This is a genomic window from Neomoorella stamsii, from assembly GCF_002995805.1.
Lineage (GTDB): Bacteria > Bacillota > DSM-521 > Neomoorellales > Neomoorellaceae > Neomoorella > Neomoorella stamsii.
The window spans coordinates 1-47,251 of sequence record NZ_PVXL01000006.1 but is presented as its reverse complement, the minus strand read 5'-3'; the positions used below and the strand labels follow the sequence as shown (position 1 = coordinate 47,251).

The 47,251-nt window shown below is 55.3% G+C and carries 35 protein-coding genes and 1 CRISPR repeat array; of the genes, 15 read left to right on the top strand and 20 right to left on the bottom strand.

Annotated elements, in window-relative coordinates; translation table 11 throughout:
- The first annotated feature begins 144 nt into the window (after window positions 1-144).
- The 6 genes from cas5c (at window position 145) to cas2 (ending at window position 5,653) form a co-directional block, all read left to right on the top strand.
- Window positions 145-840, top strand: a complete 696-nt coding sequence (cas5c, locus tag MOST_RS00680; RefSeq protein WP_054937333.1) for a type I-C CRISPR-associated protein Cas5c — start codon at window positions 145-147, stop codon at window positions 838-840.
- A 9-nt stretch (window positions 841-849) separates the two neighbouring features.
- On the top strand, window positions 850-2,532 hold the full coding sequence (gene cas8c / locus MOST_RS00675) for a type I-C CRISPR-associated protein Cas8c/Csd1 (protein WP_054937332.1): 1,683 nt from the start codon (window positions 850-852) through the stop codon (window positions 2,530-2,532).
- 44 nt (window positions 2,533-2,576) lie between these two features.
- The gene (cas7c, locus tag MOST_RS00670) at window positions 2,577-3,470 is read left to right on the top strand and encodes a type I-C CRISPR-associated protein Cas7/Csd2 (RefSeq protein WP_054937331.1); all 894 of its coding nucleotides are present in this window, start codon (window positions 2,577-2,579) and stop codon (window positions 3,468-3,470) included.
- A gap of 67 nt (window positions 3,471-3,537) precedes the next feature.
- On the top strand, window positions 3,538-4,182 hold the full coding sequence (gene cas4 / locus MOST_RS00665; protein ID WP_054937330.1) for a CRISPR-associated protein Cas4: 645 nt from the start codon (window positions 3,538-3,540) through the stop codon (window positions 4,180-4,182).
- Window positions 4,183-4,251: 69 nt separating this feature from the next.
- Entirely contained in the window at window positions 4,252-5,283 is a 1,032-nt protein-coding gene (gene cas1c, locus MOST_RS00660) for a type I-C CRISPR-associated endonuclease Cas1c (protein ID WP_054937329.1), read from the top strand.
- A 79-nt stretch (window positions 5,284-5,362) separates the two neighbouring features.
- Window positions 5,363-5,653, top strand: coding sequence for a CRISPR-associated endonuclease Cas2 (gene cas2, locus MOST_RS00655; protein ID WP_054937328.1), 291 nt, complete (start codon window positions 5,363-5,365; stop codon window positions 5,651-5,653).
- Window positions 5,654-5,823: 170 nt separating this feature from the next.
- Window positions 5,824-6,722: a CRISPR direct-repeat array (repeat unit 37 nt; unit sequence GTTGCGCCCGGCTCCCATGCCGGGCGAGGATTGAAAC).
- Window positions 6,723-6,903: 181 nt separating this feature from the next.
- On the opposite strand, the gene MOST_RS00650 is transcribed toward cas2, so the two are convergent.
- A complete protein-coding gene (locus MOST_RS00650) occupies window positions 6,904-7,569 on the bottom strand; it encodes an HIRAN domain-containing protein (protein WP_054937584.1) in 666 nt (221 codons plus the stop codon).
- 180 nt (window positions 7,570-7,749) lie between these two features.
- Between MOST_RS00650 and MOST_RS00645 the strand changes: the two genes are divergently transcribed.
- Both MOST_RS00645 and MOST_RS00640 read left to right on the top strand, forming a co-directional pair.
- Window positions 7,750-8,769: a helix-turn-helix transcriptional regulator gene (locus MOST_RS00645; protein WP_054937583.1), complete on the top strand. Its 1,020-nt coding sequence runs from the start codon at window positions 7,750-7,752 to the stop codon at window positions 8,767-8,769.
- Between the two features lie 182 nt (window positions 8,770-8,951).
- The gene (locus MOST_RS00640; RefSeq protein WP_054937582.1) at window positions 8,952-10,706 is read left to right on the top strand and encodes an NAD(P)H-dependent oxidoreductase; all 1,755 of its coding nucleotides are present in this window, start codon (window positions 8,952-8,954) and stop codon (window positions 10,704-10,706) included.
- Between the two features lie 21 nt (window positions 10,707-10,727).
- Here the strand turns inward: MOST_RS00640 and MOST_RS00635 are convergent, their stop codons facing one another.
- On the bottom strand, window positions 10,728-11,129 hold the full coding sequence (locus tag MOST_RS00635; RefSeq protein ID WP_054937581.1) for a hypothetical protein: 402 nt from the start codon (window positions 11,127-11,129) through the stop codon (window positions 10,728-10,730).
- A gap of 36 nt (window positions 11,130-11,165) precedes the next feature.
- On the opposite strand from MOST_RS00635, the gene MOST_RS17100 reads away from it, so the two are divergent.
- The 3 genes from MOST_RS17100 (at window position 11,166) to MOST_RS00625 (ending at window position 14,037) form a co-directional block, all read left to right on the top strand.
- Window positions 11,166-11,471: a hypothetical protein gene (locus tag MOST_RS17100; protein ID WP_161952782.1), complete on the top strand. Its 306-nt coding sequence runs from the start codon at window positions 11,166-11,168 to the stop codon at window positions 11,469-11,471.
- A gap of 186 nt (window positions 11,472-11,657) precedes the next feature.
- Entirely contained in the window at window positions 11,658-12,086 is a 429-nt protein-coding gene (locus MOST_RS18380) for a sodium:solute symporter family transporter (RefSeq protein WP_083476751.1), read from the top strand.
- A gap of 55 nt (window positions 12,087-12,141) precedes the next feature.
- Window positions 12,142-14,037 (top strand): DNA methyltransferase, encoded by a 1,896-nt coding sequence (locus tag MOST_RS00625; protein ID WP_054937580.1) that lies wholly within the window; start codon window positions 12,142-12,144, stop codon window positions 14,035-14,037.
- A gap of 1,388 nt (window positions 14,038-15,425) precedes the next feature.
- On the opposite strand, the gene MOST_RS00610 is transcribed toward MOST_RS00625, so the two are convergent.
- From MOST_RS00610 to MOST_RS00590, 6 genes are all read right to left on the bottom strand, one after another.
- Entirely contained in the window at window positions 15,426-16,118 is a 693-nt protein-coding gene (locus MOST_RS00610) for a hypothetical protein (RefSeq protein ID WP_244267159.1), read from the bottom strand.
- Window positions 16,042-16,518: a Wadjet anti-phage system protein JetA family protein gene (locus tag MOST_RS00605; RefSeq protein ID WP_161952781.1), complete on the bottom strand. Its 477-nt coding sequence runs from the start codon at window positions 16,516-16,518 to the stop codon at window positions 16,042-16,044. The genes MOST_RS00610 and MOST_RS00605 overlap by 77 nt, the downstream gene beginning before the upstream one ends.
- Window positions 16,519-16,970: 452 nt before the next feature.
- A complete protein-coding gene (locus MOST_RS00600) occupies window positions 16,971-18,383 on the bottom strand; it encodes an N-acyl-D-amino-acid deacylase family protein (RefSeq protein ID WP_054937577.1) in 1,413 nt (470 codons plus the stop codon).
- Between the two features lie 93 nt (window positions 18,384-18,476).
- Complete coding sequence (locus tag MOST_RS18105; RefSeq protein WP_277995716.1) at window positions 18,477-18,605, bottom strand: hypothetical protein; 129 nt, start codon at window positions 18,603-18,605, stop codon at window positions 18,477-18,479.
- Window positions 18,606-18,618: 13 nt separating this feature from the next.
- Window positions 18,619-19,740, bottom strand: a complete 1,122-nt coding sequence (locus MOST_RS00595) for a YeiH family protein (protein ID WP_208974856.1) — start codon at window positions 19,738-19,740, stop codon at window positions 18,619-18,621.
- A 118-nt stretch (window positions 19,741-19,858) separates the two neighbouring features.
- Entirely contained in the window at window positions 19,859-21,205 is a 1,347-nt protein-coding gene (locus MOST_RS00590) for a YeiH family protein (RefSeq protein ID WP_054937585.1), read from the bottom strand.
- Between the two features lie 451 nt (window positions 21,206-21,656).
- Between MOST_RS00590 and MOST_RS00585 the strand changes: the two genes are divergently transcribed.
- The 4 genes from MOST_RS00585 to MOST_RS00570 all read left to right on the top strand — a co-directional run bounded on the left by MOST_RS00585 (window position 21,657) and on the right by MOST_RS00570 (window position 25,754).
- The gene (locus MOST_RS00585; protein ID WP_054937576.1) at window positions 21,657-23,297 is read left to right on the top strand and encodes a sensor histidine kinase; all 1,641 of its coding nucleotides are present in this window, start codon (window positions 21,657-21,659) and stop codon (window positions 23,295-23,297) included.
- Window positions 23,260-23,874: a response regulator transcription factor gene (locus MOST_RS00580; RefSeq protein ID WP_054937575.1), complete on the top strand. Its 615-nt coding sequence runs from the start codon at window positions 23,260-23,262 to the stop codon at window positions 23,872-23,874. The genes MOST_RS00585 and MOST_RS00580 overlap by 38 nt, the downstream gene beginning before the upstream one ends.
- Before the next feature lie 20 nt (window positions 23,875-23,894).
- A complete protein-coding gene (locus tag MOST_RS00575; RefSeq protein WP_054937574.1) occupies window positions 23,895-25,364 on the top strand; it encodes a PAS domain-containing protein in 1,470 nt (489 codons plus the stop codon).
- Window positions 25,365-25,484: 120 nt separating this feature from the next.
- On the top strand, window positions 25,485-25,754 hold the full coding sequence (locus MOST_RS00570; protein WP_153060768.1) for a hypothetical protein: 270 nt from the start codon (window positions 25,485-25,487) through the stop codon (window positions 25,752-25,754).
- A gap of 56 nt (window positions 25,755-25,810) precedes the next feature.
- Here MOST_RS00570 and MOST_RS18100 read toward each other — a convergent pair whose 3' ends face one another.
- The 12 genes from MOST_RS18100 to MOST_RS00510 all read right to left on the bottom strand — a co-directional run bounded on the left by MOST_RS18100 (window position 25,811) and on the right by MOST_RS00510 (window position 46,896).
- On the bottom strand, window positions 25,811-29,974 hold the full coding sequence (locus MOST_RS18100) for a UvrD-helicase domain-containing protein (RefSeq protein ID WP_054937572.1): 4,164 nt from the start codon (window positions 29,972-29,974) through the stop codon (window positions 25,811-25,813).
- 15 nt (window positions 29,975-29,989) lie between these two features.
- Window positions 29,990-33,448, bottom strand: a complete 3,459-nt coding sequence (gene addB, locus MOST_RS00560) for a helicase-exonuclease AddAB subunit AddB (RefSeq protein WP_054937571.1) — start codon at window positions 33,446-33,448, stop codon at window positions 29,990-29,992.
- A gap of 3 nt (window positions 33,449-33,451) precedes the next feature.
- Window positions 33,452-37,042, bottom strand: coding sequence for an AAA family ATPase (locus MOST_RS18095; RefSeq protein ID WP_054937570.1), 3,591 nt, complete (start codon window positions 37,040-37,042; stop codon window positions 33,452-33,454).
- Window positions 37,030-38,157 carry a metallophosphoesterase family protein gene (locus MOST_RS00550; RefSeq protein ID WP_244267155.1) on the bottom strand — a complete coding sequence of 376 codons (1,128 nt, stop codon included), beginning with the start codon at window positions 38,155-38,157 and terminating at the stop codon, window positions 37,030-37,032. Before MOST_RS00550 ends, MOST_RS18095 begins: the two co-directional genes overlap by 13 nt.
- Before the next feature lie 213 nt (window positions 38,158-38,370).
- Complete coding sequence (locus tag MOST_RS00545) at window positions 38,371-39,360, bottom strand: ROK family protein (RefSeq protein WP_054937567.1); 990 nt, start codon at window positions 39,358-39,360, stop codon at window positions 38,371-38,373.
- Between the two features lie 2 nt (window positions 39,361-39,362).
- Complete coding sequence (locus MOST_RS00540) at window positions 39,363-40,334, bottom strand: sugar phosphate isomerase/epimerase family protein (RefSeq protein WP_054937566.1); 972 nt, start codon at window positions 40,332-40,334, stop codon at window positions 39,363-39,365.
- A 20-nt stretch (window positions 40,335-40,354) separates the two neighbouring features.
- The gene (locus MOST_RS00535) at window positions 40,355-41,521 is read right to left on the bottom strand and encodes a Gfo/Idh/MocA family protein (RefSeq protein WP_054937565.1); all 1,167 of its coding nucleotides are present in this window, start codon (window positions 41,519-41,521) and stop codon (window positions 40,355-40,357) included.
- A 16-nt stretch (window positions 41,522-41,537) separates the two neighbouring features.
- Complete coding sequence (locus tag MOST_RS00530) at window positions 41,538-42,383, bottom strand: hypothetical protein (protein WP_054937564.1); 846 nt, start codon at window positions 42,381-42,383, stop codon at window positions 41,538-41,540.
- A 9-nt stretch (window positions 42,384-42,392) separates the two neighbouring features.
- Window positions 42,393-42,662: a ferredoxin family protein gene (locus tag MOST_RS00525; protein WP_083476746.1), complete on the bottom strand. Its 270-nt coding sequence runs from the start codon at window positions 42,660-42,662 to the stop codon at window positions 42,393-42,395.
- 3 nt (window positions 42,663-42,665) lie between these two features.
- Complete coding sequence (locus MOST_RS00520) at window positions 42,666-43,964, bottom strand: FAD-dependent oxidoreductase (RefSeq protein WP_054937563.1); 1,299 nt, start codon at window positions 43,962-43,964, stop codon at window positions 42,666-42,668.
- The gene (locus MOST_RS00515; protein WP_054937562.1) at window positions 43,964-44,932 is read right to left on the bottom strand and encodes an electron transfer flavoprotein subunit alpha/FixB family protein; all 969 of its coding nucleotides are present in this window, start codon (window positions 44,930-44,932) and stop codon (window positions 43,964-43,966) included. Before MOST_RS00515 ends, MOST_RS00520 begins: the two co-directional genes overlap by 1 nt.
- Window positions 44,933-44,949: 17 nt before the next feature.
- The gene (locus tag MOST_RS00510; protein ID WP_054937561.1) at window positions 44,950-46,896 is read right to left on the bottom strand and encodes an oxidoreductase; all 1,947 of its coding nucleotides are present in this window, start codon (window positions 46,894-46,896) and stop codon (window positions 44,950-44,952) included.
- Window positions 46,897-47,251: the final 355 nt, after the last annotated feature.

Sequence of the window (47,251 nt, the reverse complement as noted above, 5' to 3'; positions counted from 1 at the left end):
AAGTCATCGTCTTGTTGTTGTGGACGATGATGGAGGTTTAGTCTGCCCTCTTGGACTTCATCATAAAAAATGAAAATCTAAGAGAGCAGGCTATTTAACGAGCTAGAAGCAAATTATTGAGATAGGGATGGTGTAAGGAAAAGTATGAACTCTTCAGCTGGCGCCGGATCGTCAGATCAGGCGTGGGTCGAAGGATGGCTGGCAGTTAAAGTCTGGGGTGACCTGGCCTGTTTTACCCGGCCGGAAATGAAGGTGGAACGGGTTTCTTATCCCGTTATGACGCCATCGGCAGCCCGGGGCATCCTGGAGGCCATCTTTTGGAAGCCGGAGTTTCGCTGGCGAGTGCGGCAGATTGAAGTATTGAAGCCCATCCGGTATTTCTCCATCTTACGCAATGAAGTGAACAACAAAATGGCCGTTTCCACCGCCCGCGGCTGGGCCAGGAACGGCGGCGGCTATTATGCCGACCAGGACCGCGCCCAGCGCCATACCCTGGCCCTGCGGGAAGTAGCCTACATAATCCGTGCCGAACAGGTCATGGCCGCCCACGCCCGGGATATCCACCCGGCAAAATACCGGGACCAATTCCGGCGGCGGGTGGAACGCGGCCAGTGCTACCACCGGCCTTACCTGGGCTGCCGGGAATTCTCCGCCTTTTTCGGGCCGGTCGGTCCTGCCGATCAACCCATCAGGCACAGTGAGTATCTCGGCCGGATGCTGCTGGACCTGCAGTATAACGCTGATGGCAGCGGCGAGGGCAGGCCCGTATTCTTCAGCGCCCGCCTGGAAAACGGCATCCTCCGGGTGCCGCAAGACCTTTATAAAGAAATCGGGAGGTGAAACCGTCACATGCTCTTAGAAAGCCTGCGGGAGTATTCCACCCGCCTGGACCTGCCCCCCGTCATGTACATTAAAACCCCCATCCGCTGGTTTATCGATCTGGACAGCCAGGGTAACTTGCTGGGTTTTGTTTCGGCCACGGGGCCTGAAACCAGGGGAAAGGACCGCGGCAAAATGATGTATGCCCCGAATATAGTCCGCTCCTCAGGAGTTAAACCAAAGCTGCTCGCCGATAGGGGCGACTACGTCCTGGGCCTGGCCGATGAAAAGTCAAAGCCGGAACGGGTAAAAGAATGTCACTGGGCCTTTATCGACCTGGTACGCCAGTGCACCATTTCTACAGGTAATAAATCCGTTCAGGCGGTCCTGCGCTTCCTGGAAAACTGGGACCCTGAAGGGGCTAGACTCCCCGAGGATTTTAACCCCGGCGATAATCTAACCTTCCGGGTCGATGGCCGCCTGCCGATAGAAGATCCGGATGTACAAAGCTTCTGGGCCGATTATACCAATCCCCAGGAGGGAGAAGCTACCACCTGCCTGCTCTGCGGCCAGCTTAAAACCCCCGCCGAGCGTCACCCAGTAAAAATCAAAGGCATCCCCGGCGGGCAGACAGCAGGTATGGCCCTGGTGTCGGCCAACGCTGCCGCCTTTGAATCCTATGGCTTGCAGGCTTCCCTGATTGCCCCCATCTGCTACGACTGCGCCGAGCGTTACGGTAAGGCGGCCAATGCTTTAATTGAAGATGATGCCACCCACCTGCGCCTGGGCTCCTGTATCTACCTCTTCTGGACCCGTGAGCCCAGCAGTTTTTCCATCACCAGCCTCATTTCCGATCCCCGGCCGGAGGATGTCAAAGCCCTCCTGGCCTCAGTGTATACCGGCCGCCAGGCGGACCTTGAAGTCGACAACCTATTTTATGCTACAGCTCTAGCCCCCAGTGGTGCTAGGATAGCAGTGCGCGACTGGCTGGAAACGACCGTGGGAGATGTCAAGCGCAACCTGGGCCGCTACTTTACCTTACAGCGGCTGGTCGATGCCGGCGGCCGGGAAGGACCGCCCCTGGGGTTATTCCCCCTGGCCCTGAGCACCGTCCGGGAACCCAAGGACCTGCCACCGGCAACACCCCAGGCCATCCTGCACTTCGCCCTGAAGGGCGGTGCCCTGCCCCACTGGCTTCTCTATGAAGCCATAAAGCGGGCCCAGGCGGAAAAGGATCGTGAAAAAATAACCCGTCCCCGGGCGGCTTTAATCAAAATGGTTCTCCTCTCTCAAAAACCAAATCTAGCGGAGGGATCTGCCTTGGAAAAGCTGGACACGTCCAACCGGAACCCTGCTTACCTGTGCGGCCGTCTCCTGGCCGTCCTGGAAGGCATCCAGAGGTCTGCCCTTCCAGGGGTCAATGCCACCATTGTCGACCGTTTTTATGGGACTGCTTCCACGGCGCCGGCAGCGGTCTTCAGCAGGCTGCTGCGCGGCAGCCAGAGCCACCTGGGCAAGCTGCGCAAGGAAAAGCCCGGCCTTTACTATCACTGGCAGCAGTCCCTGGAAGCTGTTCTAAGCAACCTTTCGTCCTTCCCTCCTGTTTTAACCCTGGAGGAACAGGGTTATTTCGCCCTGGGTTATTACCACCAGCGGGCAGCCAACTGGGAAGGCACAAATTCAAAGGAAAACGGGGAGGAAACCCGGCCATAGCTCATTAAAACCTAAATGACTATCAATACAGGAGGAGATTTAAAATGACCGTTTATACCAATCCTGAAGTACGCCATGATTTTGTCCTCTTATTCGATGTCCAGGACGGCAACCCCAACGGCGATCCCGATGCCGGCAACCTGCCGCGCCTTGACCCCGAGACTATGCAGGGGCTGGTAACCGACGTCTGCCTCAAACGAAAAATCCGTGACTGGGTGGACATGACCCGCGGCAGCGAAGCTAATATGAAGATTTACGTCCAGCATCACGGCATTTTAAACGCCCAGCACCAGCAAGCCTATGACGCCATCGGGGAAAAATCCACCGGCAGCAAACAAAACCGGGAGATCGTCGACAAGGCCAGGCAGTGGATGTGCCAGAACTTCTATGATATCCGCATGTTCGGCGCTGTGATGACTACCGGCGTCAACTGTGGCCAGGTTCGGGGGCCAATGCAGCTAACTTTTGCCCGGTCAATCGACCCCATCGTTCCCCTGGACATCTCGATTACCCGCGTCGCAATCACCAGGGTTGAGGATGCCGCCACTGGCGAACAGGGCGAGGGAGGCAAGGTCACCGAAATGGGCCGCAAAGCCCTGGTACCCTATGGCTTGTACTTGGGCTATGGATTTTTTAATCCTTATTTTGCCGCCGATACCGGCGTTAGCACCGCCGACCTGGAGGTCTTCTGGGAAGCCCTGCAGCGGATGTGGGATGTGGATCGTTCCGCCAGCCGCGGGATGATGGCCTGCCGGGGACTTTATATCTTCAGCCACGCATCCGCCCTGGGCAACGCTCCGGCGGACAACCTCTTTAAACTCATCACTGTTAAACGCCGGGATGGAGTAAAAGCAGCGCGCTCTTTTGCCGACTACCAGGTGACAATCAACGAAGAAGACTTGCCGCCTGGGGTAACCCTGACACGGTTAGTGGGATAAAATTATTTGGCCTATGTTACGCCCGGCTCCAATGCCGGTGAGGATTGGAACAAAAAAGGTGGCATATATGGAAAGCACCATTCTTCCCGGTTGGGACGACAGGGATATCGTCATGGTCTCGGCCCTGGAGCACTACGCCTACTGTCCGCGGCAGTGTGCCCTGATCCATGTCGAACAAACCTTTACTGAAAATATGTATACCCTGAAAGGGCGCTTCGTTCATAATCTAGTAGACGTTGAAGGTATGGAGATGGAGGGTGGGGTGCGCATTGAACGCGCCCTGCCCATCTGGTCCCTGCGCCTGGGCCTCATCGGCAAGGCCGACGTGGTTGAATTTCACGGCAATGTTCCCTATCCCGTTGAATATAAACATGGCCCCAGGCGCAAGCACCGGCATGATGATTTGCAGATCTGTGCCCAGGCCATGTGCCTGGAAGAAATGACCGGCAAGCAGGTCCCCAGGGGAGCTATTTACCATCATTTATCCCACCGGCGAAGGGAGGTTACTTTTGATAGCCATTTAAGGGAACAGGTGGAAGCGGCAATTATCCAGATCCGCATGATGCAGCATAGTAATATCCTCCCCCCACCTGCCGCCGATGAGCGTTGCCGGGGATGTTCTTTACAGGACTCCTGCCTACCGGAGATAAAGGAGAAAGGGCGGTTGCGCATGCTCCTACGTGAATTATTTAAACCTGAAGGTGATACTTGAAACGTACATCACATCGACCATTTGTTAATCCCCAACAACCCAAAATTGTGTAAGGATTGAAGACAAACAATGCATATCCTGTTAAACACCCTGTACCTTATGACACCGCGTACCCTGGTGCGCCTGGATCACGAGACGGTAAAAATCGAGGTAGAAGGGGAATTAAAAATGCAGGTTCCCCTGCACCACCTGGGCAGCATCGTCTGTTTTGGTGATGTTACTCTTACCACACCTTTAATAATGCGGTGTGCCGAGGACAAACGCTTGATTGTCTTTCACGATCAGCATGGCCGTTTTAAAGCCCGCGTGGAAGGCCCGGTGTCAGGGAATGTTTTTCTCCGCCGTGCCCAGCATGAAGCCCTATCTGATAGTAAAAAAACAAATGCCATTGCCAGGAATATCGTCGCCGGAAAAATCCGCAACACCCGGCAGGTTGTTCTACGCGGTGCCCGGGAAGCCGATAATGAAGACGACAGGAAGGCCCTCCAGGAAACAGCCCGCGAACTGGCTCACGGACTGGAGGCCCTGTCACGTTCCCCCGATCTGGAGCAAATTCGTGGTATCGAAGGAAATGCCGCCCGGCATTACTTCGCAACTCTTCATCGCATGGTCAGGGTTAACCGCGAAGCCTTTAAAATCACCCACCGTAACCGGCGGCCGCCCCTGGACAGGATGAACGCTTTATTATCCTTTATCTATTCCCTCCTGCTGAACGATTGTCTTAGCGCCGCCGAAGGTGTAGGGCTCGATCCTCAGGTTGGGTATCTCCACGTCCTTCGTTCGGGGCGACCGGCTTTGGCTTTGGACTTGATGGAGGAGTTTCGATCAATCCTGGCCGACCGTTTGGCCCTTACTTTAATCAACCGCCGCCAGGTAGTTGAAGGGGATTTTGTCGAACGCCCTGGAGGCGCCATGCATATTAATGACAACGCCCGGAAAGAAATTGCCATTGCCTACCAGAAACGTAAGCAGGAAGAAGTACTTCATCCCGTCCTGAATAGAAAGGTGCCCCTGGGTCTGGTGCCCCACATCCAGGCCCGTTTACTCGCCCGTGTCCTGAGGGGGGATGCTGAGGAATATTTGCCCTTTATGTACCGGTAAATATATAGCTTTAAGTGTGGTTGTAGCGCCTGGCTCCCATGCTGGGCGAAGGTTGAAACTTAAGTGTGGTGCAGGTAACATGTATATCCTAATAACTTATGATGTTTCTACAGAATCAGAAGCAGGTAAAAAACGCCTGCGTAAAGTTGCCCAGGTTTGTAAAGATTTTGGCCAGCGGGTGCAAAAGTCCGTTTTTGAGTGTTCGGTCAACGAAGCTCAGTTTGAACAGTTAAAGCACCGGCTCTTGCAGTGTATCGATGAAAAAAGCGATAGCCTGCGGATTTACCGGTTACGCGAACCCCCAAAAAAATACATCCAGGAGTATGGCGTCAACCTAACGATTGATTTTGACGCCCCCCTGGTTTTGTAAACCCGCGAACATATAGCAAGGGGTAAAAGACCGGAAGGTTCGCGATCTTTGGGAATCAAGGCCTGAAGCTAATTTTAGAGGTGAAGCATAATGGAGTATTCTAATTCAGTCATCAGGTTCGCGCAGAATAGTAATATAGGGGTTGTCTGCCAAGGGTTTTAGCGCGAACTGTTGCGCCCGGCTCCCATGCCGGGCGAGGATTGAAACGTTTTCGATTTAAACATGCCGCAGGACCGGGCGAGTTGCGCCCGGCTCCCATGCCGGGCGAGGATTGAAACTCCTGTACCAGGGCCTTTGTCTGCTCAGCCCGTTCGTTGCGCCCGGCTCCCATGCCGGGCGAGGATTGAAACATGATCTAAGCCGTTATCAGACCAGGCCCTCTTTGGGGTTGCGCCCGGCTCCCATGCCGGGCGAGGATTGAAACTTCGCCTGGTTTGGTGCTACCTCAAGCCAGGGCACCGTTGCGCCCGGCTCCCATGCCGGGCGAGGATTGAAACCGCCCGGCTTGCTCCACGGTACGGCGGTCTATCCGTTGCGCCCGGCTCCCATGCCGGGCGAGGATTGAAACCACAGAAGCTTTTGGTTGTAGCCGCCACTCTCGATGTTGCGCCCGGCTCCCATGCCGGGCGAGGATTGAAACACCCTTGAGCGGGCAGAAAGCCTGGGCGTTCCTGCGTTGCGCCCGGCTCCCATGCCGGGCGAGGATTGAAACGTTTTCGATTTAAACATGCCGCAGGACCGGGCGAGTTGCGCCCGGCTCCCATGCCGGGCGAGGATTGAAACCACAGAAGCTTTTGGTTGTAGCCGCCACTCTCGATGTTGCGCCCGGCTCCCATGCCGGGCGAGGATTGAAACACCCTTGAGCGGGCAGAAAGCCTGGGCGTTCCTGCGTTGCGCCCGGCTCCCATGCCGGGCGAGGATTGAAACGTTTTCGATTTAAACATGCCGCAGGACCGGGCGAGTTGCGCCCGGCTCCCATGCCGGGCGAGGATTGAAACTGCCGGGTTTCGGGCCGGGCTCCCGGCAAGACAAGTTGCGCCCGGCTCCCATGCCGGGCGAGGATTGAAACTGCCGCGTAGAATATATACCCGCAAAGGTCGATCCGTTGCGCCCGGCTCCCATGCCGGGCCGAGAAAAGAGCAACCCATTTCGCTGGATGCAAGAATTAACGATACCAAAAGAAGCCAGGGTTGGGTAAGTTGATGTGGGAGAAATGAACATGATAAAAGCATTTGAAACAATAATAAATCCTAAACCGGCGCAATGACAAATATAGCTTTCACTCGCGCCTCCTCCCGCCACACTTCTATATACAATCTCTCATTAGCGTCATGGCCGGCGTCCAGCACCGTAACCACCCGGGCAGAAAATACCTCGCCGGCGGCATAGCGAGCGGTAAGAATGGCAGCCAGCCCGGAACGGAGGTAACCAAGCTGAGCACCCCAGGGTGAAAGGACGGCGACAGCATGGGGGTCGTGCTTGTTTCCCGGTTCCAATGCCAGGAAGACCGGCATCCCGCCCTGGAGCTTATCAACTTCCTGCAGGCGCTCCCCATAGCGCAGACCTACGACGCGGGTGATGAATCGCCCTGCAGTAGCAAAATATTGTTGCACCTCCAGGCCCGCCGGGCCTAAAATGCTCCCCAGGGCAAACAGCAACTTCCCCTCTAGGCGAAAGGAGTTGTGGTAAAGTTCGGCGGCAGTATTCATCAACAGATCACGGCTTACGAGTTCAGTCAGGAGTTCCACGGCCGCGGGGTGCCAAAACGCTACATGTTCCAGATGGTGGATGCCGGCCCACAAAGCCCCCTGGCGCAGGTGATAAATTCCCTGCAGCAGGACCATCAGGTCGCTGCCGTCCCCCGGCCAGCGGTCCAGATAACCGAGCCCGGCAACGATCTTTAACAATTTAAGCACCCAAATCACTCCTGCATAAACGATATGACCTTTTCTTAAAAGACCTGCTCCTAATATAAACCCCATCACCGCCAAATCCTGTCGGCCACATATGTTCACCCCCTAACTTCCCGGTGAAGGAATCACCGGGAATATGGCGAATAATGGATAATAAGGAAATTTTGTAGGGGGCATATAGTTTTGAGCCTGGTCCTCAAGAAAAATAAAAGGGGCGTCAGCAATGTCGGCCGCCAGTCCCTGGCGCGCATCTACGCCATCCACCGCTGGATCGCCGCCGGCCGCTACCCCAACGTGGCCTTTATTGCAGAACGCCTGGAGGTTTCCGCGCGGACGGTAGAAAGGGATATCCAGATTCTCAGGGATTTTTTCGGAGCACCTATCGTCTATGACAGCTGGCACAGGGGTTACCGCTACGATAAAACCTTCAGCCTGCCCCCCATCCAGTTGACTGAAGGGGAACTCCTGACCCTATACCTGGGCCAGCGGCTGTTAAGCCAGTTCGGCGGCACCCCTTTTAGCCGGATAGTCCAGGGTGCCCTGGCCAAACTGAAAGCAATGCTGCCGGAGAAGTTAATGGTGGACCTGGACCTGCTGGATAAGGATATTTCCTTTGCCGTCGCGGCTTTACGCGGTGACGCCGAGAAACTGGCCGTCCTCTACGCTGATCTCTGCCGGGCCATCCAGGATAACTGCTCGGTACAAATAACATACTATACGGCCAGCCGGGACGCCGTCACCGAGCGCTTGATCGACCCCTACCACCTGCGCTTTTATCAGGGCGCCTGGTACGTCATCGCTTACTGCCATTACCGCCGAGAAGTACGTCTCTTTGCCCTGGACCGCATCCGGCAGTGGCAGGTGACAGAGCGCAAATTCGAAGTGGCGGCTGATTTTTCCCTGGAAGCCTACCTTCAGAATTCCCTGGGCATAGAGCGGGGGCCGCAGGTATACGAGGTCATCATTCGCTTCCACCGCGACCAGGCGCGCTGGATCAAGGAGCGCCAGTGGCACCCCGGCCAGGTAATGGAAGAACTGCCCGATGGGAGCCTGGTGTTAAAAATGCACCTCAGCGGCCTGCAGGAAGTGAAACGCTGGGTGCTGGGGTTCGGTGGCCGGGCGGAAGTCCTGGCCCCCCCGGAGCTACGCCGGGAAGTGGGCCGGGAAGCAAAAGAACTGGCTGGACTGTACGGCCATATTTAGGAGTAATTGTGATGGCATGCCGGCTCCCGGCCCTGGCCCTGCAGTAGCCCTGGCTCAGGGCGAGAAAAAAAACTGTATGCTAACACTATGTTAAATTATTGTTAAACTTTATAAAATTATTGCCTGCCGGTAATAATATGCTAAAATAAAAACGCAATCCAAACAGGGAGAAGGAAGGTTTAATGCCCCATATCCTGGCTATCAACGGTAGTCCTCGGGGGAGGGAAAGCAACAGTGATCGCTTGCTGCAGCCCTTTCTGGGCGGGGCGCGTGAGGCGGGAGCAACTACCGAAACTATTTACGTTACAGATTTAAAGATCAATGATTGCCGTGGCTGCTTTACCTGCTGGACCAGCACCCCCGGCCGCTGTGTCTTCCGCGATGATATGCCGGCGGTGCTGGAAAAGATCAAAACAGCCGATATCCTGGTCCTGGCCACACCCCTGTACCATTTTGGAATGACGGCGCGGCTGAAACGCCTCCTGGAGCGTACCCTGCCCCTGGCCGATCCCCATATAATCAAAGCGGGGGACCACTATACCCATCCCCGCCGGGGCGATTTCCACGCCGGCATGGTGCTCATAGCTAACTGTGGTTTCCCGGACCGGGTTCATTTTTCCGCCCTGGAGGAGCATATGCGCCAGTTAACCAAGGACCGCCCGCAAAGCCTGCTGGCCAGCATCCTCTGTGCCGGGGGAGAAATACTGGGCCATGGCGGCGCGGCTTTCGACTGGTATTTTAAGGCCCTGCGCCAGGCGGGAAGGGAAATAGTCGAGCAGGGGCATTTAGCGGCGGAAACAGCGGCTATCCTGGCCCGGGAACTGGTTCCCCGGGAGATGTACCTTAACATGGCCAACGCCTACTGGGATAGCCGGATTAAAGGAGAGGCAGGAGACCTCGCCATTAATGCGGACAAGGATATTACTGCTGGAAGCACCCGGCCCTCGCCGGCAATAAATAACTCCCGCCCAGGAGGCCCTGGCGGTAGCGGGGCTCCGCCGCGTAACTGCCGGGAAGCTGTCCTGGGGATGGCGGCCGCCTTTAACCCGGCAGCAGCCGGGAACCTTAAAGCGGTCCTCCAGATAAACTTGAGCGGCAATGGCGGCGGTGATTACTATTTGATCATTGCGGGCGGCCGCTGCACAGTTCATGAAGGCCGTTCCGCAGAAGCGACGACAATCATCAACGCCCCGGCCGATGTCTGGCTGCGTATCGCCAGGGGAGAACTGGATGGAGCAGCGGCCCTGATGCAGGGCCTTTACCAGGTTACCGGCGATTTCAGCCTGATGATGAAAATGAACGATCTGTTTTCCGGCCCTGAGCCCGGGAAGCCTGTCCTTACGCGCCCGGCAGGACCTCTCCCCATAACCGGGATGGCCTGGCTGTCGGTAGCCTTCCTGCCCTGGACCCTTAACTGGCTCGGAACAGGCCTGCATTTAAACCCTGCCTCCAGCTGGATCGCACCGGCTCTGCTGGCCCTGCTGATCTGGCTTTACCGCCGTTTCTATAACCGGCCTACCTGGATGGAGAGCGTCACTTGTGTCTATTTCCTGGTTACTGGCCTTCTAAACCTGGCCGGTAAAGCCCTGCCGGCTGTAGCTACCGACTTTTGCGGTCACATGGTCCTGGGGGCCGCCTGGTTGGCCACCCTGGCCACGGAGGAACCCCTCACAGCAGCCTATTCCCGCTGGAATTATCCCGCCGGCCTGGCCACCAACCCTCTTTTCCTGCGGACCAACGCCATTATTACGGCCGTTTGGGGCGAGTCCTTCCTGTTCATGGCTGTTACAGCCCTGGGGACAGCCTTTATGCCGGAGCAAAAACCTTTATGGCTGACTTTGCGCTATATCCCCCTCATCCTGGCTGGTCTTTTTACGGCCTGGTTTCCTAACTGGTACCCGGCCCATGTAGCTGCCGGCGGTAAAAAAGCGTTTTAACTTGAAACAAGGTCCCGCTGCTTAAAGCGGCAGGACAGGTGGAGTTGCGCCCGGCCCCATGCTCTCTTGCTCCACCCATTTGCGGTGCTCCAGCATGGCCTGCAGCAGGGGGGCCAGGGGGGCGTAAGCCGGGTCCTCAACCAGGTGCTGGAGCCTGGCAGCATACTTGTCGCCGGGAGCTAGGACCTGGCGCAGCCTATAGATCCGCTCCGCCCTGGGCACCAGGCCCGCCAGCTCATAGGCCCGGGGGATGGCGTCAAAGTTCAAATATACCTTTTCCACCTGGCGGCCTTCCTGGAAGCGGGGCCAGGTGACCTCCACCACCCCGGCAGCTGCCAGTTCGGCCAGCACGGCGTGGATGGCCTCCCTTTTGCGGTGGTCCATCTCGTCAAAATAATCGCCGGCCAGGGGGCTCTTCTTCATAGCGAACTGGGGCCGCTGTTTACCCGAGGTGCCGGTTTGAAAGGAGCGGCTCCCTTCTTATTTACTGATGAGCAAAGAGAGAATCCTGTACCGGTACTGCGCGTGCAGGTCCCTGCCCGTCCCGGCCATTCCCTACACCCCCTCGCCGCGGCCGGCCAGAAGGCGGGCCGGGGAGAAAAAATTCCAGAGGTACTTGAAGCCGCAGCCACTTCTCCGAGTTACTACTGGCATTACGCCAGTAAAGGCAAAAATGGCCGTCACGATAATCTACCACGAGCGGGACAACGCAAAAATTCCCTGTCGGCGAGGATTTTCCTGCCGACAATAGAAATTTCACTTTAAATTAAGAACATACTGCAGCACTGAAACACAAACTGCCACCAGAAACAATACGCATCCCTGGCATATGAGTAGTCTACATATTATGAAATCCGATAAGGAAATTCGAATTATAATAGATAACGCGATTTTTTACCGCCCAATAGATGTTCTATCAGTATTATAGGAATTCTCCTTGCCCTGATCGGGATGGCAGCTTATAAGCTTAACCCCGGTGGAATAAAGGACCCGGAAATGATTTTGCCCTATTATACGGTCCAATTATTCCCTAAGTGGGTAGCAGGTATTATCTTGGGGGCATTATGGGCTGCAATTTTGAGTTCTGCAGATTCTTTTTTAAATGCTGCCACAACTCTACTTGGCAACGACATTTGGTTCAGAGTTATAAAAAGAGGCGAAAGGTCCAAAACGTTGCTAACTGTAATCGGCATCGGTACGCTTTTAATAGCATGGTTAGTGCCCAGTGTAATTAAATTGTTCATCTGGGCTCTTTTCTTTTTGGACCAGTATCATCGATATCAGCAATGGTTGGGGCTTTCTCGTCCTTACACCTTGTTCCCACGAGAGGTGAGGATTGGACGGGCGGCGGGTCACTTCCGCTCTCCCCCCTGTTCGTGATATAATGCTACTGTGATCCTTTTTCTTTAAAATAGATTAGGAGTGCGCTTTAAAAATGCCTGCTCTAAATGAACACCAGCGCCGTCATATTATAGAACTACTGGAACAGGGCGCCGATCTGCCTGCCGATTATAAAAACCTGCTTTTCCCCCCCGAGCGCCAGGAATATGAACTCGTTTACGCCGGCAAGGAACGCGAGGAAGACATCCTGACCGAAACTATGGCCGTGCCCCTGCAACCTGTAAAGACCTTTTTTACTAATGGTCATAACGATGATTGGTGTAATATGCTCATTTTTGGCGACAACTTGCAGGCGATGAAAAGCCTCTTACGATGGAAAGAAACGGGCAGGCTGGCCAATGCGGACAATTCCCCCGGGGTCAGGTTAATTTATATCGACCCGCCTTTCGCCACCAGGCAGGAATACAGAAGTACGCAGGAAGAAAGGGCATACCAGGACAAGCTGATCGGAGCCAGGTTTATCGAGTTCCTGCGTAAAAGACTGGTCTTAATGAAGCACCTGTTAGCCGACAATGGCAGTATTTATGTACACCTGGATGAGAAAAAAAGTCACTACATAAAAGTAATAATGGATGAAATCTTCGGGGAAGGCCGCTTCCAGCGGGAAATCATCTGGCGGATCGGCTGGCTTTCTGGTTTTAAGACGCAGGCCAAAAATTGGATAAGAAATCATGACGTTCTCTTTTTCTATACAAAAAGTGACGACTTCATCTTCAACAAGATTTACCTGCCTTATCCTGAGGGTTATACCAGGCGCGATGGCTCCCCACCTGAGGGAGCAGGTTATCCTGTAGAGGACACCTGGAACTGCTATGAACTGGATCACCTTGATTCTATTCAGATTATGAGCTTTTCCGGGGAAAAGACGGGTTTTCCTACGCAAAAAAATGAAAACCTGCTCGAACGCATTATTCGCGCTTCCTCCAACCCGGGAGACATAGTGCTGGATGCCTTTGCCGGTTCCGGCACTACCCTGGCGGTTGCGGAAAAACTGGGACGTCGCTGGATAGGTATCGACTGCGGCAAGCTGGCTATCTACACCATCCAGAAACGCCTGCTGACCCTCAAAAAAGAAATCGGCAACAGGGGTGACCCCATTACTCCCAAACCCTTCATCCTATATAACGCCGGCCTGTATGATTTTTCCCAGCTCAAGCGCTTGCCCTGGGAAGAATGGCGTTTCTTTGCCCTCCATCTTTTTCAGTGCCGGGATGAACCCCACATCGTGGGCGGGGTACAACTGGACGGTTACCTTGGGGCCGACGACGTTCTGGTCTTTAACCACCTCCTCGGCGGCGGGGCAGTGCTGGATCATGGGTTTATCGACGATTTGCATGAACAGATCGGCAGCAGGCTGGGTTCGCGTTTTTTCATCATCGCCCCGGCAGCGAGCGTGACCTTTCTGGAAGATTATATCGACAGGGGTCAGACGCGCTACTACATCCTGCGCATCCCCTATTCTATAATCAATGAATTGCACAACCGTAATTTTCATGCTATTACCCAGCCCTTGAACGAAAACCAGGTCAATGAGACGGTAGAGGCAGTGGGCTTTGATTTCATCCGATTGCCTGAGGTCCATTGCGAATACCTGGTCAGAGCAGGGGAAGGGGATCAGGTCAGCGAAGCGATCATCCGGATCCTTACTTTCAAAAGTAAAGCTATGGTAAAAGGAGCGTCACAAAAAGGCAACCGGGAAACCCTTTCCATGGTCATGGTGGATTACGATTACGATGGGGAGGTCTTTGCCCTTGATGCCGTTTTTTATGCCGACAAAATTGAAAGGGATGGCTGGGAGGTGCGGATGCCGCTGGCCTCCCTGGGCGACCGGGTGATGATCATCTATGTGGATATCTATGGCAATGAGTACAGGGAGATTAAAATACCGGGAGATTTTCACCCCCCGGCCTGCGGAGGTAGAGGCAGGTGAACATCCAGCACACCTATCGCAATCAAGACCTGGTCCTGCGGGTTAGCCCCAGTATTAATCCCGGTTGCTTCGACATTTCACGTTACGAACCTTTTCTGGATGCCCTGTGCGGCACGCGGGAGTACCAGAAGGAAGCTATCCGGGTTACCCTGCGCTACCTGCTAGGCGGGCGGTACGCTAATTTGCGTTCCCTGGCGGAAGAGAATTATTACTCGAATGAGACACTGCAGGAAAGATATGGCTCTTTCAGGGAAATGGAACGCCACCTCCAATTACCAGATCAGCTTTCCTGCTCCCTTGACCTGGCCACCGGCACCGGCAAAAGCTATGTAATGTATGGTATCGCGAGGATTATGTTAGCGGAGGGCGCCGTGGATCGTGTGCTGACTCCCGGTAACCCTGGAGCCGGCGCAAAAAAAGCTGCAAACCGCGGTGGGGGAAGCCGCCGGTATATACTACTAAGCCAGCAGGGCCCCCAACCGCTAGATCCCGGTCCCCTTCCCTTTCCCGACTTGGTACAGCCAGCTCACTTACACCCTGCACAACCTGATAGTAACTGGTCAAATTCTCCACCAGGAGAACCCAAGGGGCGGTAACGGCCGTTATCTCCATGACCCGCACCGTATGGGCGGCTAGGCCCACGCCGCCCGGAAGTTCCCCCACATTGACGGCGGTCCCTCCCACCCGGAAAGTAAAGGGTCCGGCCACCAGCACCATTTTGGGGTTATCGGTCAGGCCGACGCTGTCCAGATATTCGGCGTCGGTTTCATATTCCTCCGGGCCGTAAGACTTGAGGATGGCCAGCAGCCGCTTTTTCACCCTCTGTTCGAAGGCCTTGGAATCCCCCAGGACCCGCTGGCTGAAGACACGCTCCGGTGTACTGTCCTCCAGCTCCGGCAGGGCCAGGAGTACCTTTAACAGTTCCTCGTAGCCGTCCAGGTCCTCCAGGTCCAGGCCGGCGGTCTTTCGCTCTCCTAAGGCCGCGTTAACCCCGGCCCACCAGCCGCGCACCCACTCCCAGGGGTGGGTAGCCAGGGGAGCTAGGACCTGGCGCAGCCTATAGATCCGCTCGGCGGCCCGGGCGCAGCGGCTGTGCAGGCCGGCCAGCAGGATCTTCTCCCGGTCGAGGGTCTGGCGCAGGATCGCCAGCAGCCCCTCCTGCTCCTGCAATTCCTTATCCAAACGGGCCAGGCCTTCCTTTAACTCCTGCTCCCGCTGCCTGGCCTGGTGGCCCTGCCACTTCTGATAGGCCTCCCTGGCCTTCTGCCCGGCTTCAAGGTGCTTGGCCCGCGCCAGGTCCAGCTCCCGGTCCAGGCGTTCCACCTCGGCTACCAGGAAGCATATCTCCTCCTCCAGGTGTTCCCGCAGCTCCACCTCCCGGGCGTGCTTCAGGCCCCGGATGACATGCTCCTGGATGGCCACCGTATCCCGCAGCCGGGCAAAAGTTTCCAACTGGCGGCAGATAGCTTCCAACTGCTCCCGGCGCTCTTCCAGGGCTTCCAGCTCCGCCTGGTAGCGCTCGTGGATTTCAAAGTTCTGCCGCAAGAGGTCCAGCTGCAGCTCCTTCTCATCCAGGATATGGTAGACGAAATCCGCACATTATTGATGGGCTTAAAGGAAAGGGCCTTGACGAAAACCGGGAAGAAGCGTTCGCTTACCTGGCCCAGGCGGTTGAGGAGGGCCTTTTGGTAGCCGGTTTTGCTCCGCTCGAAAATATGGCGTCCCGGCAGGTTTTGACAATAGCGGTGAAACTCCTCCCGGTTTTTCCAGCGTTCCGCCGGGCTCCAGAAATCCAGGTCGGCCAGCTGCACCCCGGCGAGGATAAAGTATTCGTCGTCGATGGCATCGTCGCCGTAGACGTCCATCACCACGCCGACAACAAAGGTTTCCCTCTTTTGGTGGTCATAAAACTCGGCGGCGATGTAGCTGGTAAAATCCCCTTCCCGCAAGTACTTCTTTTCTTCCCCGCCGGTTTTGCCCCGCAGGTAGCTGATGAGGGAGCGCCTAGCCTCGTCGTGGGCCGCCGAATTGAAGCGGATCTGCCTCTGGTTGGCCACCAGGAGGACCTGCAGGGCGTCGATGATGGTGGACTTGCCGGCGCTGTTGCGACCGGCAATGAGGGTCTGGCGGCCGAACTAGGTTGAACAGGCCGGGCAGGCAATTTTCCGCCGGCAGGTCGCCCCTCCTGATGCCCGCTGCCATCCATTCCAGGATCCGCGCCAGGTACTGGTCGACGCCGGAGCTGTGCTGGCTTAAATAGCGGGCCCGCTCAAAGGAGGCGCGCAGGTACTGGTTGTGGCGCAGGTCGATCTGGTAAAAGATTTCGTCCAGGCCGCGGTAGATCTCTTCAATGTCCATGAGGGCGCGGCGCAGCTGCTCCGCCGCCTCTTCCCTGCTGGCAAAAAACTCGTTGCGCAGGGCATCTTCCACGGCCCGGGCCAGCCATTCCGGGTCCAGGAGCCACTCCTGGACCGTGGCCAAGATCCGCTGCCGGTAGCGGGAAACATGCCAAAGCGGTTGACCCGGTACTGCTCATAAAAGAGGAGCAGGGCCTCGGCATAAATATATCGGTTCCGGCCGCTGAAAACCTGGAACAGGCGCTCCGGTATCACCTCGAAAAGTTTCATCCGACAGCCCCCGGTGATAAGATGGCCGTTTATCGATGGCTGGATATTAAAATTGCCCGCTAATACCCCCTGCAAGCCTGCAGGGCTACCCGGGCAGATAATATCCTTATTTGATGTTATTCGACACCGTACCTGGAAGTCCTCTTGGTACAAGTTATATTCCGTCGCTTTTATCCGCAAAGATAAAAAACCAGCTCAAACTTAACTCGCGGAAATGCTCCCGGACCTCCCTTGCTGAAGGCCCAGCCACTTTTACTGCTGGCGGAGACTCTACCTACCAGCACCAGAAACCGGCTTAAGAAAGCTTCATATACGCCGCAGTACTTCCCCGGCAAAGCATCCTGTAGCCTGTCCATCTTTTACTGCTACCTGGCCGTTTACCAGAACCCAGCGTACCCCGGTAGCCAGCTGGTTGGGGTTAGCCCGAGTGGCCCGGGAGGCAATGGTTCCCGCGTCGAAGGCTACCACATCGGCTTTGTAGCCGGGTGCCAGCAGGCCGCGGTCCTTTAGACCCATACGCCGGGCCGGCATGAGGGTCATTTTGTGGATGGCCTCTTCCAGGGTGATAACTCCCTTATCTAAACAGTAGTGTCGCAGGATATGCGAGTAGTTGCCGTATGCCCGCGGGTGGATAGCCCGCCCCCGGGGATCCAGCCCGCTGTCGCTGCCAATCATTACCCACGGGTGCTGCAAGGCCAGCAGCAGGTCTTCTTCATGGATAGAATTTCGGCTACTGCCCACATCCCAGCTGGAAAAGGTATAGCCATATACATCGGCGGTAATATCCAGGCCTCCCTGCCGGGCACCATCTAGCAGGCTTAAGACCTGTTTCATTTTACCCCAGTTGCGCCGGCCGGCAGTTTTGATATGGGAATACTGTACCGGTATACCTGCTTGCTGCCCGATCTCTATTGCTTCTTCTACAGCTTTGAAGACCTGGTCCCCTTCGCTGCGAATATGGGTGGCATAAAAACCGCCGTATTCCTTCAGCACCTGGCACAAGTCAATTAGCTCCTGCGTCGTGGCCAGGGACTGGGGCCAGTATTCCAGACCCACTGACAGTCCAAAGGCTCCTTCCTGCAGGGCCGTGGCCAGTTTTTGCTGCATGGCTGCCACTTCTCTGGCCCCGGCGGGCCGCCCTTCCCTGGCTACTGTTGCCTGCCTCAAGTTTTTGTACCCCGCCAGGATCCCCAGGTTAAGGGCCAGCTTGTTAATACCGGCCAGAAAGTCGCCGACCCTGGCCACCGAAGTGCCGCAGTTGCCGCCCAGGTGGGTCGTTACCCCCTGGAGGAGGAACATTTCTCCCCTACCCCCGCTGCCCAGATAAGCTTCCGTATGGGTATGGAGATCAATAAAGCCGGGGCTAAGGACCAGCCCCCGGGCATCTATTTCTACCGCCCCCGGTGCGGCCTGGAAGTCCCCCACGGCGGCGATTTGCTTGCCTTTGATACCAAGATCGCCGGGGTAGGCTTTATCTCCGCTGCCATCGATGATCAGGCCGTGACGGAAAACATAATCGCAGACTACTGACTCCGGTAAAGGCGGAGCCTGCCCGGTCGGGGCTGACTCCGCGGGCTGAGGTTTATTGCCAGCAGCCGGCATTGCCCTTGGTATCAACCCCAGCCAGGATAGGTAGCCCAGGGCCATCAGGGAACCGGTACCTAATAAAAACTGGCGTCGAGAAATTTGCCTGCTCATGGTGAAGCAGGTATTCAACACCAGGGGAATTAATTCCTGCTCAATTGCTAAATTCCTTAAATGCCAGGTTTAGCAAAAAAATTTGTGTCAATCAAAAAGGGGGCCGCTGGGCCTTTAGTAAAATATCAGCACCAGGATCAGTATCAGCGCCGCCAGGGAAAGGGCCATGTAGTCCTCGAGCCTTTCAGTGGCAAAGAGGGAAAGTATTTTGGCCTCATCCCTTTTCCCATCCCGGTAGTCCATAAAATCACCTGCCCTAAGGTTGTTCCGGCACAAAAAGCAGCACCACTATCAGCGCCACCAGGGCTTTTAACAGGCCCGCCACAGTACCCACCAGCAGCGGTTTGCCTCCGGCCCGGCGCAACTCCGCCAAAGATATCTGCATGCCTTCCCCAGCCAGCCCCACGGCAAAGAACCAGCTGTAAAGGTTGCGTATAATTGTTAATTCCCGGGAAGGAGGGGACGTCGGGCCCAACAGGCCAAAGGAGGTAAGTACAACCACGGTTAAAAACCCAAGTACAAACACCGGGAATTTATTCCACAGGCCGGTATTGATGTTCACTTCATCCTCCGGCGGGGCGGAACGGCTGGCAAAGAAGGCCAGGAACAACACCACAAAGGGGAGGAAGATCACCCGGGTAAGGTTGTAAATCTCACCCGTTTTCAGGCTTTCCGAAGCATGGACGGGTGTTCCGGGATCAAAGGTCAGGCATACCGCCAGCACCTGCCCGGAGTTCAATATGCCCGTACCGGCCCAAACGCCGAACTGGTGGGGACTCAAACCCACCGCACTGCCCACCACCGGGAATAGAAACAGGCACACCAGACCGAAGGAAAGAATGGTGGCAATGGCATAAACCACGTCGGCGTTTTTGGCCCGCACGGCCGGAGCTGTGGCCACAATGGCCGCTACACCACATATGGCCGTCCCGGCCGCCAGCGTGGCCGCTCCGGCGGTGTCCATGCCCACCTTTTTGCTCAGCCACAGAGTAAAGCTCAGCATCAGCCCGATGAATCCCACAATGATGAGCACCGCGGTACTGCCCAGCCTGGCCAGGTCCATTACACTGTAAAGGGAACCCAGCAAAATAACCCCCACTTTGATAAAGAGGCGGGATGTAGCTATGCCCGGAGCGGCCCAGGGGGGAATGCCCAGCACATTACCTACAAGCATACCTAAAATAATGGAGATAAGGATATAGTTCAGGTGCAGGACATCAATCAAAACCCTTTTGGCAACAGGACTGGCTGCGAAGCAAGCCTCTAAACCGGGCCACCAGGGGAGCCCCAGGTCAGCTCCACCCCGGGCCAGAACGGCGATGGCCAGCATAAGCAAAATGCCGGAGAGAGTTTTAAAAAAAAGGGAAATTTTGGACAAGGCACCGGCCCTCCTGGAAAATAAAAAAGCCTGTTCGATATTTTATCAAAAAAGAAAAATAAAAAAAAGCCCTGCCCGGTATGCCGGACAGGGTCAGTCGCTTTTGGATAGTTAATATTTAGATCTGGGCCCAGTAATGGCCGAAGATGAGCACCGACAGGATATAACCCAACGGTACGTTTACCGCTACGCCCAGGGTAAAGGCAGCAAGAGGTTTCCAGCCGAAGGCGGTCAGTTCCCGGAACCGCGTGGTAAAACCGATGGAGAGGAAGGTGAAGACAAAGGTCCAGGTCCGCAAGGTCTTGATCGGACCGATAACCTCGGGGTTGAGCACCTTATTGAACTCTTGAGGCGTAAACTGCAGGGCTACAAAGGTAATCAGCAGGGAAGCGATGAAGAAGCCGAAAACGAACTTGGGGAAACGCCACCAGATTTCCATGGCATTTACCCTCTCGCCCCGATCGGCCGCACTGCCGCGCTCCCACACCACACAGGCGATAACGGCCATGATAAAGGACCACAGGCCGATCCAGATATCCCGGCCTACCACCTTCATCAAGGTGAAGGAACGGATGGCCGCTTCGTCCCCGATGGCCGCAGCTGCCGCAAATCCCGCCGCATCGGCGAATTCGGAAGTACCGATCCAGGCACCGGCTATACCGGCCGGCATGCCCATGGCCTTGGCCACTATGGGCAGGAAAAAGATCATCACAATGGCCCAGATCACTACCATGGAGATAGAGATGGAAACGTGTTCCTTTTTGGCCTTCACTGCACCCCCCAGGGCAATACAGGCCGACACGCCGCAGATGGAACCACCGGCCGCCAGAGTGGCGCCAAAACGTTTGTCCAGACCGAAGAGACGGGTGGCGGCAAAGAAAATGGCCAGAAAAGTGCTCACCGACACAATGGTAGCCTGCAGGAAGGCCACCGGACCGGCCTGGATGATCAGGGTAAAGGGCAGGGTGGCACCAAGTAAAACGATACCCGTTTTTACATAGAATTCTGTGCGAAAAGTGGTATCCAACCATTTGGGTAACTTGAAAACGTTACTGATGATCATGCCCAGCAACAGGGCTAAAAGCGGCGGCTCCAGGTTCAGGTCGATAGCCGTCTTCCAGGAACCGGCTACCAGGATGACCGTAGAAACCAGGAACAGGAGTGTAAACCCAACGATAAATTCCCTGACCTTAAAGCCCATGATAGCGCTGCTGATGGTGAAAAGAGTAGTAAAGAGCAAATAAAGACCAACATACCAGGTCCATTTAGCAGCAAAATGCTTGGTAACGGCACTGAAGTCCACCCAGGTGGGCGGTGCCACGGCAATGGGTTTGATGGAACTGCCGGCATAGAAAAACAGCAGGGCGCCCAGTACAACGCCTAGGCCCATCCATATGGCCCAGTAATCTTCCTTCTTCCACAATTCGGACCAGCCCTGTTGCGTTTTTACTGCCGGTTTTGGCATGGCTATTTCCGCATGTCCATTCACGTGTTACCCCTCCCAGAATAAATTCCTGTGCTTGCGTCCATAATCACTTATTCTTCGATATTTTTGCTTTGCGCTCACAATCCCTTATCTGCCTACCCTCCCCCTCCTCTTTATGGTTTCATTATTAGTTTCATTTATGATTTCAATTAGTTATACTTAACTTATCTCATCGCTGCGGGATAATCAACTGCTTTAGAGCAACATGACCACTTTTGTCAGGCAGATGAACGGTAATGCTACTTAAAATGAACATTTTTATTCACCTGAGAGACAGTTATTATTCAGGAAATGCGGTAATTCTGGGAGATAGTTCCTCGATTTTCGGATATCTCCAAAAGGTGCCCGCAGGATTTACATTAGCTACGCCGTAAGTTATACTTTAGTCGGCAAAAACAACTTAACCAACCCCGGGGCGAAGGTGGAAAAAGTGGTTACAAATAGTAGATTCTGGCCGCTAAGGGCAGTTATGCCGGTCCTGGTGCTGTTACCAACACTGCTGTTACTCTATACCGGCTACACTTTACCCCGGCAATTACACCAACTACAGCGGGAATTGCAAAGCCAGTTGAAATTCCAGGAAATATCAGCCGACATTTATCACTTAACCACCAGCGTTCAGGAATATATTTTCTATGGCGATTTGCAGGCACTGAACAATTTCCGCCAGTACAGTGCGCAAATGGTAAATAAGGAACTGGAACTTTATAACCTGGTGGAGCAATCCAAAAAACAAGACGTGGCGCAATTAATGGCCCTGAGCAAGGCCTATAACTCCTTTGTGGAACGGGAAGTAATACCCGGTAGACAGCTCGAGGCCAATGAAAACCGTGAACTTTTACTGTGGCAATACCGGGATCTCTCCCGGCAACTGGTTGACCGGGCGGATGCGCTGCGTGATGCCGGCCTGCAGGAAAATAACGCTCTGCTGGAGTATACGGTGGCTCTTTTAAATAAGGAAGGGCTCTTTATGCTGCTCCTTTCCCTTTTCTCCCTGGGCGCGGTTATCTGGGAAGTTGTGGCGGCCCGGCAGTGGCTGGCCCATTATTTCTGCCTGCGCAGCCTGGCAAAGGATTCCCCGGATGCAATAATGTTTGTAGACCGGAAGGAGAGGTTGCAGTATGTGAACCGTTCCGCCGCAAATCTTTTCCACGTACCGAAAGAGGCGGTGGCAGGGAAAAGCCTGGGGGAAATCCTGACCATGTATCCCCACCTGCAGAGCATAGTGCAGCCCCTTTATGATGCCCTTTTGCAAAATGAAAAAATTACGGATTATCAATTGAGTTATGGCCGGGAGGAAGGCAAGCTCCTTCTTACGGTAGACTGCACCCCTATCTACCTTTTTAAAAAACCCGCCGGCGCTGTACTGGTGGCCCGGAAAACACCGGAACCAAAGAACAGCAATATTTTACTGGATACCATTGAAAGAGAAAGGAAACGCCTCTCCATTGAAATTCACGACTGGATCGGGCGGTATATGTCCAGCATCATCCACGGCCTGGATTATGTGCTGCGGGTAAACGGGGGCCGGCTACCGGCGGAAGTCCAGGAGAACCTGCTCATGCTGCGCACCCAGTGCCAAAATGCCGCCATCGACATGCGAGGCATCATGAACGACATTCACCCCTATCTCATCGAAAAGGTAGGGCTGATCCCGGCACTGGAGTCCTACAGCACCAACTTTGAACGCATCCATAACAAGAAAGTCTATATTTTTTACCGCCAGCGCTCCTTACAATTGGACCGGGAAAAGGAAATACTGGTTTACCGCATTATTCAGGAAGCCCTGACAAACGTGGCCAAACACTCGCCGGCCACAGAGGTGGACATTCACTTCAGCGAAACAAAAGATACCCTGCAGATAGAGATTGTAGATAACGGAGGAGGGCAGGAAACCGCACCGGTACCGGGAAAAGGGCTGTGGGGGATGAAAGAACGGGCCAGGTTAATTGGTGGGGACCTGGTTTACGGTTTCGTAGACGGTGGCTTTTGTGTCACCCTGACCCTACCAAAAGCAGGAGGCGGAAAAGCGGATGGACAAGATCGGCATCATGCTGGTGGACGACCATAATATCTTTCGAGAAGGTTTAAAGAAATTGATTGATATGGAAGAAAACATGCAGGTGGTGGCCGAGGCAGACTCCTGCACCCAGGCATTGCAAAATCTCAGCCGGGACGTGGATATTGTGCTCCTGGATATCGGTCTGCCGGACGGGGACGGGCTGGATCTCTGTGAACGCATGACTCAATCCTGCCTCCATTTGAAATTCGTGGCTCTGACCACTTATGATGACGTGACTTTTATCCGCAAAGCCATGGAACGGGGCGTACACGGATTTGTACCAAAATATGCCTTCTTTGACGAGATCAAGTCAGCCATTAATATGGTACACAAGGGCGGCACCTACCTTTATCCCGGGCTGCAGGCAGAATTGCTGTTAAATCCTTCTACCCCCGGCCTTTCCGACCTGGAATCCAGTATCCTGCAGTTCATTGCTCGGGGCGAAAGCCAGAAGGAAGTGGCCGCCAAACTCTACATCAGCCTTTCTACATTGCGCCGCAGAATTAGAGGCATATGCACCAAACTGGGGGTCAAAACCCTGGAGGAGGCCCTGGCGGTGGCCGCCCGCAAAGGCCTGGTGCGGTAAACTACGGGTGGGAGGATGCGATGAAAAAAAACCTGACGGCAAACAGCGCCGGGTTAATGTTTATCGTGATCTTTTTTTTAAGCACCATTACCATGCTCTTTATTATCGAATTCCGCTTTTTAAAGGACATTATCACCGACTACGAGGAAAGTATCCGCCAGGTTGCCGTTAATAAAACCAATCTCTTTCTAAACGACCTGCTGGCCGTCACCGAAGGAGCGGCCAGGAAACTGGCCGGGCAGAACAAAAAAGAAGATGGTTTAAAGGAGCTGGCCTTTTTCGACCACCGCATCACCGGCGCATATATCCTCGAGGCCGGGGGCCGGGTCGTCGGCCAGACGGCAGATACACCACCCGGTGACCTGCCCCTGGACAGGGAATGGGAAAAGATGCCACATCAGGGAAGCCAGGTTCTGGGAGTACATGCGAATAACGGTGTCCAAATGGTAGTAACCGTAATCACACCACTTGGAAAAGAATGGCTGGCGATAGATTACAGTATTGCGGATTTTCAACAAGAGCTCAGCCAGGAATTTCTGGGCAATACCTGTAAAGTGGCAGTTTTTGATAACCATAACTATCCTGTGATGTGGCCCTTTGAACGGGAAGCACTGGAGCAGTTTACCGGCCGGGAAGAAATTTTTTTTACCAACCATCTGCAGTATGATGTCAGTTCCCAGGAAGTGGGGCAACCTCCCTGGAAGCTGTACTTTTTCCTGCGGGCTAACTATTTCGACACTTACCGCATCATTACCATCATGTTTTTACTCTTTGCCCTTTACTGCTCCCTCTACCAGTTCCTTGTAGAGTTATGGGGTGTGAACAGCGCCAATTCCTATTTTGAAAATATCGATTTTACCATTTTTAACTATGTAAATGAAGGTGTTATCATTTCCAATAATGCCGGACGGGTGATCTTTGCCAATAAGGCGGCTCACGACATTTTCACCGCTAAAGGCCCGTTAAAGGGGGTAAAATTACAGGAAATCCTGGGTCACATCGGCGATGTCCCGGGCAAACAGAATAAATACGGCACCCTGACCCTGAAAACTGCCGACCGCCTGCTACAGGCCATTCATTCCCCAATCATTAAAAAGAGCAAGGTTCTGGGTGCTCTTACGGTGATCGGGGTAAACACCCGGGAAGAAGAAACATGTAGCCGGGTCCTGTCCCGGTTGATGGAAGCCCTGTCCCAGGGAGTGGTATATGTGGACCGGAACCACAAGGTGGTCCAGGCCAATCTCATGGCCCGGTGTTACCTCGGCAGCCTGGATACGGGCATGAGCATCGATGCCGTAGACCCTGAACTGGCAGGTTTCATTTATCGGAACATGGGCTCCCGGTCCATTCAAAGGGTACAGCTTGCCTCCCGCAACTTGACCTGCGAAGTGATTTTCGTCTATGACGAAGAAGGCGTTTACGCTGGAACACTAGTGCTCATCAACGGACCGGAAGGAACCGGTCCCAAGCAGGATGGGGCGCAGGTGTGAGATGGCTACCACCGCGATATTCTCTAAAGAAAGGACGTGCGACGGTCCATGGTTAACCACCGGGTTACAGTTATCCTGAAACTCTTTGAAAGAAACTGGCTCCCCCACGAGATTCCTCCCATGGATAAAATCAGGGGAGTTGAAATGGTGCGGCCGGAAGATGTGCGTGACCTGGGCCATTTCCTGCAGGAACGCCTGGAGCGGGTGGCCGCCATCATGGAGCTTTTGCTGGCCCGGGGCTGGAACTGCCGCGGTACCCGCCAGGCCATTATCCTGGACGGTGAAGACCTGGAAGCCCATGAGGTGAAAGAGTTACTGCTGGAACAGGGATTTCAACCCTGCGAATTTGAGATCAAACTGGATTATACCCGCAAGTGGGGGATCATGTAAAAATTAGCCGGTGCTGCCAATGGCGCCGGCTAACATAACCGCTTCCAGGAGATTATTCACTCCACCTTATAATCCACCCCGCCATCAAGAAAATACAGGTGAGCTTCTTTGACGGGGCGGTTAAAGATGGTGGCCACAGCGCGGGTGTAAAAATGGACCTGCTCCTGGTAGGAGGCCGGCGGGTCGGGGGGGACTTTCCCCGTCTTGAAATCCAGGAGCAAAAAGCCGTCTTCCTCGTCTACCAGGCAGTCGATGATCCCCTGGACCAGGATTGCCTCGCCGGAGGCCATAGCCGGCGGCAGGCCGGGGTAGAGCTCGCCGGCGGGTATGGCCAGGGAGAAGGGGAGTTCCCGCTTTACTTTACCGGGCCGGGCCAGAAGGCGCTGCCCCAGGGGGCCGGCAAAAAAGGTTACGATGGCGCCGGTATCAACGGCGGCCGCCTGTTCCGGCGTCAGGATCTCCCGCTCTACCAGTTCCTGCAGCAGCCCGGCCAGGGTCGCCGGCGTCACCGGCCTCTGCAGGTCGACGTGCTGCAGGACCAGGTGGGTGGCGGTACCGCGCTCGGCGGCCGTCAGGCCCTGCTGCTCCTGGAGAAAGACCGGCCGCCGGGTAAAACCGTTACCGCCGGGTCGTAGAGGGGTATCGCCCTCGTTAAAGACATCAAAGCGCCGCTTCAGGTCGGTGGCGGCCAGTTTAACCGGCAGGGCGGTCAGGGGCTGCCACGGGTACACCCAGGAGAGGCGCCGGGCCACCTCCTGCCGTAGCCAGGTGTGGCCAGTTTCGCCCCTGGTCCCCGGTTCATCCGGAACACCCGAACCGCCCGGCCCATCCCCGGTAGTTGCGGACACAGTCCCTGCAGCGCCGGCCACGCCGGCAGCAGCGTTCCGCCCTGGAGGTAATACTCCCGGAGAAACCTGAGCCCCTGGACCCGTTTCAGGGAGTACAGGTTCTCTTAACACCTCTAGCTGCCAGCAGGACGGGTCATCCAGGAGATAGCCCCTGTCTACTCCGGCCAGTTGCCGCAAAGGTGCGCCGTGGACATGCCGGGCCAGGGCAGCAGCCAGCCAGTCCAGGTGGTTTCTCGCCCGGGCCATGAGCATGGGAGGTAACTGCTCGCCAGCGGCGTACAGGCCGGTGCACCAGATTTCTGCCTGGCGGGGTAAATTCCTGGCCGAGCCCACCAGGATGAGTTTCTCCCGGGCCCGGGTCAAAGCGACATAGAAGATGCGGACCTCTTCGCTTAAGGCTTCCAGGCGCAGGCGGTGGGCTGCCGCCAGGTAGGGCAAAGTCGGATACTTAATGCCGGCGGCAGCATCCAGGTAGAGAGGCGCCAGGCCCAGCTTGCCGTGGAGGAGAACATCCCCGGAAAGATCCTGGAAGTTAAAGCCTTTACCCAGGTCGGCCACAATCACCACCGGGAACTCCAGCCCCTTGGCTTTATGGATGCTCATAATGCGAACGACGTTTTCCTTTTCTCCCAGGGCCCGGGCCGTGCCCAGGTCGCCTCCATTTTGCTGCAGCCGTTCGATAAAACGCAAAAAGCGAAACAGGCCGTGGCGGGCAAAACCTTCAAACTGGCGCGCCCGGTCCAGGAGGGCGCGCAGGTTCGCCTGGCGCTGGGCGCCTCCCGGCAGGCCGCCCACGAACTCCAGGTATCCTGTCTCCCGATACAGCTGCCAGATGAGGTCCCCCAGGGGCTGGCGGCGGGCCATGGTCCGCCACCTGTCCAGGCGGGCTAAAAAGCCGCGCAGGCGGGCGGCCAGGTCCTTTTCCCGGGCGGCATCTCCCTCTTCCCTTTCTGCCCCGGAAGAAGGAGGCAGGTCCCCTCCTGCTGAGGTACAGGGAGGCTGGACACCACCTGCCGGGGAACAGGAGTTCCGGCCGGGCAATTCACCGGCAACCGGAGAAATAGCCCCTGAACCCAGGCCAGAATCCCCAAAGCAGTCACCAGCCGTCACGCGCTGCTCCTCCCCGGCTCCGGCGGCCTTCATGACGGCGGTAAAGAAATCTTCCCCGGGGGCCGCCAGGCGGGTGCGTGCCAGTTCCCCGGCCGTCAGCCCCACCAGGGGGGAGCGTAGTACGGCCGCCAGGGGGATATCCTGGTGGGGGTTGTCGATTACCCGCAGCAGGGAGAGGATGGTTTCAACTTCTGTGGCGGCAAAGTAACCGCTGCCCAGGTCGGCGTAGGCCGGTATGTCATTCTGCTGCAGGACTTCGATAAATACCGGCGCCCGGTCTTGCGTGGCCCGCAGCAGGATGACTATATCCCGGTAGGTTACATCCCGGTAGGCCTGCCTTTCCGGGTCCCAGACCTGGCATTCCGGCCCGGGCCGTTCCGGTGTTCCCTGGACCATCTGCCGGATGCGCCGGGCCACGAGCCACGCCTCCCGCTCCAGGGCCGTTAAATCTTCCGGGTCCAATTGCCCGGCCACCGCACCCGCGGCGGCTGCTTCCCCGCCGCCGGCCGCCGTATCTAACGGGGCTGCCGTTCCTTCCCCTGCCCCTGGCGTTTCTTCTCCAGGTGCTACCTCGCCATCGCCTCCCGTCTGCCTTTCCTGGAGGTAAACTTCTATCGCCGGCGTTGCGGCCGCCGGGTGTTCCGGGTAGCCGGCCCGGCTAACTAAGGCCGCAGCGGCGTCATAATCCAGTTCCCCCACCAAAGGAGAAAAGACCTGGCGGAAGATAAAGTTTACCCCGTCAACTATCCCCTGGCGGCTGCGGAAATTGGCCTTAAGGAGGATGCGGCGATTTAACTCCCCTTCCCTTTCCTGGTACTGGCGGTATTTAACCAGGAAAAGCTCCGGGTTGGCCAGGCGGAAGCGGTAAATGCTCTGCTTGACATCGCCTACCATGAAGAGATTTGGGGCCGCGGCAGCCGGCAGGGCTGTCCCCTGGCCGGAAGCCTGGCCAGGGCCGTCACAGGGGGAGATTACTTCCTGGCGGGAAACCAGGGCCAGGATGGCGTCCTGGATGCTGTTTATGTCCTGGTACTCGTCCACCAGTACCTCTTCAAAACGCCGGCGCAGTTCCATGGCTAATGCCGAGGGCCGCAGCTCGCCGGGCCGGGCTTCCGGGTCCAGGAGGACCTGCAGGCACAGGTGCTCCAGGTCGCCGAAGTCCACCAGGCCGCGGCGGCGTTTAAGCTCCCTGAAGGCCGCGTCAAAGCGGCGGACCACCTCCACCAGGGCCGTCACCAGTTCCCTTACACGATCCAGTTCGGCCCTGATGGCAGCTTCATCGCGGCAGAATTCTTCCTGCAACTCTTTGAGCAGCTTTTTCGCCTGGTCCCGGTAGCCGGTGGCCTTTTCCTTCAGCCTTTCATCCACGCTCCCGCCCCGGACGGCCTTCAGCCTGCCGAAACTAAAGGCCGTCAGGCGCTCACACACCTGGTTCCATGTAAGGCAGTCCAGCCCGGCCAGGAGGCCGGCCACCTGGCTTTCCTCCCTTTCCAGGTTGTCCAGGTAGATGGCCGGACCGCCGGGGCTGGCGGCCAACCTCATGGCCTCACGGAGGTAAAAGGCCGCCTCCTGCAGCCGCAAGGCAATTACTTCTTTGATTTCCCGGTACCAGGGGAGAGATTCCAGGGGAGTACCGGCAGGCACACGATAGGCTGCCACCGCTTCCTCCAGCCAAGCCTCCGGCCAGGGGAGGCTCCTGGTAAACTCCCAGACCTTTAACACCAGCTCCACCAGGTTGGCATCGCCGCGGCCGCCTAAACTATCGGCCAGGTCGGTAATGGGTCCACCCTCGGGCTCGGCGGCAAAGCATTCTTCCAGTACCTGGTCCATTACCTCCAACTGCAGGAGGTCGGCCTCGGCCGGGTCCATGACCCGGAAGCCCGGGTCGAGGTCCAGGCGGTAAAAATAGGTACGCACGACCCAGAGGCAAAAGGAGTGGATGGTGCTGATGTGGGCGCGGTTCAACAGCAGGAGCTGGCGCCTTAAACCTTTATTTTCCGGCTGCCGGGCGACGGCCGCTTCCAGGGCGGCCCCTATCCGCTGGCGCATCTCGGCAGCGGCGGCCTCGGTAAAGGTTACCACCAGTAGGTTTTCCAGGCTGACGGGTGCTTCCGGATCCGTCAGGCGCTGGATAATGCGTTCCACCAGGACGGCCGTCTTGCCGGCCCCGGCGGCGGCAGCCACTAAAAGGTTGGCCCGGCGCGCCCGGATGGCGGCCAGCTGTTCCTCCGTCCAGCGGCGCTTCTCGCCTTCACTGGTCATCAGGTTCACCTTCTATCAGCTTTTTGAACACTGCCGGGCTGCTACCTCCCAGAAATTTTGGCTATCGATGCGGGGCAGGCGGCGGTAGACGGCGCCGGGTACCTGGAGGTCAAAGCCACATACGGGCCGGTAGGGGCAGGAATCGCAACCGGTAGCCTTATCCAGGCGGTAGGGGCTGATCTCCACCCGGCCGGACAGGATGTCCCCTGCCAAGCCGGCAGCCCTAACCCGGGCCAGGGCCAGGAGGAGAGCCATTTGCTCGCGGGTGGCTGCCGGCGCGCCCCGGCGCAGGCTGCCGTCTTTATTCAACCGTACCGGCAGCAGGTCCGGCGTCGATTCCACTGCCTTATCCATGAGCTTGATAATCTCCGGCTCTGCCAGGAGCAGGCCGCGCATTTTCAGGGCCTGGCGGCGTAGTCTGGCCACCTCAGCGACCTCCCGGACCGGCATCCTCTGCCTTAGAGTAGGATTCCTGACGGCAAAATAGAGGACACCGGCCGGTTCGGCAGGTTCACCAAAAACCTGCGGCGCCGCTGCCAGGGCCGCCTGCAGGTAGAGGGGCAGCTGCAGGGAAAGACCGTGGTAGACCCTGTCCAGTTCCAGGCCGGTCTGGCTGCTCTTGTAGTCGATGACCCGCAGATAGGCCCGGCCCTGGTAACGGGCGACGTCGATGCGGTCCACCCTGCCTTCCAGGATGACCTGCCGGCCGGGACCGGCTTCCACCACCAGGGGCGGCAGGTCTCCCCGCCGGCTAAAAGAGGCTTCTACCATAAAGGGGCGAAACTCTCCCCGCCGGGCGTGCTCGTTCAGGACCTCCAGGACCCGCTGCAGGGTTTGCTCGAGCTTTTTGCGGAGGTAACTGTAGCGGGCGCTGCTGCTTAAAATCTCATGCTGGAGGGCCGGGGCCAGCTCTTCTACTACCCGGCTGAGGATGGCCGCCGCCTCCTCGTCGCTCACCTCACTCCAGTCGCGGCCGCTGCGCTTTAATTCCTCCACAAAGAGCTTCAAAGCGGCGTGGTAAAACTGGCCCATTCCCGCCGGGTCCACCTGGTACAGCTGCCTTTCCTCGAGTTTAAGGCCATAGGCCAGGAAGTAGCGGAAGGGGCAGGCAGCAAAGGTTTCCAGGCGGGAGATGCTGCTGCGTAAAGGCTGGGGGTAAAGTTTGTCAACAAGTTGCGCCTCCAGGGGCTCGACCTGGTTGCGGTAATTGATACCGCCCAGGAGGGCCAGCCACTTTTCCCTGTCCCGGTCCTGCTCCAGCCAGAGGTAAACCTCCTGCCACAGGGGGGGCAGGGAACGTTTCTGGCTTAAAATACGGGCCAGGTGGCCGGCCGCCTGGCACGGCGTGGCCAGGTAGTCGAGGCCAGCTTCGCCCTCCGGGAGATCCGGGCCGGCGTTCTCTTCCTGGAGTCCCGGCAGCAGCTGGCGCAGCCGCCGGATCAGTGGGGAAGGCGCCAGGGCCCTGCCCTCGGCGTCGGCCAGGGGGTAACTGAGCCAGAGGAAACGCCGGGAGCGGGTCAGGGCCAGGTAGGCCAGGTATTCTTCGTGGAAAAGCCTTAAAGAACCGGCCGGTGCCAGCTCAATCCCGGCCGCCTGCAGCTCCTCCCTTTCCCGGTCGCTGAAGGTGGCGTCTTCCGGCAGCCGCGCCGGCAGCACCCCTTCCCCCACTCCCAGGACCAGGGCGGCCTGGAGTTCCGGCTGGCGGGAACGGTCCAGGGTACCCACCACCACCTGGTCCAGGGCCGGGGGGATGAGCCTGAGCTTCAGGCTTTCCATACCGGTATCCAGGATGGCGGCATACTCTGCCAGCTCCATGGGAGTATCCCCCAGGGCCGTGACCAGCTCGTCCAGGAGGTCCATGAGGCCTTCCCAGACCTGCTCGTGTTCCTGGGCGGCGTCGAGGTCCCCGGCGGCCAGGGCCTGATGGCGCCATGCTTCCAGCTGCCGGGGCACCTGGAGTTCCTGCAGCAGGTCAAAGAGGGCGGACGTGATCTCTTGTACCGTCAGGGTACGGCCCTGGACGGCCTGGTAAAAGCGCCGCAGGTGCCGGCCGGCACGTTCCCGGGCCCTGTTGACGGCTGCCACGGCGGCATCATCGCTTCCTGCCTCCTGGCGGGCCTCCAGGTCGCGGCGGTTTTTAAACTGCCAGGGACGGTCCTCCAGCCACTGGCGGCCGCGGATGCCGTGGGCCAGGACGTAATTCTCCAGCAGGTCGACTTCTTCGCGGGAGACCGGCACCAGGTCGCTCTTCAGGTAGCGGAAGACGGGATCGTAGGCCCAGTTTTCCAGAATGGTTTCCAGGGCCGCCCGTACCAGCTCGATGAGGGGATGGTGGCCCACCGGCCGGCGGCGGTCGATAAAAAGGGGGATGTTAAAGTCGCGGAAGGTATTGACAATGAGGTCGTGGTAGGGCTCCAGGTCGCGTACCAGGACGGCCATTTCCCGGAACCGGAGATTCTCTTCCCGGGCCAAGCGCAAAATCTCCCTGGCCGCCGCCTCGACTTCCAGGCGGCGGTTGGCCGCCGCTACCAGCCGGATGCCGTCCGGCGAGCCTTTGAAGGGTTGCAGCGGCCAGCGGCCAAAATGGGCTTCCAGGTGGGCCAGGGCCGGAGCTGCCTGGAAACGGGGCGGGGTGCCCGTAAGCAGAACGTTGGCCTCGATATTAACCCCGGCGGCCCGGGCCAGGCGCTGCAGGCGGTGGTAAGTTTCGCTGGTGGGGTGGAAAAGTTCTGTCTCGCCCAGCTGCTGTTTCCTCTGTTCCGGGTCAAGGCAGAGGGTGACCGTTACCCGGGCGGCCGCGCCCAGCAGGGCCTGGAGGACGGCCTCTTCCTGGGGGGTAAAACCGTTGAAGCCGTCGATCCAGATACAGGCTCCTTTAACAAAGCTCGCTTCCGGCAGCCGCCGGGCGAGCAAGGCCAGATAATCGTCGGGATCCAGGTAGCGCCCGGCCAGGTACGTCTCCAGGTCGCTGTAAATGAGGGCCAGGTCGTGGAGCTTGCGGCCCAGGATGGTTTCCCCCCGGCCGGTCTCCCGGTAATGCTCTGCTACCCGCCGGAGGTCGCCGGGCTCTACCCGGTAGAGCTTTAGTTCGGCGATGGTATGGGCGAGCTGCTCAATGAAGCCAGGACTGCCCGCCAGGGAGACAAAAAGGGTCAAATCCCCCTGGCGGGCATTGACAATGGCCCGCAGGGCCATGCGCTTGCCCATCTCCCCCAGGTGAGGCCGGGCCGCGCCGCCGGCCTCCTGGAAAACCCGCCAGCCCAGGCGGCGAAAACTCAGGACCTGGGCACGGCTGAAGCCCGGGCAGGGGACGGTCTTATGTAAATCAAGTTCCATCTGCAGGGTGGCCTGCTCCGGGGTGAGGATAATGAGGGCCGGGCCTGCCGGCCCCCCGGCCAGGGCGGCCTTTATTTCCTCGAGACAGAGGCGCGTCTTGCCCGACCCGGCGCGGCCCAGGACCAGACGTAAGCTCAAAGGTTAACCCTCCACTTCTAACGCCACCGGCGTCCCCCAGGCGGCAAAATCCGGGTCGTGGGATAACAGAATTAACTGCCGCTGCTGAGCCAGGGCCGCCAGGCTCTCCCGGATGCGCTCGCGGCGCTCGCCGTCGCAGTTGACAAAGCAGTCGTCAAAGATAAAAGGCAGGGTTAGATTGGCGCTCAGGAGGTCGCCAATAGCCAGGCGTAAGGCCAGGTACAGCTGGTCCTGGGCACCGCGGCTGAGCTGGGCCAGAGCAATAGCTGCCCCGCCTTCCCTTACCTCCACCTGGAAATCTTCAGTGATCTCTACCTGGCGGGACCGGCGGCCGGTAAAGAGAGTGAAATAGCGGCTGGCAGCCAGGGCCAGCTCGCGGCGGTAGTTCTGGCTGTAATCCCGTGCTGCGGCCACAAGCTCCCGGTAGGCCAGGGCCAGGGCACCGGCCTCCAGTTCCAGGCGCTCCAGTTCCTTTTCCCTGGCCGCCAGGGTCTCGGCGACGAGGGCCATGTTGGCGGTCTGGCTGCCTTCCAGCTGGGACTGGCGGCGCAACAGCTCCCGCTCTTCACCCTCCAGCCCTTCCAGGCGGTTTTCTAGCTCCCTTATCCCTGCCCGGAGGGCCCTGTACTGTTCTTCCAACTCCTCCCCTTTTGTTTCCCGCCCGGGTTCAGGCAGCCCCGGGTGCTCCCTGACCAGGTCCTGCCATTCCTTCAGGATAGCCGCGGCCCGGTTGGCGGCATCCAGGCAGGCGGCGGCCAGGTCGTCCAGGTCGCCTTCACCCAGGAGGCCGGCCAGCTGCTCCTGCCAGCCCTGCCACTCCCGGGTCAGCTGCTCATAGGCCTGCCGGCGCTCCAGGGCTTTACCGGCCTCCCCGCCGGCTGGCGCCAGGATGACGGCCAGTTCTTCCCGCAGCTTTGCTGCCTCAGGTTCCAGCTCCTGGATTTGCTCCCGTAAATTTTTTGCCTGGCTCCCGGCGGCCTGCTGCCGGCCGGCCACCTGGCCCTGGCGTTCTTTTATCCTCGCCGCCTCCTCCAGCAGGGGAGCAATCTCCCCGGCTTCGGTAGCCGCCGTGAAGGGGGCCACGTGCCCTTCCAGGGCAGCGATCCTGGCCGCCAGGCGTTCCAGGGCCGTCTGCCCCTCTTCGTCCGGCTGCAAGAGCTGTTCCCGTTTTTCTTGCACCTGCCGGTTAAGGGCCGTCAATTCTTCCCACCGCCGGGCCCGGGCCAGGAAATCTTCCCAGGCGGCTTGATCCAGTTCCTTTAACCAGGTTAAAAGCTCGCCCACCGTGGCCGGGGCCTGCCCGGCCAGCCGCGCCAGGGAGGTAAGGCCCGGCCAGGGAGCGGCCAGGCCGGCGAGGGGTATCGTTAAAGCCGCTAGCGGCGGTGCTCCCACGGCCTTCATGGTAAAGGCTTCCATCTCCGCTGCCAGGCGCTCCCGCTCTTCCCTGGCGGCCAGGTAACGGCGGTAGGCTGCCGTCACATCGGTAAACCGGGCGCTGATTTCTTCCGTGGCGGCAAGGAAATCCCGGCTGGCCCTGGTTGCTGCCTCCAGGGCCAGCCGGGCCGCTTCTTCCTCTGCCGTGCCGGGCAAAGAAGCGGCCAGGGTTGCCAGCTCCGCCCGCGCCCGCTCCCGCTCCCGCAGGCGCTGGCGGAGTTCGCCCAATTCCGCCGCCGTGGCCCCCGCCCAGGGGCCCAGCACGGCATCCAGCTGCTCCAGGCGCTCCCGCAGGGTGGCAATCTCGCCGGCCAGCTCGAGGCTGTCTTTCCCCTCTCGGCCCAGGTAAGTTCCGGCGCCATAGCCCAGCCCGGCCAGGACCAGGGCTACTACCAGGGCGACAAGCCAGTTACCGGTGGCCAGGCCGGTTACCAGGCCCGTAACGAGGCCGGCGCCGGTCAGGGCGAGAACTATACCCAGCCTCTTGCGCCTGCCGGCCTCCAGGGCCGCCTTTCGGGCTGCTTCCTTTGCCTGCAGGTCCGCCAGCAAGCGAGGTTTATCTGTCGCCGCCTGGAAGGCTTCCTCCCCTAAAGAGGCCAGGTCGCCAAATTCTCGCTGGAAATCTTCCTCGCGGCGCCGGTAGGCGGCCTTTTGTTCCTCCAGGCGCCGGCAGGCTTCCCGGGCCGCCTCTTCTTCACTTGCCAGGGTGAGCCTGGTGGTCGCGTAACTGGCCACCAGGGCTTCCTTTTCCGGCGGCAGCCCGGCAAAGCAGCTTAAATCACCCGCCAGTTCCGCTTCCAGTTCCTTATAGCGGTTTTGCTGCTCCTGGAAGCGGCCCCAGCCCTCCAGGAGCTGGCGGGCCGCTACCTGCAAACCCTCCAGGGCCGTGGCCGGGCCGCTCCCCAGCAGGCTGAAATCGGGCAGGGCGGCCAGTTCAGCAGCCGTTTCTCCCGCCCGCGCCGCCAGTTCCTGTACCTGCCCGGCCAGTTTCTCCCGCTCCTTCAGGAGGCTGCGCAGGTCCTCCAGGTCCCGCAGGATATCCGGGTGATTGGCCACCGCCGCCAGTTCTCCCTGCAGTCTGGCCATTAATGCTTCCTGCTCCTTATTTAAATCCCGGAGGTGCGCCTCCCAGTTTGCCATCTCGCCCTTTAAGCGGGACATTTCCTGCTCCAGCTCCACCAGGCGGTCGAGTTTGCGGGCGGTACTTGCCGGAGCGCTGGCCCACTCGGGATACGACCGGGTCGCCTGCTCCTTGTGCAGGCGGATCTTCTGCTCCAGCTCCCGGGCCCTTTCCTGGACCGCCCCGGCCTGCTGCTGTTCGCGCAGGGCGCTGTTGTATCTTACCTGGAGGGCGCGCCAGCCATCCCAGGCTGCCCGGAGGTCCTGCTGTTTTTTCAGTTGCGCCCGGACCGACTTAATCTCTACTGCCAGTTCCTGGAGCCGGGAGCGCACGGCGGTCAGCTGGTCAATGGTGGTGCCGGTGGCCTGCTGCTGTTGCCGCAAAATCGCGATTTCCGCTTGCAGCTCTTCCAGCCGGGCGTCCTTGCGGCCGTTATTGCCCACGCCTCGGTCACCGCAATAACGGGTCAGGGCTCTCAGGTCGTCAGCCAGCATTTTTAGGGCTTCCTGGTAGTGGCCACCGCTACCGGAAAGGAGCTTTTGTACCTCATTGCTTAAAGCCCTCCCTTCCGGCAAGGGCTGGCCCAGGCAGAAGGTGGCTTCAAAGAGTTCCCGGGAGGTTATGCCCAGAAAGGCAGTAAGGTGTTCGAGATAAGCTGGGATTTTCTTGTGGGCGCCGGGGTTGTGGCTGCCCCGCCAGACCTCTTCCCAACCGTGATCACCCCTGGTCCTGATGGTCACCCGGTTAGTATTAAACAGGCGCCTTAAGGCGTAGGCCCGGCCGTCAACCCGGAATTCTACTTCCCCTTCAAACTGGTCCGGCTCTTCCCTGTTGGCAAAACGGGCGCTGCCAAAGGCTTCCGGGTTGCTGGTGTTGGGGAGTCCAAAAAGGACGGCCTCCAGGCCAGCAATCAGGGTTGACTTCCCCTTTTCATTGGGGGCCACCAGGACATTGAGGCCTTCCTGGAAAGTAACATTTACCCGCTCCCGGTAGCAGCCAAAACCGGCCAGGCTCAGGCGCTGCCAGGTTACAGCCGGCATGGCCCACAACCTCCCTTCAGGGCCAGGAGCCCGCGCCAGAGGGCGCGGCGGATCACTGCTGCTTCCCCAGGTCCCGCAGCGCCGGCAAGCTTTTCTTGCAGGCGGCGGACAAAAAGGCCCCTGATGGTTGGTTCGGCGGCAAAACTCTCCAGGAGTTCCGGTGCCCACCCTTCCGTATCGTTCACCAGGTCCAGGTAAGAACAGAGATGACCCAGGCGGGCCTGCAAACCCTCCAGGTCCAGATCAAAGGCGATACTCCCTGCCAGGCGCACCTGTACCAGGGCACCGGGGTCGATTAATTCCCTGATTGCCGCCTCCAGTTCCTCCGAAGCATGAAAAGCCGTAACATCGACGTCAACTACCCGCCAGGGCCGCACCGCTGCTGCTACCTGCTCCACCCGCGCCGGGCCGTCCCCCAGGGTAACTATGGTCCAGGAGCCGACCCCGGGATCGGCAAAACCCTTGCCGGCCACCATACCGGCATAGCAGGCCAGGCCCCTGCCCAGCTGCCTTTGTCCCCCGCGGTGAATGTGACCCAGGGCTATATAGTCATAGCCGGCGGCAGACAGGGCTTCCCCGTCGAGGGGCAGGCTCCTTTCCCCGCCGTCCCAGTCCAGGGAGCCGTGGAATACGGCCAGGTTCACCCCTTCCCCCTCTGCCGGGGGAAAAGCCTTTAACGGGCCGTCAACCCGGGTCACGCCGCCCGTGTAGGCCATGGCCACCAGGTGACAGGTATCACCATTAAGTCTCAGGGTAGCCACTTTCGCCGGCATAGGTTCAGTAACCAGGAGGCCCGGCCAACGGTTGGCCTCGCGGCGGTAAACCGAATCGTTATATGTAATCTCGTCATGATTCCCTGGCACCGTTATCACCTGGATGCCGGCGGCTTCCAGCCGGCCCAGTTCCCGGATGGTTTCCTCCACCAGGGAAGCCTCCGGCCGGTGGTTATCATAGAGATCGCCGGCGATGAGGACCAGGTTGATTCCCAGGCGGGGATCCAGGGCCAGGTCCACGGCCGCCTGCAAAACCCCGTTGCGCTCCCTGTAGACCTCCTCCTGGACCGGTGCCGGCAGGTCGGGCCGGTATCCCAGGTGCAGGTCCGCCAGGTGCAACACCCTGAACAACAGCGCCACCTCCATTTAAATGCGAAATGGCTTTTGCACCCCAATATGCTATATCCCTTTTCGCCACCCGGGCTGGAATTCCTGCAAAAAACTGGCGCCGCTAAGGTGCGCTTAAAAGGGCACGATTCCCAAGTAAAAGATAAGCGCCTGATATGCCCAGGCGCTTATTATACAGATACAGGTTATATTTAATTTCCTTTGCATCTACCCGGTTAGATAAGGTAAGAAAGCCGCTCCCATTACACTACTATAACTACCAAACTTTGATGGAACTACTTTTACTTTTTCCCTTTGCGATCGCATTACCCTAATAGTAAAATTTTCCCTTAAGGGTTTAAATAAAAGTTCTCCTGCTTTGGCCACACCGCCACCAATAACAATTATTTCCGGATTTAAGATATTCACCAGGCTTGCCAGGGCTATACCGATATATCTACCTGATTGGTAAACTACTTCCCCAGCAAGTGGATCGCCGTTGGCAGCAGCCCGATAGACTATCTCTCCTGTTACTTTGTCAAGCTCACCTTCTACCATTTGTATAATAGCTGAAGTCTCCCCCCTTCGTATACGCTCAACTGCCCTTCTTGCCGTTGCCGGACCAGAAGCAACGGCCTCAACGCAACCCCGGCTGCCGCAGTTGCACTCTGGCCCGTCAGCCTCGACAATAATGTGGCCTATTTCGCCCGCAGCAAAATTTGCACCGCGGTAGATTTGTCCACCCAGAATAAGGCCGCCGCCTATTCCTGTACTAACAGTAACATACACCATATCCTTACTTCCTGCACCGGCACCCAAACGGTACTCCGCTATAGCCGCAGCGTTGGCATCATTCTCTACATACACTGGTAACTTAAACCTATCCTCCACGATCGATTTAAGGGGGGCGTTGTCCCAACCCAGGTTAGTACCCTGGACCAGGACGCCATTTTCCGGATCTACCGGTCCGGCGCAGCTAACACCTATACCTATTATATCTCTACCGAGATCCAGCCCTGCTGAAACTTCGTGAACGCTTTGGGTTATTTGCTCGATTATTCTATCCTTGCCCTCAGTTACAGCGGTAGAATACCGAGTAGTCCTCACAATATTTCCATGGGAGTTTACCAGAGCCGTTAATATTTTGGTACCTCCCATATCAATGCCTATTGTAAATCTAGCGTTGTTCTCTGCCAACATACTATCTTTACCTTTCACCTTTATGCCCACCACATCTCACCGGCAGGCTCGCGGAACAGGCAAGCTTTGAGGCAGCTTACTGCTTTAGAAAAGCCTTCCTGGGAAGATGCCAGGCAATCTTCATGTTCGATACTGAGAACATAATCATAGCCAACCACCCTTAAGGTGCTAATAATGTTTTTCCATACTGCCTCGCTTAGCCCATAGCCTACACTCCTAAAGGTCCAAGAACGCTCCGCTACCTGGTGATAGGGTTTAGTATCTAAAACTCCATTTACCTTTATATTACTCTTATCAAGGTAAGTATCCTTGGCGTGTACATGGAAAATGGCGTTTTCTTTGCCCAACACCTTAACTGCTTCAACTGGATCGATACCCTGCCACACTAAATGACTGGGGTCAAAATTAGCTCCTATTTCTGGTCCAACCAGGTTCCTTAATTTCAATAAAGTTTCCGGGTTATAGACCATAAATCCGGGATGCATTTCAAAAGCTATTTTACGTACCTTATGCCTGGCAGCAAAGGACACTTCTTCTTTCCAGTAGGGAACAAGTTTGGTATCCCATTGCCAGTTTAAAACTTCCAGGTAGTCAGGTGGCCAGGCACAGGTAACCCAATTGGGATGCAAGGAATTATCCGAGTCACCCGGGCAGCCGGAGAAAACATTAATACATTCTACACCCAACTTTTCAGCCAGCAGGACCGTCTTGCGCCAGGTTTCATGAAACCTGCGCGCAACCTCCTTTTGCGGGTGTAAGGGGTTGCCGTGGCAACTGAGGGCGCTTATAAATAATTCTCTTTCCTCAAGAGCCTTGGTAAAAGCGTTTAGCTTGCTGGCATCTGTAAGTAGATCTTCAGGGTTACAGTGAGCGCTGCCGGGATAATTACCAGTACCCAATTCCACAGCTTCCAAACCATAACTTTTTACAATATCCAGTGTCTCCTCAAACGGTTTACTCTGAAAAAGGACAGTCAATACCCCTAGTTTCAAATTACTCCCTCCCAGGAACACTAAAAGTTGTTATTTACTTTCACCCATCTCTGGGTGGCGTTGCTTTCTAAAATAGCTTCAATAATGCACATAGCCGCATGCCCATCGGCAAAGGTGGCAAAGCTAGGTGTGTCCACAAGCGGATCCTTGGCCGCTAAGATAAAGTTATAAAAATTATGCATCATATTCTTTAAACCATCAGGCCACCCTTCGTTATGGCCGCCGGGATGATGGATATAATTTTTTGCTTCCGGTAAAAGTAAGGCAGGGTCGGCCATAAGGATCTCGTTGGGCCGTTCGCGGTGGCCAATCCAGAGGTGCTCAGGTTCCTCCTGGTTCCAGAAGGCTGACGATTTACTGCAATCGATTTCAAAACTAAGCCTATTTTTCCTCCCTGCACTTACCTGGGAAACGGTAAAGACCCCCCTGGCGCCATCACTGAAACGCAAGAGTACGGTCGCATAATCCTCTGTTTTTATAGGTACTTCCTCATACTGCCCTGCCTGTAATTCCTGAACCCCAAAAGTTGCCACCCTTTGCTTGGGCCTTTTTCTTACAGGAATTACCGTGGCCAGGTCGGCAAACACTTCAGTAATGCGCTGTCCGATCACGTGCTGTACGGTGTCACACCAGTGAGACCCGATATCGGCCACCGCCCGGGAGCTGCCCCCGACTTTCGGTTCAAGGCGCCAGTTGTAATCTGTATCATAGAGTAACCAATCCTGCAGGTAGCTGCCGTGAACCAGGTTAACTGTTCCTAAAGTACCCTCTCTGATCATTGCCCTTAGTTGTTGCACTAGAGGATACTGCCGGTAGTTAAAGTTAACGCCATGAACTACTTTATGTTCTCGTGCTAATTGTAGGAGTTCGGCAGACTCGCTGCTGGTCATGGCCAGGGGTTTCTCCGATAAGACATGTTTACCGGCCATAATGATATCTTTGTTAATCTTATAATGTAAATGGTTGGGTGTGCAGTTATGCACAACCTTTATGTCTGGGTCTGCCAGCATTTCTCGATAATCGCCGTAGGCTTTGGCAATGCCTAGTTCAGCCGCCTTTTTTTCGGCGAGTTCCTGGTTTGCTTCTGCCAGGGCTACGACTTCGACAATACCCAAACGGCGCACAGCTTCAATATGCGCTGGCCCAACAAAACCGGTACCTATAACTCCAACTTTGATTTTTTGCATGTTTTCCCCCTCCAACTTATAGAAAACCTTCCCGCTTTAAAAGACTTAACAGCTGTTTAGCCACATCCTTTGGTGGTCCTTCTAAACGGTCTGTAGCCCGCTTGGAAATCCCGCCCGAAAGTATCTGCTTTATTCGATCACTTGAACTAAGATTACTGTCGGGGGTAAAAATCTTCTTTGGCCTTGGGGTTGGCATCTGAAGCTTGATACGTTCAGAGCTAGAACGCTTCACCATTGGTTTAAATTCTTTCACTTGTAACTTGGCAGCACGGATTATTTCAGGTAAAGAAGAATACTTAATAGTGCCCATAATACGATCAAACATAACTAAAGCAGGTAAATTAAATACAACCTTCTGACGGCGACCGCGACCTAGTGTCCGGACTGCTATACATTTTCCATCCTTAAAAGATGGTTCAATGGAGACCGCCGCTGTTATTAGTGTTAAGCCAATGAAATTGGCAATAGCCTGCCCGGTACCATCTCCTCCAGCCCCGTGTTGGCCCGTCAATATCAAATTAAATTTATCTTTTTGTAGAGCTTCGGTAACCATTTGAGCACTTGTTAATGCATCTAAATCATCATCAACTTGTATCATTGTCGCTTCATCTGCACCCACTGCCATAATGTGACGCAGGGTGTAAATATTTTTACCCAGGTAATATAAGCTTATAGTCGTTCCAGGTACTTGTTCTTTTATAGCAACGGCTGTTCTCATAGCTGCAAAGTCTGAGACATCTGTAAATGTAGTTACATTAACATCACTCAAATTTCTATTATCATCAGCAAAAATTGGAGACCCTACAGGTACTATTTGTTCTTGAGTTAAAACGGCAATTCTCACTTCTTGTCGCCCTTTCAATAAACTTCTTTATCCGTGACGGAAACGAACACCAAAGCCGCCTCGAGGATAATTCCAGGTTATGGCTCCTGATTTACAAGAGATACGACACGCACCACATTCTAAACAACCATCAGCAATAAATTGAATACCTTCAGCTTCTAAGGTATAACGTTGTGCCGGACAAACATAAAGGCATTCTTTACTGGAACATGATTGGCAGATAGATTTATTAACCGTTATATGGGGTCTTTCATCTGAAATAAAATATGCACGCATGAGCTTTTCCAGTATATCCATAGTTTACATGTACCTCCAGATATCAAAACCATCTCTAATAACTTGCCACATTGATACCTTGTTTCCTGCTATGCTTCTAACCATCTTTGCTAGTTTGGGGCGCGGTTTGCCATCAAAGAGAAATAGCTCTTTTGCTATCTCTTCAATAATTTGAGGGTATTCCTGTCTCAAGCGGGGGTTACCTAAAACATGATAAACTTTCCTGTATGTTTCAAGGTTTTTACCAATAAATGTTTCGTTAATTTTATCCTGGTATGCAGCCAGAGCTTTTGCTGATACGTCACCGTTCTTCATAGCGAGTACAGCAGTATGGCCTGCAGCTTTACCAGAGGCAAGAGCATAATTCATCCCTTCAAAAGTAAAACCATTAGTAACAACAAAACCTGCAGCATCCCCTGCTACCATAACTCCATTACCGTATAATTTAGGCACCATTTCTAAACCAATTTCAGGTACCATATGGGCAGAATACTCAACTAACGTTCCACCTTCTATAAACTTTTGTATTTGGGGTTGACTCTTAAATTCTTCTAACAACATACCTGGTTGCACTGCTGCTTTTTGTAATGCCCCCAGATTAACAACAATTCCTAAGGATAAAGTTTTTTTGTTGGTATAAAGGAAGGCTCCCCCATGCACCCCACTTAAAAAGGTCCCAATAAACTCATATGCACTACCCTGATTTTCCTCAAGCCCAAAGCGTTCATTAATTTTTTCAATAGGTAGTAACAGCACTTCTTTAATCCCGATCCCAACCTCATGGGGTGAAATGTCTTTTTTGCGCAAACCAGCTTTTTGAGCTAATAAAGAATTTACACCATCGGCACAGATAACGATATCCGCTTCCAACTCACCATCTGGCCGTTGTGTTTTTACCCCTTTCACATAACCGTCCTTAAAAATAAGATCTTCAACTAAAGTATTTGTTACTAAGGTAACTCCCGCTTCCTCCGCCTGTTGAGCCAGCCAAAGATCAAAATTGGCCCTATTAATGGTGCAAGAGTTATAAGGTGGATTATAAAAGTCCCCTGTCTCAAACTGTAATAAAGTTAAGGATTTAGAGGTAATCATTCCGATACCATTCTTGACAATCCATCGCTCAATGGGAGCTTTATTTTGCCATTCTGGAATTAAATCATCAAGTACCCTTCCATATAACACGCCGCCAGTTACATTCTTTTCTCCAGGGGTTGTAGCACGTTCAATTAAACATACATTTAAACCCGATCGTGATATTGTCAACGCTGCAGCACTACCCGCTAATCCAGCACCAACCACAATAACATCGAAATGCTTTGCCATCACAGTTCTCCTCCCAATTCTTCGATTAGTGCGGGTAGTATTGTATAAGCGTCACCTACAACAGCAATATCCGCCGCTTTTAGTAATGGAGCGTTTGGATCCTTGTTTATCCCGATAATTACCCTGGCATCGCGAATACCATTAAGGTGATGGGGAGCGCCTGAAATACCTATACCAATATATATCTTGGGTGCTACCTCATGCCCAGTAAGGCCGATAAGACGGCTGTTTGGGAGAAAGCCTCGATCTACAGCAATTCGACTTCCCCCAAGGGTAGCGCCTATAAGACTTGCAAATCTTGCTGCCATGTCATATCCTTTTCGATCTATCACGCCACCTCCAATAGCTACAATAAACTCGGCTTCCGTCAGATCAATTTCATCAGGATGAGCTTTGAATTCTCCAGTTATTTCAGGTACCGCGCCCTTTATTAAAGTCAACATCTCTCGGAATTCTACACTTTTATTGCCCGTAAAACGCTTACGGCCGGTACCACTTGGGATGATAGTCCCCAAACAAACGCTCGAAACAAGGGTGCGAATCTCATCTACTTTGCCCCCGCATGTTATGCGGTGGATATAAAAGTTGGCATCCTTAATTGAAATTTCCCTACATGAACTGAAAAATGCTCCACCTAAAGAGGCTGCTGCGGTTGCCAATACACTTTCCCCAAGCATAGTATGTGCTGCTAGTATAAGCCTAGCCTGTATATCTTTTGCTAACTCTGCTAATGCTAGACCTGCTAATTGCCCGCAGGGATCATCAGTCATTTCTAAGGGCAATTCCCAGCACTCATCCAGCCCAGTGTTATTCAATTCATCTTTTAATGTACTTCCAAGGTGGGTGGTACCCACTAAGGTGCCACCCATTTCATCAGCTAAACGTCTACCTTCCTTCAAAACATTTTTACTGTCTTCTGAGATGTGTCCTTCTTCTCCTTCTATAAAGACAAGGACATTATTACTCAACTCATGTTCACTCCTGTTTACAATTTACGCCCTATTTCTTCTCCATCCCAAATGGCCTGTTCAATCATACGTGGTGCCACACAATCACCAACGCGGTAAAGTTCCGAACATTTACCTTTTAGGGCGTAATATAATTCCTCATGGGAACGGTTGTGAATAACGTAAATAAAGGTATCATAATCACATACTTCGACTTCTTGACCCGAATACACATTCTTTAGTGTCGCGGTCTTTCCTTTTATAGCAGTTACCTCATGATGAGGCGTCATTATAACATCCATTGTAAATAACCTTTGATATAGCATAACTCTATTACTGGGCTCTAAACCTTGTCCGAAAAACACTAGAGGTGTTACTACATTCACATGTTTGCCTTGCGTTGCCAAATATTCAACCAACCCCGCCGCTTTCCAATGACCATTAAGGTCAATTACCATCACTCTATTACCAATAGAAGCATCCTCTTTAAGGGCATCGTAAACACTATAAACATTTTCTTGTTCTGCTCCAGGTATATCCAATCTGGGTGAAAAAGAACCTGTTGCGACTACTACAGCATCGGGTTTTAAAGCTAATACATCTTCGGGAGTTGCTTCGGTATTAAGTCTAACTTCTACTCCGAGACGATTTATTTGCTTAATTAAATATGAAGCAACTTCTATAAGCTGATCTCTCAGGGGATACTTACTGGCAAGGAGTACTTGTCCCCCTAATTCATTTTTCTTTTCTAATAGGATAACCTTATGCCCTCGCAAGGTTGCTATCTCACTTACTTTTAGACCTGCAACGCCACCGCCAATGACAACAACTCGCTTTTTAATCTCAGCAGGTTTTAAAGTTCCGATACCTAGGGTTTTTTCTCGCCCTGCAGCTGGATTTTGAATGCAACGCACAGGCTTTTCATGCATAACTTGATAAATACATCCATCATTACATGCTACGCAGTGTCGGATTTCATCTATTCTTCCTTCACGGGCTTTATTAGGTGTTTCCGGGTCTGCTATTAATTGACGTGCCATACCAATTAAGTCAGCATGGCCGTCCGCTAAAATTTTTTCTGCTTGAGCTGGATCATTTATTCTTCCGAATGCAATTACAGGGAGTTTTATTACTTCTTTTAATGCTGCCGCCATATATACGGCAAAGCCAGCTGGTACGGCCATTGGTGGTATTTCCATATAAAAGCTAGAAAAAGTACCCGCATCAGTACTAATATATGTTACCTCACCTGTCTCCTCAAAAATCTTTGCAAGTTCTATTCCAAAATCGAGATTATAGCCCCAAGGTGTAAATTCATCAAGGCAAAGTCTAATTCCTAAAGGAAGTTCAGGTCCTATTGTCTTGCGGATCGCATGAATAACTTCTAAAGGCAAGCGAAGACGATTTTCCAATGAACCGCCATATTTATCCGAACGACGGTTAAAGAAATCCGAAATAAATGACCGTAAAAGACCATCGTGGGCCACTTTTATCTCTACTCCATCGAACCCAGCTTCTTTAAAATGCAATGCCGATTTAGCAAACCCTTCAATAACGGCTTCAATATCTTCTGTTTCCATAGCTTTTGTATTATATTGACAAGAAGGCTCTGGCATTTGTGAAGGGGCCCATAATATTTGTGGTGGATCCATTAATGTTGTATGCCCGCCATGATTGATTTGGCCAAATATTTTTCCGCCGGCCTCATGTGTCATGTCAGCATATTGCTTGAGACCAGGGATAATTTTAGGATCCCAACCATGAATAAACCGATGTGACATTTTTCCAGATGGTAGACAGGCAATGTTGCACATTATAATTAAGCCTGCACCACCTTTAGCGCGTTCGGCTAAATACCATGCCTCTCTTTCGGTAGGCATTCCGTTCTCATCGCTTAATGCTACAAAATGGGGTAAAAAGACAATCCTGTTTTTTAAGTTGACATTACCAAGCTTAAAAGGGGTAAAAAGATATTCAAACTGCATTTAACTCCACCTCCTGATATGGAAGGGCCTTGTCAAGCCCCTCCGAAATTTTTTTGCGAAACCTTGTTTTAGGGACAGAAATATCCACCCACTGCTTAAGGCAGCAATCAAAGTTGGACGTCTACGGATTTTAACTCTTTCCGCCCGGCTCTGGCAGCCCCATCCTGGGCGGGGAGCAAGCCTGTCAAGGGCCGCGTAGCGGGCCGCAGGCTTTACCCTTGACTGGCTCAGCGACCCGCCCTATAATGCAAAAGCTGCCGGGCGGATTGCGCTTTATTTTTCTTGTTTTGTTATCCCACCCCTCATCCAGGGTGCAGGGGGCAATAGGTGGGTTGGGCTTAATCGACGGTTGCTC

Excerpts from the sequence above, each read along its gene's own strand:
- MOST_RS18105 (WP_277995716.1), bottom strand. The coding sequence starts at position 18,605 with ATGGACTACCGGGATGGGAAAAGGGATGAGGCCAAAATACTTTCCCTC.
- cas1c (WP_054937329.1), top strand. The coding sequence starts at position 4,252 with ATGCATATCCTGTTAAACACCCTGTACCTTATGACACCGCGTACCCTG.
- MOST_RS00525 (WP_083476746.1), bottom strand. The coding sequence starts at position 42,662 with ATGGATATACTGGAAAAGCTCATGCGTGCATATTTTATTTCAGATGAA.
- MOST_RS00580 (WP_054937575.1), top strand. The coding sequence starts at position 23,260 with ATGGACAAGATCGGCATCATGCTGGTGGACGACCATAATATCTTTCGA.
- MOST_RS00510 (WP_054937561.1), bottom strand. The coding sequence starts at position 46,896 with ATGCAGTTTGAATATCTTTTTACCCCTTTTAAGCTTGGTAATGTCAAC.
- MOST_RS00590 (WP_054937585.1), bottom strand. The coding sequence starts at position 21,205 with ATGCCAAAACCGGCAGTAAAAACGCAACAGGGCTGGTCCGAATTGTGG.
- MOST_RS00625 (WP_054937580.1), top strand. The coding sequence starts at position 12,142 with ATGCCTGCTCTAAATGAACACCAGCGCCGTCATATTATAGAACTACTG.
- cas4 (WP_054937330.1), top strand. The coding sequence starts at position 3,538 with ATGGAAAGCACCATTCTTCCCGGTTGGGACGACAGGGATATCGTCATG.
- MOST_RS00520 (WP_054937563.1), bottom strand. The coding sequence starts at position 43,964 with ATGGCAAAGCATTTCGATGTTATTGTGGTTGGTGCTGGATTAGCGGGT.
- MOST_RS00570 (WP_153060768.1), top strand. The coding sequence starts at position 25,485 with ATGGATAAAATCAGGGGAGTTGAAATGGTGCGGCCGGAAGATGTGCGT.
- MOST_RS18100 (WP_054937572.1), bottom strand. The coding sequence starts at position 29,974 with ATGACCAGTGAAGGCGAGAAGCGCCGCTGGACGGAGGAACAGCTGGCC.
- cas7c (WP_054937331.1), top strand. The coding sequence starts at position 2,577 with ATGACCGTTTATACCAATCCTGAAGTACGCCATGATTTTGTCCTCTTA.
- MOST_RS00635 (WP_054937581.1), bottom strand. The coding sequence starts at position 11,129 with ATGAAGAAGAGCCCCCTGGCCGGCGATTATTTTGACGAGATGGACCAC.
- MOST_RS00640 (WP_054937582.1), top strand. The coding sequence starts at position 8,952 with ATGCCCCATATCCTGGCTATCAACGGTAGTCCTCGGGGGAGGGAAAGC.
- cas5c (WP_054937333.1), top strand. The coding sequence starts at position 145 with ATGAACTCTTCAGCTGGCGCCGGATCGTCAGATCAGGCGTGGGTCGAA.
- cas8c (WP_054937332.1), top strand. The coding sequence starts at position 850 with ATGCTCTTAGAAAGCCTGCGGGAGTATTCCACCCGCCTGGACCTGCCC.
- MOST_RS18380 (WP_083476751.1), top strand. The coding sequence starts at position 11,658 with ATGGCAGCTTATAAGCTTAACCCCGGTGGAATAAAGGACCCGGAAATG.
- MOST_RS00535 (WP_054937565.1), bottom strand. The coding sequence starts at position 41,521 with ATGCAAAAAATCAAAGTTGGAGTTATAGGTACCGGTTTTGTTGGGCCA.
- MOST_RS00575 (WP_054937574.1), top strand. The coding sequence starts at position 23,895 with ATGAAAAAAAACCTGACGGCAAACAGCGCCGGGTTAATGTTTATCGTG.
- cas2 (WP_054937328.1), top strand. The coding sequence starts at position 5,363 with ATGTATATCCTAATAACTTATGATGTTTCTACAGAATCAGAAGCAGGT.
- MOST_RS18095 (WP_054937570.1), bottom strand. The coding sequence starts at position 37,042 with ATGCCGGCTGTAACCTGGCAGCGCCTGAGCCTGGCCGGTTTTGGCTGC.